Source organism: Variovorax sp. GW821-FHT09B01 (genome assembly GCF_059418345.1).
On record NZ_JBWKPQ010000004.1, the window covers coordinates 276365 to 331444 of the forward strand.

55 protein-coding genes (2 of these 55 only partly in view) are annotated in these 55080 nt (G+C 67.2%); 36 read left to right on the forward strand and 19 right to left on the reverse strand.

Annotated features, from left to right (window positions below; genetic code table 11):
- The 10 genes from AC07RV_RS15775 to AC07RV_RS15820 all read left to right on the forward strand — a co-directional run.
- On the forward strand, positions 1–132 hold the final stretch of the coding sequence (locus AC07RV_RS15775) for a HipA domain-containing protein (protein WP_296775097.1). The gene continues 1182 nt to the left of window position 1, outside the view; 132 of the gene's 1314 nt are visible here — the last part of the coding sequence; its start codon lies off the left edge, out of view; its stop codon occupies positions 130–132.
- A gap of 137 nt (positions 133–269) precedes the next feature.
- Positions 270–959: an outer membrane lipoprotein gene (locus tag AC07RV_RS15780; RefSeq protein WP_296774791.1), complete on the forward strand. Its 690-nt coding sequence runs from the start codon at positions 270–272 to the stop codon at positions 957–959.
- 147 nt (positions 960–1106) lie between these two features.
- Positions 1107–2021, forward strand: coding sequence for a dihydrodipicolinate synthase family protein (locus tag AC07RV_RS15785; protein WP_296774792.1), 915 nt, complete (start codon positions 1107–1109; stop codon positions 2019–2021).
- Positions 2022–2103: 82 nt separating this feature from the next.
- Positions 2104–3237 (forward strand): branched-chain amino acid ABC transporter substrate-binding protein, encoded by a 1134-nt coding sequence (locus AC07RV_RS15790; RefSeq protein WP_093351593.1) that lies wholly within the window; start codon positions 2104–2106, stop codon positions 3235–3237.
- Between the two features lie 91 nt (positions 3238–3328).
- A complete protein-coding gene (locus AC07RV_RS15795; RefSeq protein WP_296774794.1) occupies positions 3329–4273 on the forward strand; it encodes a 4-hydroxyproline epimerase in 945 nt (314 codons plus the stop codon).
- An 8-nt stretch (positions 4274–4281) separates the two neighbouring features.
- The gene (locus AC07RV_RS15800; protein ID WP_296774796.1) at positions 4282–5391 is read left to right on the forward strand and encodes an NAD(P)/FAD-dependent oxidoreductase; all 1110 of its coding nucleotides are present in this window, start codon (positions 4282–4284) and stop codon (positions 5389–5391) included.
- Positions 5388–5651: a 2Fe-2S iron-sulfur cluster-binding protein gene (locus AC07RV_RS15805; protein WP_296774798.1), complete on the forward strand. Its 264-nt coding sequence runs from the start codon at positions 5388–5390 to the stop codon at positions 5649–5651. The genes AC07RV_RS15800 and AC07RV_RS15805 overlap by 4 nt, the downstream gene beginning before the upstream one ends.
- On the forward strand, positions 5648–6940 hold the full coding sequence (locus tag AC07RV_RS15810; protein WP_296774799.1) for an NAD(P)/FAD-dependent oxidoreductase: 1293 nt from the start codon (positions 5648–5650) through the stop codon (positions 6938–6940). The genes AC07RV_RS15805 and AC07RV_RS15810 overlap by 4 nt, the downstream gene beginning before the upstream one ends.
- A gap of 34 nt (positions 6941–6974) precedes the next feature.
- Positions 6975–7649: a GntR family transcriptional regulator gene (locus AC07RV_RS15815; RefSeq protein ID WP_203203415.1), complete on the forward strand. Its 675-nt coding sequence runs from the start codon at positions 6975–6977 to the stop codon at positions 7647–7649.
- A gap of 65 nt (positions 7650–7714) precedes the next feature.
- Positions 7715–8638 carry a fatty acid desaturase family protein gene (locus AC07RV_RS15820; RefSeq protein WP_296774804.1) on the forward strand — a complete coding sequence of 308 codons (924 nt, stop codon included), beginning with the start codon at positions 7715–7717 and terminating at the stop codon, positions 8636–8638.
- 4 nt (positions 8639–8642) lie between these two features.
- Here AC07RV_RS15820 and AC07RV_RS15825 read toward each other — a convergent pair whose 3' ends face one another.
- Positions 8643–9557, reverse strand: a complete 915-nt coding sequence (locus tag AC07RV_RS15825) for an EamA family transporter (RefSeq protein ID WP_208513064.1) — start codon at positions 9555–9557, stop codon at positions 8643–8645.
- A gap of 80 nt (positions 9558–9637) precedes the next feature.
- Between AC07RV_RS15825 and AC07RV_RS15830 the strand changes: the two genes are divergently transcribed.
- Positions 9638–10525, forward strand: a complete 888-nt coding sequence (locus AC07RV_RS15830) for a LysR family transcriptional regulator (protein WP_296774806.1) — start codon at positions 9638–9640, stop codon at positions 10523–10525.
- Here the strand turns inward: AC07RV_RS15830 and AC07RV_RS15835 are convergent.
- The 4 genes from AC07RV_RS15835 to AC07RV_RS15850 form a co-directional block, all read right to left on the reverse strand.
- Entirely contained in the window at positions 10462–11679 is a 1218-nt protein-coding gene (locus AC07RV_RS15835; RefSeq protein ID WP_296774808.1) for an acyltransferase family protein, read from the reverse strand. The two genes, AC07RV_RS15830 and AC07RV_RS15835, sit on opposite strands and share 64 nt — an antisense overlap.
- A 56-nt stretch (positions 11680–11735) precedes the next feature.
- Entirely contained in the window at positions 11736–12743 is a 1008-nt protein-coding gene (locus AC07RV_RS15840; RefSeq protein ID WP_296774810.1) for a MerR family transcriptional regulator, read from the reverse strand.
- A gap of 16 nt (positions 12744–12759) precedes the next feature.
- Positions 12760–13080, reverse strand: coding sequence for a hypothetical protein (locus AC07RV_RS15845; RefSeq protein WP_093351565.1), 321 nt, complete (start codon positions 13078–13080; stop codon positions 12760–12762).
- Between the two features lie 111 nt (positions 13081–13191).
- On the reverse strand, positions 13192–13362 hold the full coding sequence (locus tag AC07RV_RS15850; RefSeq protein WP_172705803.1) for a hypothetical protein: 171 nt from the start codon (positions 13360–13362) through the stop codon (positions 13192–13194).
- Positions 13363–13448: 86 nt separating this feature from the next.
- Between AC07RV_RS15850 and AC07RV_RS15855 the strand changes: the two genes are divergently transcribed.
- Positions 13449–14897, forward strand: coding sequence for an MATE family efflux transporter (locus tag AC07RV_RS15855; protein WP_296774813.1), 1449 nt, complete (start codon positions 13449–13451; stop codon positions 14895–14897).
- Here the strand turns inward: AC07RV_RS15855 and dbpA are convergent.
- The 3 genes from dbpA to AC07RV_RS15870 form a co-directional block, all read right to left on the reverse strand.
- Complete coding sequence (gene dbpA / locus AC07RV_RS15860; RefSeq protein WP_296774814.1) at positions 14872–16278, reverse strand: ATP-dependent RNA helicase DbpA; 1407 nt, start codon at positions 16276–16278, stop codon at positions 14872–14874. The two genes, AC07RV_RS15855 and dbpA, sit on opposite strands and share 26 nt — an antisense overlap.
- A 146-nt stretch (positions 16279–16424) precedes the next feature.
- Complete coding sequence (infA, locus tag AC07RV_RS15865) at positions 16425–16700, reverse strand: translation initiation factor IF-1 (RefSeq protein ID WP_093351558.1); 276 nt, start codon at positions 16698–16700, stop codon at positions 16425–16427.
- 415 nt (positions 16701–17115) lie between these two features.
- The gene (locus AC07RV_RS15870; protein ID WP_296774816.1) at positions 17116–18354 is read right to left on the reverse strand and encodes an MFS transporter; all 1239 of its coding nucleotides are present in this window, start codon (positions 18352–18354) and stop codon (positions 17116–17118) included.
- An 82-nt stretch (positions 18355–18436) separates the two neighbouring features.
- On the opposite strand from AC07RV_RS15870, the gene pdxR reads away from it, so the two are divergent.
- Together pdxR and AC07RV_RS15880 are read left to right on the forward strand one after the other, a co-directional pair.
- Entirely contained in the window at positions 18437–19930 is a 1494-nt protein-coding gene (gene pdxR, locus AC07RV_RS15875) for a MocR-like pyridoxine biosynthesis transcription factor PdxR (protein WP_296774818.1), read from the forward strand.
- 113 nt (positions 19931–20043) lie between these two features.
- The gene (locus AC07RV_RS15880) at positions 20044–21129 is read left to right on the forward strand and encodes a catalase family protein (RefSeq protein WP_296774819.1); all 1086 of its coding nucleotides are present in this window, start codon (positions 20044–20046) and stop codon (positions 21127–21129) included.
- A 9-nt stretch (positions 21130–21138) separates the two neighbouring features.
- Here AC07RV_RS15880 and AC07RV_RS15885 read toward each other — a convergent pair whose 3' ends face one another.
- On the reverse strand, positions 21139–22194 hold the full coding sequence (locus AC07RV_RS15885; protein WP_296774821.1) for a sugar phosphate isomerase/epimerase family protein: 1056 nt from the start codon (positions 22192–22194) through the stop codon (positions 21139–21141).
- 106 nt (positions 22195–22300) lie between these two features.
- Here AC07RV_RS15885 and AC07RV_RS15890 point away from each other — a divergent pair, with 106 nt between their 5' ends.
- Positions 22301–23194 carry a gamma-glutamyl-gamma-aminobutyrate hydrolase family protein gene (locus AC07RV_RS15890; protein ID WP_093351544.1) on the forward strand — a complete coding sequence of 298 codons (894 nt, stop codon included), beginning with the start codon at positions 22301–22303 and terminating at the stop codon, positions 23192–23194.
- A gap of 13 nt (positions 23195–23207) precedes the next feature.
- Here the strand turns inward: AC07RV_RS15890 and AC07RV_RS15895 are convergent, their stop codons facing one another.
- On the reverse strand, positions 23208–23387 hold the full coding sequence (locus AC07RV_RS15895; RefSeq protein ID WP_093351542.1) for a hypothetical protein: 180 nt from the start codon (positions 23385–23387) through the stop codon (positions 23208–23210).
- Positions 23388–23615: 228 nt separating this feature from the next.
- Between AC07RV_RS15895 and AC07RV_RS15900 the strand changes: the two genes are divergently transcribed.
- Positions 23616–24479, forward strand: coding sequence for an oxidoreductase (locus AC07RV_RS15900; protein ID WP_296774823.1), 864 nt, complete (start codon positions 23616–23618; stop codon positions 24477–24479).
- Positions 24480–24488: 9 nt separating this feature from the next.
- Here AC07RV_RS15900 and AC07RV_RS15905 read toward each other — a convergent pair whose 3' ends face one another.
- Together AC07RV_RS15905 and AC07RV_RS15910 are read right to left on the reverse strand one after the other, a co-directional pair.
- A complete protein-coding gene (locus tag AC07RV_RS15905; RefSeq protein WP_296774824.1) occupies positions 24489–25475 on the reverse strand; it encodes a tripartite tricarboxylate transporter substrate binding protein in 987 nt (328 codons plus the stop codon).
- Positions 25476–25478: 3 nt separating this feature from the next.
- A complete protein-coding gene (locus tag AC07RV_RS15910; RefSeq protein ID WP_093351537.1) occupies positions 25479–28430 on the reverse strand; it encodes a DNA topoisomerase III in 2952 nt (983 codons plus the stop codon).
- 140 nt (positions 28431–28570) lie between these two features.
- Between AC07RV_RS15910 and AC07RV_RS15915 the strand changes: the two genes are divergently transcribed.
- The 3 genes from AC07RV_RS15915 to AC07RV_RS15925 are packed head-to-tail and all read left to right on the forward strand — an operon-like array spanning position 28571 to position 30365.
- The gene (locus AC07RV_RS15915) at positions 28571–29293 is read left to right on the forward strand and encodes an SET domain-containing protein (protein ID WP_296774827.1); all 723 of its coding nucleotides are present in this window, start codon (positions 28571–28573) and stop codon (positions 29291–29293) included.
- Between the two features lie 2 nt (positions 29294–29295).
- Entirely contained in the window at positions 29296–30141 is an 846-nt protein-coding gene (locus tag AC07RV_RS15920) for a biotin--[acetyl-CoA-carboxylase] ligase (RefSeq protein WP_296774828.1), read from the forward strand.
- A gap of 14 nt (positions 30142–30155) precedes the next feature.
- A complete protein-coding gene (locus AC07RV_RS15925; protein WP_296774830.1) occupies positions 30156–30365 on the forward strand; it encodes a sporulation protein in 210 nt (69 codons plus the stop codon).
- A 9-nt stretch (positions 30366–30374) separates the two neighbouring features.
- On the opposite strand, the gene AC07RV_RS15930 is transcribed toward AC07RV_RS15925, so the two are convergent.
- The 3 genes from AC07RV_RS15930 to AC07RV_RS15940 form a co-directional block, all read right to left on the reverse strand.
- Entirely contained in the window at positions 30375–31814 is a 1440-nt protein-coding gene (locus AC07RV_RS15930; protein WP_208511734.1) for a sensor histidine kinase, read from the reverse strand.
- Between the two features lie 37 nt (positions 31815–31851).
- Entirely contained in the window at positions 31852–32523 is a 672-nt protein-coding gene (locus AC07RV_RS15935; protein WP_093351522.1) for a response regulator, read from the reverse strand.
- 66 nt (positions 32524–32589) lie between these two features.
- Positions 32590–33075, reverse strand: a complete 486-nt coding sequence (locus AC07RV_RS15940; RefSeq protein WP_093351519.1) for a MarR family winged helix-turn-helix transcriptional regulator — start codon at positions 33073–33075, stop codon at positions 32590–32592.
- Positions 33076–33221: 146 nt separating this feature from the next.
- Here AC07RV_RS15940 and recA point away from each other — a divergent pair, with 146 nt between their 5' ends.
- From recA to AC07RV_RS15960, 4 genes are all read left to right on the forward strand, one after another.
- The gene (gene recA, locus AC07RV_RS15945) at positions 33222–34283 is read left to right on the forward strand and encodes a recombinase RecA (RefSeq protein WP_296774835.1); all 1062 of its coding nucleotides are present in this window, start codon (positions 33222–33224) and stop codon (positions 34281–34283) included.
- A gap of 67 nt (positions 34284–34350) precedes the next feature.
- On the forward strand, positions 34351–34806 hold the full coding sequence (gene recX / locus AC07RV_RS15950; protein ID WP_093351512.1) for a recombination regulator RecX: 456 nt from the start codon (positions 34351–34353) through the stop codon (positions 34804–34806).
- Positions 34793–35209 carry an SRPBCC family protein gene (locus AC07RV_RS15955; protein WP_296774837.1) on the forward strand — a complete coding sequence of 139 codons (417 nt, stop codon included), beginning with the start codon at positions 34793–34795 and terminating at the stop codon, positions 35207–35209. Before recX ends, AC07RV_RS15955 begins: the two co-directional genes overlap by 14 nt.
- A 73-nt stretch (positions 35210–35282) precedes the next feature.
- Positions 35283–36029: a hypothetical protein gene (locus AC07RV_RS15960; RefSeq protein WP_296774839.1), complete on the forward strand. Its 747-nt coding sequence runs from the start codon at positions 35283–35285 to the stop codon at positions 36027–36029.
- Positions 36030–36081: 52 nt separating this feature from the next.
- Here AC07RV_RS15960 and argC read toward each other — a convergent pair whose 3' ends face one another.
- Positions 36082–37005 (reverse strand): N-acetyl-gamma-glutamyl-phosphate reductase, encoded by a 924-nt coding sequence (argC, locus tag AC07RV_RS15965; RefSeq protein ID WP_093351504.1) that lies wholly within the window; start codon positions 37003–37005, stop codon positions 36082–36084.
- Between the two features lie 234 nt (positions 37006–37239).
- On the opposite strand from argC, the gene sucC reads away from it, so the two are divergent.
- The 10 genes from sucC (at position 37240) to tfpZ (ending at position 48361) form a co-directional block, all read left to right on the forward strand.
- Positions 37240–38406, forward strand: a complete 1167-nt coding sequence (sucC, locus tag AC07RV_RS15970) for an ADP-forming succinate--CoA ligase subunit beta (protein ID WP_093351500.1) — start codon at positions 37240–37242, stop codon at positions 38404–38406.
- Between the two features lie 11 nt (positions 38407–38417).
- A complete protein-coding gene (gene sucD, locus AC07RV_RS15975; protein ID WP_093351497.1) occupies positions 38418–39311 on the forward strand; it encodes a succinate--CoA ligase subunit alpha in 894 nt (297 codons plus the stop codon).
- A 119-nt stretch (positions 39312–39430) separates the two neighbouring features.
- Complete coding sequence (locus tag AC07RV_RS15980; RefSeq protein ID WP_093351495.1) at positions 39431–40120, forward strand: TerC family protein; 690 nt, start codon at positions 39431–39433, stop codon at positions 40118–40120.
- 46 nt (positions 40121–40166) lie between these two features.
- Positions 40167–40970 (forward strand): Stp1/IreP family PP2C-type Ser/Thr phosphatase, encoded by an 804-nt coding sequence (locus tag AC07RV_RS15985; RefSeq protein ID WP_093351492.1) that lies wholly within the window; start codon positions 40167–40169, stop codon positions 40968–40970.
- Positions 40971–41045: 75 nt separating this feature from the next.
- Complete coding sequence (locus AC07RV_RS15990) at positions 41046–41696, forward strand: FHA domain-containing protein (RefSeq protein ID WP_093351487.1); 651 nt, start codon at positions 41046–41048, stop codon at positions 41694–41696.
- 57 nt (positions 41697–41753) lie between these two features.
- Positions 41754–44015, forward strand: a complete 2262-nt coding sequence (locus AC07RV_RS15995; RefSeq protein ID WP_296774843.1) for a CHASE2 domain-containing protein — start codon at positions 41754–41756, stop codon at positions 44013–44015.
- A 26-nt stretch (positions 44016–44041) separates the two neighbouring features.
- Positions 44042–44845, forward strand: a complete 804-nt coding sequence (locus AC07RV_RS16000; RefSeq protein ID WP_093351479.1) for a 3',5'-cyclic-nucleotide phosphodiesterase — start codon at positions 44042–44044, stop codon at positions 44843–44845.
- A 221-nt stretch (positions 44846–45066) separates the two neighbouring features.
- Entirely contained in the window at positions 45067–45555 is a 489-nt protein-coding gene (locus AC07RV_RS16005; protein WP_296774845.1) for a pilin, read from the forward strand.
- A gap of 122 nt (positions 45556–45677) precedes the next feature.
- Positions 45678–47618, forward strand: a complete 1941-nt coding sequence (locus AC07RV_RS16010; protein ID WP_296774846.1) for a glycosyltransferase family protein — start codon at positions 45678–45680, stop codon at positions 47616–47618.
- A complete protein-coding gene (gene tfpZ / locus AC07RV_RS16015; protein WP_296774850.1) occupies positions 47615–48361 on the forward strand; it encodes a TfpX/TfpZ family type IV pilin accessory protein in 747 nt (248 codons plus the stop codon). The genes AC07RV_RS16010 and tfpZ overlap by 4 nt, the downstream gene beginning before the upstream one ends.
- Here the strand turns inward: tfpZ and AC07RV_RS16020 are convergent.
- Both AC07RV_RS16020 and AC07RV_RS16025 read right to left on the reverse strand, forming a co-directional pair.
- Positions 48345–48776 (reverse strand): divergent PAP2 family protein, encoded by a 432-nt coding sequence (locus AC07RV_RS16020; RefSeq protein ID WP_296774853.1) that lies wholly within the window; start codon positions 48774–48776, stop codon positions 48345–48347. The genes tfpZ and AC07RV_RS16020 overlap by 17 nt on opposite strands.
- Positions 48777–48782: 6 nt before the next feature.
- Positions 48783–49667, reverse strand: coding sequence for a decaprenyl-phosphate phosphoribosyltransferase (locus AC07RV_RS16025; RefSeq protein ID WP_296774856.1), 885 nt, complete (start codon positions 49665–49667; stop codon positions 48783–48785).
- Between the two features lie 25 nt (positions 49668–49692).
- Between AC07RV_RS16025 and AC07RV_RS16030 the strand changes: the two genes are divergently transcribed.
- The 3 genes from AC07RV_RS16030 to AC07RV_RS16040 are packed head-to-tail and all read left to right on the forward strand — an operon-like array spanning position 49693 to position 52141.
- Positions 49693–50094, forward strand: coding sequence for a GtrA family protein (locus AC07RV_RS16030; protein ID WP_296774859.1), 402 nt, complete (start codon positions 49693–49695; stop codon positions 50092–50094).
- Positions 50091–51389: an FAD-binding oxidoreductase gene (locus AC07RV_RS16035; RefSeq protein WP_296774861.1), complete on the forward strand. Its 1299-nt coding sequence runs from the start codon at positions 50091–50093 to the stop codon at positions 51387–51389. Before AC07RV_RS16030 ends, AC07RV_RS16035 begins: the two co-directional genes overlap by 4 nt.
- Before the next feature lie 5 nt (positions 51390–51394).
- Entirely contained in the window at positions 51395–52141 is a 747-nt protein-coding gene (locus AC07RV_RS16040) for an SDR family NAD(P)-dependent oxidoreductase (protein WP_296774864.1), read from the forward strand.
- Positions 52142–52283: 142 nt separating this feature from the next.
- Here the strand turns inward: AC07RV_RS16040 and AC07RV_RS16045 are convergent, their stop codons facing one another.
- On the reverse strand, positions 52284–55080 hold the 3' portion of the coding sequence (locus AC07RV_RS16045; protein ID WP_296774867.1) for a pilus assembly protein. The gene runs 1133 nt beyond the window's last position; the window shows 2797 of its 3930 coding nt (coding positions 1134–3930); the start codon falls outside the window, past its right edge; it ends in the stop codon at positions 52284–52286.

The following is a 55080-nucleotide window of genomic DNA, read 5'->3' on the forward strand; positions in this document are numbered from 1 at the left end:
GAGGCGCTGGCCGAGGTCGAGGCCGCGCTGCCCGCGGACTTTCCCGCGCGGACCTGGGAGGCGGTTTCGCGCGGTATGCGCGCCGAGGCGCGGCGCTTCCTTTCGGGCGTGGCGCCCGCCGCGACGCGCTGACCCGGTCTCGTCCTCCAGCCGGATGCGCTCGCCGCGTGCCGGCGTGTAGGACGCCCGTGCATTGACTTCAGCCTTCCGCGGGCGATGCTGGGAACGGGTTCCGGCTCGTAGGCCGGACCGCAGGAAGGAAGGCTTTCATGGAACAGACAACGACAACAGGCATGACCTCGCGCCAGGGTGGAACGCAGAAGCTCTGGGTGGTGATCGGCGTGCTCGCGGTGGCGGTGGCCGCGCTCGGCGGCGCGCTGTGGCAGAGGCACCAGGGCGGCACGGCGGCGTCACCGCCCGTGGCCCTGGCCACCGGCCCGGCGCCCGACGACTTCAAGCCCGATGCGGCGCCGCCGGCGCTTCAGCCCTTGCCGTCCGGCCCGACCGCGAGCGCGACCACGGCGGCGCCCGCTCCGGCCATGAATGCCGTGCCGCAGCCCGTTCCAGCCACGGGCGCCGCGCCGTTGGCCGCCGCGCCCGAACCGGCCGCCGCCCCGCCCTGCGCGGTCTGCGGCCATGTCGAGACGGTGCGCGCCGTGCAGCGCACCCAGCGCCCGAGCGGCGTCGGCATGGTGGCCGGCGGCGTGGTCGGCGGGCTGGTGGGCAACCAGATCGGCCATGGCGGCGGCCGCACGGCCGCGACCGTGCTCGGCGCCGTCGGCGGCGGCTACGCCGGCAACGAGATCGAGAAGCGCACCCACACGGTCACCGTCTACCAGGTCGGCGTGCGCATGGACAACGGCACGCTGCGCAGCGTCGAAACGCGCAGCGCGCCACCGATCGGCAAGGCCGTCAGGCTCAAGGGCCACACGCTGAGCCCGGCCGACGGCCACAAGTAAGCGTTCGCTGACACGCCCGGGAACCGCGCCCGGCAGGCCCTGCCGGGCGCATGCTCGTTTATGAGAATATTGACGGTATATCGTTAATATATTTAAATCCGCTCCGTCCCAGCCCCGCCCATCCGGGCCCATCCAAGGAGCGAATTCGTGAGCAACCCCCGCTGGCAAGGCATCTTTCCCGCCGTCACCACCAAGTTCCATGCCGACGAGCGCATCGATGCCGAAGGCACTGCGCGCCACATCGACTTCCAGATCCGCAACGGCATCCACGGCCTCGTCACCTGCGGCTCGCTCGGCGAAGCCAGCACGCTGTCGCTCGAGGAGAAGCTGCAGGTCGCGCAGATCGCGCTCGAGGCCGCCGACGGCCGCATCCCGGTGCTGGCCAACGTGTCCGAGACCAGCACCCGCGACGCGCTGCGCTACGTCGAGGGCGGCAACAAGCTCGGCGTGGCCGGCTACATGGTCATGCCCTCGGTGATCTACGTGGCCGACGCGCGCGAAGCCATGCTCAACGTGCGCACCATCGCCAACGCGGCGCAGAAGCCGGTGATGGTCTACAACAACCCGGTGGCCTACCGCGTCGACCTCAAGCCCGAGCACATGGTCGAGCTGGCCGACTGCGAATGGATCGCGGCCATCAAGGAGAGCACCGACAACATTCGCCGCATCACCGACCTGCGCAACACGGTCGGCGACCGCTACCAGCTGTTCCTCGGCGTGGACGACCTCGCCTACGAGGGCCTGGCGCTGGGCTGCGACGGCCTGCTGGCCGGCGTGGGCTGCGCGTTCCCGCGCGAGACCGTGGCGCTGTACGACCTGATGAAGGCCCGCCAGTTCGCCGAGGCGCTCAAGCTCTACCAGTGGATGACGCCGATGCTGCACCTCGACGTCTCGACCAAGCTGGTCCAGAACCTCAAGCTCATCGACCACCTCGTGGGCGTGGGCACCGAGCACGTGCGCCGTCCGCGCCTGCCGCTGGTGGGCGTCGAGCGCGAGGCCATCGAGGCCATCGTGAAGAAGGCGCTCGCGACCCGTCCGGCCAAGTACCAGTCGGTCGCCTAAGCCCTTCGTTTGCTGCGTTTCCCCCGAGGGCGGCGCCCTCGTTTCCCCCGTACCCTCCGTGTCCCTTTATCCAGGAAGAAGCATGAAGACACCATCGAAGATGATTCCGCTGCTCGGCCTCGTGGCGCTCGCCCTCGCAACCCAGGCGAAGGCGCAGGAGCAGGTGGTCAAGATCGGCCATACCGGGCCGCTCTCCGGCCCCAATGCATTCGCGGGCAAGGACAACGAGAACGGCGTGCGCCTCGCGATCGAGGAGCTCAACGCGAAGAAGCTCGTGGTCGGCGGCAAGACGCTCAAGTTCGAACTCAAGTCGGAGGACGATGCCTGCGACGCCAAGAGCGGCGTGGCGGTGGCGCAGAAGTTCGTCGACGACAACGTCAAGTTCGTCATGGGCCCGTACTGCTCGGGCGTGGCCATCCCGGCCTCGCGCGTCTACAGCGACGGCGGCGTGCTGCTGTCGACCGTGGGCACCAACCCGAAGGTCACGCAGGGCGGCTACAAGAACCTCTACCGCATCATCGCGAGCGACAACCAGATCGGCGGCAGCATGGCCGTCTACGCGGCCAAGGTGCTCAAGGTCACCAAGGTCGGCGTGATCGACGACCGCACCGCCTTCGGCCAGGGGCTCGCCGAGGAGTTCACCAAGGAGGCGAAGAAGCAGGGCCTCACGGTGGTCGGCCAGGAGTTCACCACCGACAAGGCGGTCGACTTCACCGCCATCCTGACCAACATGAAGGCCAAGCAGCCCGAGGCGATCTTCTTCGGCGGCTACGCGCCGCAGGGCGCGCCGATGACGCGCCAGATGAAGCAGCTCGGCATCAACGCCAAGCTGCTCGGCGGCGACACGCTGTGCAGCCCCGCGATGGGCAAGCTCGGCGGCGACGCGGTCAACGACGCGGTGTTCTGCGCCCAGGGCGGCTCGATCCTCGAGAAGGCGGTCAGCGGTCCGGCCTTCAAGGAGAAGTTCAAGAAGCGCTTCAACGCCGACGCCGATGCCTACGCGGCCTCGTACTACGACCAGGTGATGTTCATCGGCGAGTCGATGGCCAAGGCCAACTCGATCGATCCCGACAAGGTCGGCGCCGAGCTCTACAAGACCACCTACAAGGGCGTGGCCGCGACCTACGCCTACGACGACAAGGGCAACATGAAGCAGGCACCGATCACGGTGTTCACCTTCAAGAACGCCGCGCCGACGGCGCTCGCGAGCTACTGAGTCGTGTCTTCCGGGAAGGGGCCGCGGCCCCTTCCTCCTCCTTTTCCTTCAACGCATCGCCGTCTTCAAGGAAGGCGATGCGCTCACCCCCATGCACCGCATCCAGATCATCGACTCGCACACCGGCGGCGAGCCCACCCGCCTCGTGACCGGCGGCTTTCCCGACCTCGGCCGCGGCAGCATGGCCGAGCGCCGCGCGCTGCTGGCCGAGCATCATGACCAGTGGTGCGCCGCCACCGTGCTCGAGCCACGCGGCAGCGACGTCGTGGTCGGTGCGCTGCTGTGCGAACCGGTTGTGCCCGATGCCGCGGCCGGCGTGATCTTCTTCAACAACGCGGGCTACCTCGGCATGTGCGGCCACGGCACCATCGGCCTGGTCGCGAGCCTCGCGCACATGGGCCGCATCGGCCCCGGTGAGCACCGCATCGAGACGCCCGTGGGCACCGTCACCACCACGCTGCACGCGGACGGCGCGGTCAGCGTGCGCAACGTGCCCGCGTACCGGCACCTACACCAGGTGGCCGTCGAACTGCCGGGCCATGGCACGGTGCGCGGCGACGTGGCCTGGGGCGGCAACTGGTTCTTCCTCGTGAGCGAGGCCGCGCACGGCCAGCGCGTGGCGAGCGACAACCTCGCCGCGCTCACCGGCTACACGGCCGCGCTGCGGCGCGCGCTCGCGGCGCAGGGCATCACCGGCGCCGACGGCGCGGAGATCGACCACATCGAACTATTCGCCGACGACGCGGACGGCGCCGACAGCCGCAACTTCGTGCTGTGCCCCGGCAATGCCTACGACCGCTCGCCCTGCGGCACCGGCACCAGCGCCAAGATCGCCTGCCTCGCGGCCGACGGCAAGCTCGCGCCCGGCCAGGTGTGGACGCAAGCCAGCGTGATCGGCAGCCGCTTCGAGGCCAGCTACGAGCCCGCCGACGACGGCCGCGTCATCCCCACCCTGCGCGGCCGCGCCCACATCAGCGCCGAAGCCACCCTGCTGATCGACGAGGCCGATCCCTTCGGCTGGGGCATCCGCCTCTGACGCTGCAGATGGCCGACGCGGACGCGATCGTCATCGGCGCCGGCATCGTCGGCGCCGCCTGCGCGCATGCGCTCGCGCGCGCCGGCCGCCGCGTGCGCGTGATCGATGCGCGCCTGGGCGGCGCCACTGGCGCCGGCATGGGCCATCTCGTGGCGATGGACGACAACCGCGCCGAGCTCGAACTCAGCAGCCGCTCGATCGACCTGTGGCGCGCGCTCGCGCCGCGCATGCCGGCCGACTGCGCGCACAGTGCCTGCGGCACGCTCTGGATCGCCGCCGACGACGCGGAGATGGCCGAGGCCGAACGCAAGCGCGAGCGGCTCGCCGCGCTGGGCACCGCGAGTCGGCTGCTCGACGCGAAGGCATTGGCCGCGGCCGAACCGGCATTGCGCGCCGGCCTCGCGGGCGCGCTCGAGGTGCCGGGCGACGGCATCCTCTATGCGCCCAACGCGGCGCGCTGGCTGCTCGCGGATGCGGGCGCCGCGATCGAATTCGAGCAGGCCCGGGTCGAGGCCATCGAGGACGACGGCACGCTGCTTCTGGCCGACGGCGGCCGGCGCCGCGCCGCGCAGGTCGTGCTGGCCGCCGGCCTCGAGGCGGCCGCGCTGTGTCCCGAACTGCCGCTGCGGCCCAAGAAGGGCCACCTGTTGATCACCGACCGCTATCCGGGCACCGTGCGGCACCAGCTGGTCGAGCTCGGCTACGTCACCAGCGCGCACCATGCCGAGGGCGACTCGGTCGCCTTCAACGTGCAGCCGCGGCCCACGGGGCAACTGCTGGTCGGCTCCTCGCGGCAGTTCGACACCACCGATCCCGCGGTCGAGCCCGCGATGCTCGCGCGCATGCTGCGGCGCGCGATCGACTACCTGCCGGGCCTCGGCGAACTCAACGCCATCCGCAGCTGGACCGGCCTGCGCGCCGCCACGCCCGACGGCCTGCCGCTGCTGGGCGCGCATCCGTGGCGTGAGAAGCTGTGGCTCGCGCTCGGCCACGAAGGCCTGGGCGTGACCACCGCGCCGGGCAGCGCCGAACTGCTGGTCGCGCTGATGACGGGCACCGCGCCGCCATTCGATGCGCGGCCTTTTGCGCCCGAACGGCTGCTGGAGAAAGTGGCATGAACGCCGCGCCGCAGACCTTGTTGTTAATCGACGGCCGTGAGGTGCGCGTCGCGGCCGGCAGCTCGGTCGCCGCCGCGCTGCGCATCGCCGACACGACCCCGGCCATGGGCGTTGCGCGCGTCTCCGTCACGGGCCAGCCGCGCGCGCCCTTCTGCGGCATGGGCATCTGCCAGGAATGCCGCGTCGCCATCGACGGCCGTCGCCGCCTCGCCTGCCAGACCGTCTGCGGCGAAGGCATGCGCGTGGAGACCCTGCGATGAGCGCCGACGCCATCGGCCTCGAACACTGCGACCTGCTGATCGTGGGCGCCGGTCCCGCGGGCATGGCCGCCGCGCTGGCGGCCGCGCCCAGCGGCGCGGCCATCGTCGTGATCGACGACAACCCCGCACCCGGCGGCCAGATCTGGCGCGACGGTCCCGGCGCCACCCTGCCGCCGGCCGCGCGCCGGTTGCGCGAGGCGCTGGCCGCCCGCGCCAACGTGCGCGTGCGCAGCGGCACGCGCGTGGTGGCCGCCAGCGCGCCGCGCGAGCTGCTGCTCGAGGAAGCAGAGCGCGCCTGGCGCCTGCGCTGGGGCAGGCTCGTGATGTGCACTGGCGCGCGCGAGCGCCTGCTGCCCTTTCCGGGCTGGACCCTGCCCGGCGTGACCGGCGCGGGCGGCCTGCAGGCGCTGATCAAGGCCGGCCTGCCGGTGGCGGGCGAGCGCATCGTCGTCGCCGGCACCGGCCCGCTGCTGCTGGCGGCCGCGGCCACCGCGCGCCAGGCCGGCGCGAAGGTGCTGCGCATCGCCGAGCAGGCGGCCTTCGGCGCGGTCGCGGGCTTCGCGCTGGGGCTCGCGCGCTGGCCCGGCAAGGCGATGCAGGCGCTGACGCTGGCCGATGTGGCCTACCGCACCGGCTCGCACGTGGTCGAGGCACTGGGCACGACGCAACTTGAATCGGTGCGCCTGAACCAGGGCGGCCGCCTGCAGGAGATGGCCTGCGAGCGCCTGGCCTGCGGCTTCGGCCTCGTGCCCAACACCCAGCTCGGCCAGATGCTCGGCTGCGCGCTCGCGCCCTTCGGCGACAGCGGCACGCTCGCGCTGGCCGTCGACGAGCGGCAGGCCACCAGCCTGGACGGCGTCTACGCGGCCGGCGAATGCACGGGCTTCGGCGGCAGCGAACGCGCGCTCGCGCAGGGCGCCATCGCGGGCCATGCGGCCGTCGGCGACGACAAGGCCGCGCGCTTGCAATACGCCGAGCGCGCGCGCTGGAACGCCTTCGCCATGCGCCTGCACCGCAGCTTCGCGCCCGGCCCCGCGATCCGCTCGCTGGCCCGGCCCGACACGCTGGTGTGCCGCTGCGAGGACGTGCCCCTCGCGGCGCTCGCCGGCTGCGGCGGCTGGACCGACGCCAAGCTGCACCAGCGCTGCGGCATGGGGCCGTGCCAGGGGCGCGTGTGCGGCGATGCCGCGCAGTTCCTGTTCGGCTGGACGCCGCCCGCGCCGCGGCCGCCGCTGTCGCTCGTGCGCATCGCGACGCTGGCCGGCCTGGGCGCGCGCGACCCGGACTGATCCACACTACGCAGATCCGCGTCCCCGAACCTCCATGGCTGCTCCGATCCCCGCTCCTGCCCCAGCGTCCGCCCCGAAGCGCCGCGCCGCCGACATGGCCTACGACGCCATCGAGACCCTGCTGTCCACGCTGCAGCTCGAGCCCGGCAGCCAGATCGTCGAGGCCGAGCTGGCCGAGCGCACCGGCCTGGGCCGCACGCCGGTGCGCGAGGCGCTGATGCGCATGGTGTCGATCGGCCTCGTCGTGCAGCAGGCGCGCCGCGGCCTGCTGGTGTCGACCATCGACCTCGCCGACCACCTCGACGTGGTGCAGACGCGCCGCGTGCTCGAGCAACTGATCGCCACCTGCTCCGCGCGCCGCGCCACCGCGCCGCAGCGCAAGGAGATCGTGCGCTGCGCCGAGCAGATGGTGGAGGCGGCCGCGCGCGGCGACCTCGACGGCTACATGCGCGCCGACCATGCGCTCGACCTGGTGAACCACCAGGCCAGCCACAACGACTCGGCCGTCAAGGCCGTCACGCCGCTGATCGTGCAGTGCCGCCGCTTCTGGTACGCCTACCAGCACCAGGGCGAGATCGTCGAGGGCGCCAACGCCCACCTCGAACTCGCGCAGGGCATCGCCACCGGCGACGAGGCCGCCGCCACCGCGGGCGCCGACCGGCTGATGGACTACCTCGAGCGCTTCGCGCGCAAGATCATCGACCGCTAGGAGGCTGCGCGGGCCTGCGGGGAAGTCCGCGTGCATCGCCCGAACCCGCGGCGCATACTGACCCGATGGCCGCCGCACCCCGAGCCCGTCCCGAGGATTTCTTCAGCACCGACGAATGGCAGGCGCTGACCGCGCGCTCGTCGTGGAAGGGGCTGTGGCTGGTCGCGCACTGCTGGGGCGTCATCGGCCTCGCGATGCTGGTGGGCATCGTCTGGCCATGGACCATTCCGCTGATGGTGCCGATCGTCGGCGCGCGCCAGCTCGGCCTGTTCATCCTGATGCACGACGCGGCCCATGCGGGGCTGCACCGCAACCGGCGCGTCAACGACTGGGTCGGCCACTGGCTGTGCTCGTCCACCCTGCGCGACTACCGGCCGTACCACCTGCAGCACCATCGCTTCGTACAGCAGACCGAGGACCCCGACCTCGTGCTGTCGGCGCCGTTCCCGATCTCGCGCGCCTCGATGTGGCGCAAGGTCGTGCGCGACCTCAGCGGCCAGACCTTCTACAAGCAGCGCTTCGGCCATATCGCCGAAGGCATCCGCCAGCGCGCGCCGGGCGAATCGGCGCTGAAGGCGTTCGGCCGCGAACTCGCGAAGGACCGCCGCTTCTTTCTCGCCAACGGCCTCGGGCTGCTGGCCTTCGCGCTGGCGGGCTACTGGTGGGCCTGGGTCCTGATGTGGCTGCTGCCCATGGCGACCTGGCTGCCGCTCGTGAGCCGGGTGCGCAACATCGCCGAGCATGCGCTGGTGGCGCAGAACGAGGCCGATCCGCTGCGCCAGGCGCGCACCACGCATGCCAACCTGGCCGAGCGCATCTTCATCGCGCCCTACTGGGTCAACTACCACTGCGAGCACCACATGTTCACCAGCCTGCCGTGCTGGAGCCTGCCGCAGGCGCACCGGCTGTTGCAGCGCGGCGGCACGACCGCGCGCATGGAGGTGCAGCCCGGCTACCTGAGCCTGTTGAAGCAGGCCACGGCGGCCTGAAACTTCAGCGCGTAGCCGGCCGCGCCGCCGTGGGCAGCGCCCCGCGCTGCGCATGCTGGCTCAGCCAGATGCTCGCGATCACGATCGCGATGCCCGCCACCTGCAGCGGCGACAGCCGCTGGCCCAGCAGCACCCAGCCGAGGATCACGGCCGTCACCGGGCTCAGGAAGGCCAGCGAAGCGATGGCGGCCGGCTCCAGCCGCGCCACGCCGCGGAACCACAGGATGTAGGTCAGCGCGGCGCCCACCAGCCCGAGCCAGCCGAAGCCCAGCCAGTTGGTGGCCGTGAGCGGCGGCAGGGCCGGTTCGAGCCACAGCGCCACCGGCAGCAGCAGCAGGCCGCCCGCGGTGAGCTGCCAGGCGGTGAAGGTCAGCGCCGAGACCGGCGGCTGCCAGCGCCGCGCCAGCACGGTGCCGAAGGCCATCGACACCGCGCCCGCGAGCGCCGCCGCGATGCCCACCGCGTCGAGCCTGGCCTGCGGCGTGAGCACCAGCAGCGCCACGCCACCGAAGCCCACGGCGGCCGCCACCACCGACAGCGCGCGCACCCGCGTGCCGAGCAGCGCGCTCGCGAGGAACACCACCATCAGCGGCTGCAGCGAGGTGATCGTGGCCGCCACCCCGCCCGGCAGCCGGTAGGCCGCGATGAACAGCATCGCCCACAGCAGCGAGAAGTTGAGCGCGCCCAGCACCAGGATGCGGCCCCACCAGGCGCGCTCGGGCAGCTGCCGCACGATGGCCAGCAGCAGCAGGCCAGCGGGCAGCGCGCGCAGCATCGCGACCGTGAGCGGGTAGTTCGCGGGCAGCAGCTCGGTGGTGACGATGTAGGTGCTGCCCCAGATCGCGGGCGCGGCGGCGGTCAGCAGGATGTCGGCGCCCCGGGCGGGAGGGCGGGCGCTGCGGTCGGTGGTGTCGGTCATGGAAGCTTGAATCTATTCAATTGACCGCTGGTTGTGAATGTCTGAATAATGAATTGATTCATTACCAATGGTTGTGGATCATGGACCATCTCACCGCCCTCCACGTCTTCCGCACCGCCGCCACCAGCGGCAGCTTCGCGGGCGCGGCGCGCCAGCTCGGGCTGTCGGCCGCCGCGGTCAGCAAGAACATCGCCGAGCTCGAGGCGCACCTGAAGGTGCGGCTCATCAACCGCACCACGCGCAGCATGAGCCTCACCGAGGCCGGCGCGGCCTACCACCAGCGGCTCTCGCGCATCCTCGACGACCTGAGCGAGGCCGACGCCGCGCTCGCGCCGATGGGCAGCAGCCCGTCGGGCGTGCTGCGGGTCAGCGCGCCGCTGACCTTCGCGCTGACCTGCATCTCGCCCGGCATCCCGGCCTTCATGGAGCGCCATCCGAACCTGAGGCTCGAGCTCGACCTGCAGGACGCGCGCACCGACCTGATCGGCGGCGGATACGACCTCGCGATCCGCGGCAGCGACCGGCTCGAGGATTCGAGCCTGGTGGCACGCGAGCTCACGACCATGACCCACGTGCTGTGCGGCGCGCCGGCCTATTTCGCCGCCCGTGGCCGGCCCGCGCGGCCCGAGGACCTGAAGGCCTTCGACTGCGTGCAGTTCACGCTCTCGGGCCATGCCCACAAGTGGACCTTCCGCCGCGCCGGTCGCAGCGTGGCGGTGCCGGTCGACGGGCGCTACAAGGTCAGCTCCAGCCTCGCCGTGCGCGACGCGCTGCTCGCGGGCTTCGGCCTGAGCCTGATCCCGCGCATCTACGTCGCGCACGAACTGGCCGCGGGCCGGCTCGAGGCGGTGCTGGAAGATTGGGAGGCCGACCGCACGCCGGTCTATGCCGTCTATCCCTCGCGTCACCTGGCCGCGAAGACACGCGCCTTCGTCGACTTCCTGCTCGAGCGCTTCGCCTCGCGCTGACCGTTGAGCAGCCGGCCGATCGGCGTGCGGCGCGCCAGCAGCTCGTAGCTCGCGAGCGCCACGAGCGAGGTGGCGGCGATGTTCAGGCCCATCTTCGCGAGCGCGCCCAGCGGCGCATGGAACAGCAGGGCGCCGAAGCCGACGGTGCCGAGCATGTGGACCAGGTAGACCCAGTAGGAGCTGCGCGAGAGGTAGTCGAGCACGCCGTTGCGCCGCGGCAGCCAGCGCACGAAGGCGCCGATCAGCGCCAGGCTCCAGAGCCAGCCGGCGGTGCCGTAGGCGAAGGCGATCCAGAAGGCGGCATGCGGCAAGGGCGCCGTGCCGCGCGCGGCGCCCAGCAGCACGAGCGTCGCGCCGAAGAAGCCCAGGCCCGCGAGCGCCAGGCCCTGGCAGCGCGCGGCGAAGCGGGCGAACAGCTCCTGCCGCCCGTGCAGGCACAGGCCGAACACGAAGAACAGGCCGCTGTGCACCCATTCGCCCCAGGGCGGCAGGAAGGAGCCGCTCTGCGGCGCCAGGCCCGTGGGATGGAAGGACCCGGCCACGGCCAGCGGCAGCGCCAGCACCAGGACGCCCCAGGGCTGGCGTGCCAGCAGCGCGAAGCCGCGCGAAAAGCCCGCGCGCAGCCGCGCCGGCACGAAGCGGCCCAGCTTCGCGCCGGCCCAGGCCAGCACGCAGAACCAGAACAGCTGGTAGATGAACCACAGGTGCAGCGTGTTGAACGGCGAGCCGCCCGGCGGGCGCGGCGGCGCCAGCGCCGCGTCGAGTCCCGGCACGCCGCGCACCGTGAGGTGGATGTAGACCATCGCGAGCAGCGTGGTCAGCACGAACAGCGGCGGCCAGAACAGCGCGAAGGGCAGGGCGAGCCGCAGCGCGCGGTTGCGCAGCATGCCGCCGGCGCCGCGCCGCTCGATCAGCAGCGCGACGAAGAAGCCCGCGAGCACGAAGAACACCGGCATGCGAAAGCCGTGGATGAACAGCAGCAGCAGGTCGGCGACGCGCGAGGTCTGCGGGTCGCGCCAGGGCAGCGGCGAGGCGACGGTGAGGTGGTTGAGGGCCACGTGCAGCACGATGCCCAGCCACATCATGAGGGCGCGCAGGTTGTCGAGCGCGTGCAGACGTTGCGGGGCGGAAGGAGGGGGGTTGGCGTTGTTCATGCGGCCACTGTTGGGCCTCACGCAACGTCAGGGTCAAGCGGGGACGAGCGGGTTTTTCAGGCCGCGCGCAGCGTCGCCATGGCGCGCAGCAGCAGCTCGCGCACCGGCGGCGCGGTCACCGCCGCGGCCTGCAGCACGGGCTCGGTGGCCATGGCCTGCATCAGCCGGGCCGCGATGCCCGGGTCGTGGTCGCAGAAGGCATCGAACAGCGCGGCCCACTCGCGCGCGATCGCCTGCACGGCCGGGTCGCCGGGCGCCGCGCCCCGGGCCTGCAGGGCCTCGAGTTCGCCCGAGAGCCGGCGCCAGGCCGCGTCGGGCGGCGTGCCCAGGCGCGCGAAGTCCTCGGCGTCGAGGTGGCGCAGCAGCGCGGCCATGCGCAGGCCGATGGCCTCTTCGATGTAGCCGATCAGCGCGGCCGAGGGGCCGTCGTCGCGCCGCGCCACCGGCTCGCTGCGGTACATCTCGCCCCAGCGCTCGATCAGGTCGTAGTTGCCGTCCATCCACTGGCCCATCAGCGTCATCCAGCGCGCGGCCAGCGGCTGCAGCTCGAGCGCATCGGCCGGCACGCCGCGCGCCATGCGCTCGCTCACCTCGGCGATCAGCGGCGGCCACTGGTCGGCCACCGCCTTCCAGTTCGCCATCAGCGCACGGATCTCCTCCGGGCTGAAGTAGCGGCCGTAGGTGCTCATCTGCTCGAGCGTCGCGAGCCAGTCGCCGGTGTCGGGCCGGCCGCCCTCGGCCAGCCGCTGTTCGAGCAGCGCGAGCCGCTCGCGCAGCGTGGTGGCCTGCGCGATCTGCCGGTCGAGCGCGGCGATCTGGCGCGCGACGATCGCGGGCAGCGATTCGCCGCCCGCGCCCAGCAGCCCGCCGATCTCGGCCAGCGGCAGCCCGAGCAGCCGCAGCGCCTGGATCGCGTGCAGCCGCGCGATGTCGTCGGGGCCGTAGAGCCGGTAGCCGGCCTCCGAGCGCGCCGAGGGCGCGAGCAGGCCGATGGCGTCGTAGTGATGGAGCGTGCGCACCGTGAGCCCGGTGCGCCGCGCGAGTTCGCCGACCTGGAGCAGCATGGCGGCGCCGCCGGCTTCAGTCCCCGGACGGCACCGGTTCGGGCCCGGGCCAGCCCAGCAGCTCGGCCAGCCGCTGCACCACCCAGTCGGCCTCGGCCGGCTGCAGGCCCGCCTCGGGCACCGCCAGGCCGGCACGGATGCGCGCCAGGATCTCGCTCTCGACCGGCACCTCGGTGTGGTGCTGGATCTGCGCATGGCCCACCAGGTGGCTGGCCAGGTCCTCGCAGATCTCGTAGCGCTCGCGCACCACGCCGATGGGTTCGCGCAGCCGCTGCCGCGCGTCGGTGTAGACGGCGAAGAACGAGGGCGGGATCAGGATCTGGTTGTCGTCGGACATCGAAGGGTTATAGCCCCTGGCAGGGGCCCCTCAACGACGAAACGCGCCCGCGGGCGCGTTTGTCGGGGTTTCGCACCACCGGCCCGGCGGGTCGTGGCGGCGAAGGCCGGATCAGCCGCCCTTCTTGGCGCGCTTGCCGGGGTTCTTCTTGCTGCGCGTCGCGGTGCCGCGCTCGAGGCTGACCTTCTGGCCGCCACCGTTGCGCGGCAGGGTGAAGCCGGGCAGGGGCACGGGCTTCGGGCTGGCGAGACGGTCGGCTTCGGTACGGATTTTCTTGGGCATGGAAAGCTCGGGTAAAAGTGAAGTTCGAAGGCGTAATTAGGCCACAGCGAGGATTTTGCATGCCAGAAAGCGCAATGGGGGGAGACATGGCCCGGCCGAGGTTCGTCACGGGCTCGCTGCTGCGCCATGTCTGCGTGATGGCGGGCACCGGCGCCATCGGCCTGATCGCGGTGTTCGCGGTCGACCTGATCAACCTGTTCTACATCTCGCTGCTCGGCGAGAAGGCCATCGCCGCGGCCGTGGGTTTCGCGGGCGTGGTCGGCTTCTTCCACACCTCGCTGTGCATCGGGCTGATGATCGGCATCGCGGCCGTGGTCTCGCGCACCGTGGGCGCGGGCCGCGCGCACGATGCGCGCCGCATCGCCACCGCGAGCCTGGTGCTGATGGCGGCGATCTCGCTGGTGGCCGGCAGCGGCACCGCCTTCTTCCTCGGCCCGGCCGTGCATGCGCTGGGCGCCGAGGGCGAGACCGCGCGCTTCGCGCAGCGCTACCTCGCGATCACGGTGCACACGATGCCGCTGCTCGGGATCGGCATGGCCTGCTCGGCGCTGCTGCGCGCGGTCGGCGACGCGCGGCGCGCCATGATGGTCACCCTGGTTGGCGCCTTCGTCACCGCGGTGCTCGACCCGATCCTGATCTTCGGCTTCGGCATGGGGCTCGACGGCGCGGCCGTGAGCGCCGTGTTCTCGCGGCTGGCGCTGGCCGCGGTCGGGCTGCACGGCGTGGCGGTGCGGCACCGCATGCTGGGCCGCTTCGAGCCGAAGCAGCTGGCTGCCGATGCCCGCGCGATGGCCGCGGTGGCCGGGCCGGCGGTGCTGACCAATCTCGCGACGCCGGTGAGCGCCGCCTTCGTCACCCACACCATCGCGCAGTTCGGGCCCGCGGCCGTGGCCGGCGCCGCCACCATCGACCGCGTGAGCCCGGTGGCTTTCGGGCTGGTCTATGCGCTGAGCGGCGCGGTCGGGCCGATCCTGGCGCAGAACCTCGGCGCCGGGCAGTACCGGCGCGTACGCCAGGGGCTGCGCGACAGCCTGCTGGTCATGGGCGTGTCGGTGGCGGTGGCCTGGGCGGTGCTGGCGCTGGGGCAGGACGTCCTGATCCGCGCCTTCTCGGCCGACGGCGTCTCGGCCGAGCTGATCGCGCTGTTCTGCAGCTGGCTGGCGGCCAGCTTCTTCTTCGCGGGCGGCCTGTTCGTGGCCAATGCCTCGTTCAACAACCTCGGCCATCCGCTGCTGTCGACGGTCTTCAACTGGGGCCGCGCGACCGTGGGCACGGTGCCCTTCGTCTGGTGGGGCGCGCAGTACGGCGCGGCCGGCGTGCTGATCGGGCAGGCGGTGGGCGCCTCGATCTTCGGCGTGCTCGCGGTGACGGTGGCGTTCCGGCTCGCGAACCGGCTGGCGTTGCGCGAGGACATCGCGCCGGCGCCGCCCGAAGACGCGGCGCCGGTGCTCGATGCGCCGGTCGCGCCCACCTCGGCCGCCGGCGGCGCGGCGGCGCTCGCGGGCGACCTCAGAGATCCAGCAGCCGGACCTTGACGCTTTTGCCCTTGATGCGGCCGTCGTTGAGCTTGCGCGTCGCCTCGGCGGCGATGCCGCGCTCGACCGCGACGTAGGTCGAGTACTCGTTGACGTTGATCTTGCCGACCTGCTCTTTCGCATAGCCGCAGTCGCCGGTCAGCGCGCCCAGCACGTCGCCGGCGCGGATCTTCTCCTTGCGCCCGCCCACGATCTGCAGCGTGGCCATCGGCGGCGCGAGCGGCGCGCCCTTTCCGGGCGTGAGCTCGGCGAGCTCATGCCATTCGGATTCGCGGCCCTGCAACTGCTCGATCTTTCCGACGAAGCCCATCTCGTCCATGCTCGCGAGGTTCAGCGCCAGGCCCTCGGCGCCGCCCTGCTGGCCGACGCGGCCGGTGCGGCCGATGCGGTGCACGTGCACCTCGGCATCGGGCGTCACGTCGACGTTGATCACCGCCTCGAGCTGCGCGATGTCCAGGCCGCGCGCCGCCACGTCGGTGGCCACCAGCACCGAGCAGCTGCGGTTGGCGAACTGCACCAGCACCTGGTCGCGTTCGCGCTGCTCGAGTTCGCCGAACAGCGCGAGCGCGCTGAAGCCCTGCGCCTGCAGCACGTCGACCAGGTCGCGGCACTGCTGCTTGGTGTTGCAGAAAGCCAGCGTGCTGGCCGGGCGGAAGTGGTCGAGCAGCCGGCTCACGGTGTGCAGCCGTTCGCCGTCCTTGATCTGGTACCAGCGCTGGCGGATCGCGCTGCCCGTGTGCTGGGCCTGCACCGCGATCTGCTGCGGGTCCTTCATGAACTGCTGCGCGAGCTTGGCGATGCCCTCGGGGTAGGTGGCCGAGAACAGCAGCGTCTGGCGCTCCTTCGGGCACTGGCGCGCCACGGTCACGATGTCGTCGAAGAAGCCCATGTCGAGCATGCGGTCGGCCTCGTCGAGCACCAGCGTGTTGAGCGCGTCGAGCGTGAGGTTCTCGCGCTCGAGGTGGTCCATGATCCGCCCCGGCGTGCCCACCACCACGTGGGCGCCGTGCTCCAGGCTCGCGGTCTGCCCGCGCAGCGCGACGCCGCCGCACAGCGTGACCACCTTGATGTTCTCTTCCGCGCGCGCCAGCCGGCGGATCTCGGTCGTGACCTGGTCGGCCAGCTCGCGCGTCGGGCACAGCACCATCGCCTGCACCGCGAAGCGGCGCGGATTGAGGTTGGCCAGCAGCGCCAGCGCGAAGGCGGCGGTCTTGCCGCTGCCGGTCTTGGCCTGGGCGATCAGGTCCTTGCCGAGCAGCGCGCTCGGCAGGCTCGCGGCCTGGATCGGCGTCATGCGCGCGTAGCCGAGCTGCGCCAGGTTGGCCAGCATCTGCGGCGCGAGCGACAGGGTGGCGAAATCGTCGGGGGAGGTGGTGGTCATGGCGTGGCCGCCAGCAAGCCCGGCGGAGGCGTGAGAGACGGTGGAAAGACGTGGGGAGGAAAAAAATCAGGGCCTTGCAGCCCGCCGCCGGGGCGACAGTGCTGCAAGGCCCTCGGGGGCTGCGACGGTCGGCGCGTGCCGCTCGTTCAGCGGCGCTGGGCGCCGTTGTTGCCGCCGGGACCCGACGGCGGAGGACCGCGGCGTTCCAGGTGACGGAACGTGATGCGGCCCTTGGTCAGGTCGTAGGGCGAGAGTTCCAGCGACACCTTGTCGCCCGCCAGGATGCGGATGTGGTGCTTGCGCATCTTGCCGCCGCTGTAGGCGATCAGCTGGTGACCGTTGTCGAGCGTGACGCGGTAGCGCGAATCGGGCAGGACTTCGGTCACTGCGCCGTTCATTTCGATCAGTTCTTCCTTCGGCATGCTTTACCTCGAATCTTCGTTGTCTGTTGGATATGAATGAAATCCGTCGTGTTTGGTTTCAGGCGCGACGGCCGGCCGACACACACGGCGCAGCGGGGACGCGCTCTGCTCGCTTCAACATGAACGAAGACCGTGGTGGCAATCATGGGCGCCGGAACTGGCGCTCCAACACACGGCAAAAACCGGCGTGCCTGGCGGGGGAGGTGCGGAACCCGGGGATTTCAAATCGGGTTCAGGGGGCCTCGGTGCCAATCGGCCAACCGGTGGGGTGACGAGAAAAGACTTCGTCGTAGTATCGAAACGAACCCGGCATTGTAACCGGACTGGCATGACTGTTGCTCAGGTTTCGGCCGCGACTGGCGCGAACGCGCGACAAATCGGCCGATATTGCTATCAAAAAAGTAGCTGAAAGCCCTCAGGCCGCCGCGGGCTCCCCGACCCGCGCGACCGCGCCGCCGCCGCGCCGGCGGCCGTGGGCCAGCAGCAGCACGCCGACGAGCTGGCAGGCCGCGCCCACCCAGCCGACGGCGCTCACGCCGAACCACGCGATCGCCACGCCGCCGAACAGCGAGCCGGCCGCGATCCCGAGGTAGATCGCCGAGGCGTTGAGCGACAGCGTCATCGGCGCGCGCTCGGGCGCCAGCCGGATCAGCCGCACCGCCTGCGCCGGCCCGAAGCCCCAGCCCGCGAAGCCCCACAGCGCCGCCAGGCCCACCACCGTCGGCAGCGCCAGGCCGCCCGGCAGCGCCTGGGCCGCCAGCGAGAGCCCGCCGAGGACCGCCACCAGCAGCAGCGCGAAGCCGCGCGCCACCCGGTCGGCGCCGAAACGGTCGGTGGCCCAGCCGCCGGCCGCGGTGCCGAGCGCCGCCGCCACGCCGATGGCGACGAACACCGCGCCGATGCCTTCGGGGCCGATGCCGACCGTGCGCGAGAGGAACAGCGCGATGTAGGTGTAGAAGCTGAAGCCGCCCGTGGTCCAGAGCACGCTGACGCCGAGCCCGGCCAGCGCGCCCGGCGCGCGCAGCACGGCGAAGGCCGCGCCGCCCGATGCGGCGGGCGCCGCCGCCGCGAGCCGGCGCGGCAGCCCGGCCGCCAGTCCCACGGTCGCGACCAGGCCCAGCGCGGCGATCAGCAGGTAGGCCGTGCGCCAGCCGCCCCAGCCCGCGATCCAGGCGCCCAGCGGCACGCCGAGCGCCACCGCCAGCGTGCCGCCGCCGGTCACGATCGCCAGTGCTCGGCCGCGCAGCGCGGGCGACACCAGCGAGGCCGCCACCGCGCTCGCCGTCGGCACGAACACGCCCGCCACCAGGCCCAGCGCCAGCCGCGCCAGCGCGAGCTGGCCGAAGCCCTGCGCCATCGACGCCAGCAGCGTGAGGCCGCTGAAGGCCGCGAGGCTCGCGACCAGCAGCGGCCGACGGCCGAAGCGCGCGCAGGCCGCGGCCATCAGCGGCGAGCCGATCGCATAGCTGAGCGCGAACAGCAGCACGAGCTGGCCCGCGTGCGTGGGGCTGATCCGCAGGTCGGCCGCGAGCACGGGCAGCAGGCCGGCGACGATGAAGCTCTCGGTGCCGATTGCGAAAGCGCCGAGCGCGAGCCAGGCGAGGCTGAGCGGCAGGCGCTCGGGCGCGGTGGAAGAAGAGGGGGCGTGGTGCATGGCGTTTCTCCGTCGAGCATTCGATGGGGTCCAGCGTAGGCTTACGATTGGTTCCTCAAAAGAACCACAATCGGCCAATTCCATGGAGCCACTTTTCGAGTTGTCCCTGCAGCTGCCCGCGGCCGGCTCGCGCGAACTGCTGCGCGAGCTGCACCGGCAGCTGCATGCCGCCATCCTCGACGGTCGGCTGCGGCCCGGCGCCCGCCTGCCCGCCACGCGCGCGCTCGCGCAGCGCCTGGGCGTGTCGCGCAACACCATGCTGGCGGCCTACGACCTGCTGCTCAGCGAGGGCTACCTGGTCGCCCGTCCCGGGGCCGGCACCTACGTGGCCGATACCTTGCCGGCTTCGCGCCGCGGCCGGGCGCCACGCACCGCCGCGCCCACCGAGGCCGGCACGCCCCGCCGCGATCCACGCCTGGTCCCGCCGCGCGTGCCCGGCGCCGACCTGCCGCCCACGCTGCAGCAGCGCCCGGCGCGCGACGATTTCCGCGTCGGCCTGCCCGATGCGAGCGCGCTGCCCTTCGACATCTGGCGCCGGCTGTCCGACCGCGCGCTGCGCCGCATCGCGCGCGGCGGCGGCGAAGCGGCGCAGTACGCCGATCCGCGCGGCCAGCCCGCGCTGCGCGAGGCGATCGCGCGCCACGTGTCCTTCACGCGCGCGGTCGGCTGCGGCGCCGACGACATCGTCGTCACCGCCGGCGCGCAGCAGGCCTTCGGGCTGCTCGCGCGCGTCCTCGTCGTGCCGGGGCGCACGGTGGTGGCGGTCGAGCAACTGTCCTATCCCTCGCTGCGCGAGGCCCTGGCGGCCGCCGGCGCGAAGGTGGTGCCCGTGCCCACCGACGCCGAGGGCCTGTGCGTCGACCGGCTGCCGGCCGAGGCGCGCGTGGTCTGCGTGACGCCCTCGCACCAGTTCCCCACCGGCGTCGCCATGTCGACGCCGCGGCGCGCCGCGCTGCTGGCCTTCGCGCGCGAGCGCCAAGCGGTGGTGATCGAGGACGACTACGACAGCGAATTCCGCTTCGCCGGCCGCCCGCTCGACGCGCTGCAGACGCTGGACCGCGCCGACTCGGTCTGCTACGTGGGCACCTTCTCGAAGAGCCTCTTTCCCGCGCTGCGCCTGGGCTTCGTGGTGGCGCCGCCGTGGGCGCGCGCGGCGCTGGTGCGCATGCGCGAGCTGGCCGACTGGCACAGCCCGGTGCTGGGCCAGGACGCGCTGGCCGACTTCATCGCCGAAGGCCACCTGGTGCGCCACATCCGCAGGATGCGCAAGGTCTACGGCGAGCGCCGTCTTGCGCTGCTCGAGGCGCTGGTGCGCCACGGCGCGGACCTGTTCGAGGCCATTCCCTCGCAGGCCGGCCTGCATCTGTCGGCCCGGCTGCATGCGCCGCTGCGCGCCGACCTGCTGGCCCGGCGCGCGGCCGAGGCCGGCATCGCGCTGGCGCCGCTGTCGCGCTATGCGCTCGATCCGCATGCGGCCGACGTGCCCGAGGGCCTGGCCTTCGGCTACGGGCTGATCGAGGCCGCGCGCATCGACGACGCGATCCGGCGCGTGGCGCAGCTCGCGCGCGCCGGCTGACGCGGCCTCCCGTGCAGGCGGTCGAGCGCAGTCACGGGAGCCGACGGCCTACACCGCGCGCCGGGGGCGCCACGCTCAATGGTCCGACCCAGGATGCCAAAGGAGCCTCGACCATGAACGACACCGCCACGCATGCCCGCACTCCGGTGCGCTTCGATCCCTCCGTCGAGACCGAGCGCGAGGACGAGGCCCAGACCCAGATCGAGCTGGTGGCGACGCTGCGCGAGATGGCGCAGACCGTGGCCGAGCACACCGGCCATGCCATGCGCGCCGTGCACGCCAAGAGCCACGGCCTGCTGCATGCCGAACTCGTCGTGCCCGAGGGCCTGCCGCCCGAGTACGCGCAGGGCCTGTTCGCCAGGCCGGGGCGCCATCGCGCGGCGATGCGGCTGTCGACGCCGCCGGCCGAGGTGCTCGACGACCGCATCTCGCTGCCGCGCGGCATGGCGCTCAAGGTGTTCGATGTCGAGGGCGAGCGCGTCGAGGGCTCCGAGGACCACACCACGCAGGACTTCCTGTTCGTCGACGGCCCGGTGTTCGTCGCGCCCGACGCGCGTGGCTTCCTGCGCAGCCTCAAGCTGCTCGCCGCCACCACCGACCGCGCGCCGACCGGCAAGCTGCTGCTGTCGGGCGTGCTGCAGAGCATCGAGAAGCTGATCGAGGTCGCGGGCGGCTCGAGCGCGAAGCTGGTCGCGCTGGGCGCGCATCCGCTGACCCATCCGCTGGGCGCGACCTTCTTCACGCAGGTGCCGATTCGCTTCGGCGATCACATCGCCAAGCTGCAGCTCGCGCCGGTGTCCGATGCGTTGATCGCGCTCGAGAAGGCGGAACTGCATCTGGACGGCAAGCCCGACGGCACGCGCGAGGCGGTGATGGACTTCCTGCGCACGCACGGCGGCGAGTGGGAGCTGCGGGCCCAGCTGTGCGTCGACCTCGAGCGCATGCCGGTCGAGGACGCCTCGGTCGAATGGCCGCAGGAACTCAGTCCCTTCGTGACGGTCGCGCGCGTGCTGGCCGCGCCTCAGCCGGGCTGGAGCGAGGAGCTGTCGCGCGAGATGGACGACGGCATGGCCTTCAGCCCCTGGCAGGCGCTCGCGGCGCACCGGCCGCTGGGCGGCGTGATGCGCGCGCGCAAGGCGGCCTATGCGGCCTCGTCGGAATTTCGCAGCGAGCGCAACGGCTGCCCGCTGCACCGCTGAACGGCTGCGTCAGTCGAGGCCGAGCACGCGCCGGTTGGCCGCCACGTCCACGCCGCCGGCCGCGAAGTCGTCGAAGGCCCGGTCGGCCACGCGGATGATGTGGTCGGCGATGAACTTCGCACCCTCGCGCGCGCCGTCCTCGGGGTGCTTGATGCAGCACTCCCACTCGAGCACCGCCCAGCCCGGGAAGTCGTACTGCGCCATCTTCGAGAAGATGGCCTTGAAGTCGACCTGCCCGTCGCCCAGCGAGCGGAAGCGCCCGGCGCGGTCGATCCACTTCTGGAAGCCGCCGTACACGCCCTGCTTGCCGGTCGGGTTGAACTCGGCGTCCTTCACGTGAAAGATCTTGATGCGCTCGTGGAAGTGGTCGATGTAGGCCAGGTAGTCGAGCTGCTGCAGCACGAAGTGGCTCGGGTCGTAGAGCAGGCAGGCGCGCGGATGGTTGTTCACGCGCTCGAGGAACATCTCGTAGCTCACGCCGTCGTGCAGGTCCTCGCCCGGATGGATCTCGTAGCCCACGTCCACGCCCGCGGCGTCGAAGGCATCGAGGATCGGGCGCCAGCGGCGCGCGAGCTCGTCGAAGGCCTCCTCGATCAGTCCCGGCGGGCGCGGTGGCCACGAGTACAGGTAGGGCCAGGCCAGCGCGCCCGAAAAGGTCGCGTGCGCCGTGAGGCCGAGGTTCGCCGAGGCCTGCGCCGCGTAGTGCAGCTGCTGCACCGCCCATTGCTGGCGCGCCGCCGGATTGCCGCGCACCTCGGGCGCCGCGAAGCCGTCGAAACCCGCGTCGTAGGCCGGGTGCACCGCGACGAGCTGACCCTGCAGATGGGTCGAGAGCTCGGTGATCGAGAGGCCGTGCGCGGCGAGCGTGCCCTGGATCTCCTGGCAGTAGGTCCCGCTCTCGGCGGCCTTCTTCAGGTCGATCAGCCGCGCGTCCCAGCTCGGGATCTGCACGCCCTTGTAACCCAGGCCCGCGGCCCAGCCGGCGATCGCGTCGAGCGAGTTGAAGGGCGCGGTATCGCCCGCGAACTGGGCCAGGAAGATGGCGGGCCCCTTGATCGTCTGCATGCGGTGTCTCCTTGTGGGCTCGACAGGATACTTCGCGGGTTCGGCTGACACACGACCGAAGTTCGGTGGGCGCAGAATGAATTTCGCTCACAGGGAACCCAACGAGATGCCCCAGCCCGTCTCCGCCCGACTCAAGATCGGTTTGTCCGCCTGCTTCTCGCACGCCGATCCGGCGCGCTCGCTGTTCACCAACAAGACCCTGCAGTACGTCGAGCAGTCGATCGCCCACTGGCTGATGTCGGCCGGCGCGATGGTGGTGATGGTGCCCTGCCCCACGGGCGAGACCGCGCGCGGCGACACCAAGCTGTCGCACTACGCCGAGTGGCTCGATGGCGTGGTGATGCACGGCGGGGCCGACGTCTGGCCCGGCAGCTATGGCGAGGTGCCGCTCAAGGACGCCTGGATCGGGGACCGCATCCGCGACCTCTACGACCTCGCGCTGGTCGAGGCCTTCGAGCAGGCCGGCAAGCCGATCTTCGGCGTGTGCCGCGGGCTGCAGCTCATCAACGTGGCCTTCGGCGGCACGCTCTACCAGGACATCGAGGAGCAGCACGGCCATCCCGAGACGCTGCGCCACCGCGATCCGGTGACCTACGACCAGAACTTCCACCAGATCGGGATCGTGCCGGGCACGCGGCTCGCGAAGCTCTATCCCGAGGTGCAGACCGCGCGCGTCAACAGCATCCACCACCAGGGCGTGAAGGACCTCGCGCCCGGTTTCGAGGTCGAGGCCTGGAGCCTGCCCGACCGGGTGGCCGAGGCGATCCGCCGCCGGCCCGAGCGCGGCCGCAGCTACATCGCGGCCACGCAGTGGCACCCCGAATTCCACAAGTACGGCAGCACCGAGACCGTGGACGACACACCGATCCTGCACGACTTTCTGTGGGCCTGCGCCACCGCCAAGGTGGCGCCGAAGACCACGCTGCGCGGCGCGCCCGGCAAGATCCGCGACCGCGCGGCGCGCGTGCTGCAGCAGGCGCTGCTGCGGCGCCGCCGCTGAGCGCCGCGCCGGTTCAGCGGCGCTCGGACTTGGTCGAGTAGCCGCTGACGCCGGCGTCGACGGTGCCGAACACCGTCACGCCGCTGCCCGACGAGGCGGTGCTGCCGGCATCGGCGGTGCGCGAGGACGAGGCACAGCCCGCGAGCGAGAAGCCCATGGCAAGGGCGAAGGCGGTGGCAATCAATGACTTCATGGAATCTGTCCCCAGGGGTGGATCGAACGACTATAGGCCGCGCACCATGGCGCGCATGTAACAAGACCCCGCGCGCGGGGTCTTGTCGTTGGTGCCGCCGCGGCACGCCGGGTTCCCGCGGCGCGCGATCTTGAAGAAAAACTGCAAGCCGCTTCGCTCGCCGGGCGGCTTATCAAAGGCGCAAGCCGGGCGCACATTCAGGGCACACGACACCCAGAGGACACCGCCATGACATCCGCTCCCGCTTCTTCTTCACCCCAGCGCACCTGGCTCATCACCGGCGTGAGCACCGGCTTCGGCCGCGCGCTCGCGCAGGAGGCGCTGGCCGCCGGCCACCGCGTGGTCGGCACCCTGCGCGACGAGGCCGCGCGCGCCGCCTTCGACGCGCTGCAGCCCGGCCGTTCCTTCGGCCGCCTGCTCGACGTGACGCGCCACGACGAGGTCGAGCGCGTGGTGGCCGAGGTCGAGGCCGGCGTCGGCGCCATCGACGTGCTGGTCAACAACGCCGGCTACGGCCACGAAGGCACGCTGGAGGAATCCTCGCTCGACGAGGTGCGCCGCCAGTTCGAGGTCAACGTGTTCGGCGCGGTCGCCGTCGCCAGGGCGGTGCTGCCCTTCATGCGCGCGCGCCGCCGCGGCCACATCCTCAACATCACCTCGATGGGCGGCATCGTCACCTTTCCGGGGCTCGGCATCTACCACGGCAGCAAGTTCGCGCTCGAGGGCCTTTCGGAGGCGCTCGGCAAGGAAGTGGCGAGCTTCGGCATCCATGTCACGGCCGTGGAGCCGGGTGGCTTTCGCACCGACTGGGCCGGCCGCTCGATGGTGCGCGCGCCGCAGACCATCGCCGACTACGCACCGGTGCTGGGCCCGGTGCGCGAGGCGCGGCTGGCGCGCAGCGGCAAGCAGGCGGGCGATCCGGTGAAGGCCGCGCGCGCCATGCTGCGCATCGTCGAAGCGCCGACGCCGCCCGCGCACCTGCTGCTGGGCAGCGACGCGGTGAAGGCGGTGCGCGAGAAGCTGGCTGCGCTGCAGGAGGAACTGAGCGCGTGGGAATCGCTGTCGCTGTCGACCGACTTCACGCCGGCCTGACGCAACGGGCTATTCGGGCTTCGCGCCCGAGGCCTTGACGGCCGCGCCCCAGAGCCCGATCTCGCTCGCGACGAAGCGGTCGAACTCGGGCCCGGTCGTGGGCGCCGGCTCCGAGCCGCGCTCGCGGATGAAGCGCGCCATCTGCTCGCTCTTCAGAATCTCGGTCACCTCGCGGTTCAGGCGCGCCAGCACCTCGGGCGGCGTGCCGCGCGGCGCCATCAGGCCGAGCCAGCCCACGGCCTCGAAGTCGCGCGTGCCGGCCACGCCGCTCTCGCGCACGGTCGGCACCTCGGGCAGCTGCGAGGAGCGCGTGGCCGAGGTCACGGCCAGCGGGATCGCCTTGCCGGCCTTGATCTGCGGCAGCGCGGCGGTCACCGAATCGATCATCAGCGGCACCTGGTTGCCGAGGAAGTCGGCCTGCGCGGGCCCGCTGCCCCGGTACGGAATGTGCGTGACGAACACATGCGCCGCCGACTTGTACATCTCGCCCGACAGATGCTGCGTGCCGCCGATGCCGGCGCTCGCGTAGCTGAGCCGGCCGGGCTCGGCCTTGGCGCGCGCGGTGAGCTCGCCCAGCGTGCGGATGCCGCTCTCGGGCGTGGCGAGGAACACCAGCGGTACCTTGGCGATCAGCGAGATGCCCACGAGGTCGCGGCGCGGGTCGAAGCCGGGCCTGGCGTAGAGCGTCTGGTTGACCGCCATCGCGCTGCCGGCCACCACCAGCGTGTAGCCGTCGGGCGCCGAACGCACCACGAACTCGGTGCCGATGTTGCTGCCGGCACCGGCCTTGTTGTCGACGATCACCGGCTGGCCCAGCCGCCGGCCGAGCTGCTCGGCGAGCGCGCGCGCGAAGATGTCGGTGGCCTGCCCGGGCGGGAAGGGCACCACCAGCTTGACGGGCTTGTCGGGCCAGTCGGCGGCCTGGGCCGGAGCCCCGACGGAAAGCAGTGCCAGCGCGAGGCCGGCGGCCGTGCCTGCGAAGCTTCTGCGCCGCATGGCTCAGAGCGCCGTGAGGTGTTTGCCCACGATGCCCGCGAGCTCGAACATCGTCACCTGGTCCTTGCCGAACACCGGCTTGAGCTTGGCGTCGGCATTGATCGAGCGCTTGTCCTTCGCGTCCTGCAGGCCGTTGGCCTTGATGTAGTCCCAGAGCTTCTTGACCACCTCGGTGCGCGCCACCGGCTCGTTGCCGATCACCGCGGCGAGCGCGTCGCTGGGCTTGAGGCCGGCGCCGGTCTTGCGCGGCGCCTTCTTCTCGGCCGGTGCCTTCTTGGCCGCGGGCGCCTTCTTCGCCGCCACCTTCTTGGCGGCGGCGGTCTTGCCGGCCGGCGCGGCCTTGCCGAAGGTCTTGCGCGGCGGGAACTTGCTGCCGCCCTCGCGCGGCGCGAACTCGAAGGTCACCTTGCCTTCTTCCGCGTTCCAGGTCAGGAAGGCCTTGAAGGCGCGGCGCGTGCGCATCGAGACGAACTTGTCGAGCAGGTCGGTCTTGCCGGTGGCCAGCAGCTTCTCCATCTGCGCGCGCTCCACCGGCTGCTGCAGGATGATCTTGCCGGTCTTGAAGGTGCAGCTCGGCGTGGGCTGGGCGTTGGTGGGCACCGACTTCTCGCAGATGTAGTTGCTGCCGTGCTCGAACACGGGCGCGCCGCAGATCGGGCAGGGGCCGACCGTGTCCTGCTCGCTGAAGTCGACGATCTCGCCGCTGTCCTCGTTCTTGTCGTCGCCGAAGTCGAACTCGAGCTTCCAGTTCTTCGCCTCCTCGTCGTACTTGAGCACGATCTCGGAGGTGAAGGGCCAGCCGGCCTTGGAGCGGAAGCCCTCGAGCGGGCCGATGTGCTTGTCGCGCAGGAGCGCCTCGGCCTCGGCGACCTCGAAGGTGCGCCCGGCCGGCGACTTGCCGAACGAGAAGCCGCAGGCGTCCTCGCCGGTGCCGCTCTTGCCGGTGCAGCCGTAGCGGCGGTAGTTCTCCTTCACCACGCCGCCGCAGTTGGGGCAGGGCGTGGCCAGCGTCGTGTAGTCGCCGGGCACGGTGTCGCGGTCGTACTCCTTGGCCTTCTTGACGATGTGCTCGGTCATCGCCGCGATCTCGCGCATGAAAGCGTCGCGGCTCAGCGACCCCTTCTCCATCTGCGCGAGCTTGTATTCCCACTCGCCGGTGAGCTCGGCCTTGGAGAGTTCCTCCACGCCGAGGCCGCGCAGCAGCGTCATCAGCTGGAAGGCCTTGGCGGTCGGGATCAGCTCGCGGCCCTCGCGCAGCATGTACTTCTCGGCGATCAGGCCTTCGATGGTGGCCGCGCGCGTGGCTGGCGTGCCCAGGCCCTTCTCCTGCATGGCCTCGCGCAGTTCCTCGTCGTCGATGGTCTTGCCCGCGCCTTCCATGGCGCCGAGCAGCGTGGCTTCGGAGTAGCGCGCCGGCGGGCGCGTCTTCAGGCCCTTGGTGTCGACGGTCTCGGCCAGCACCATCTCGCCGGGCTTCACCGGCACCAGGTTCTTGCCGTCCTTCTCGTCGTCATCGCTGACGGCTTCCTTGCCGTAGATCGCGAGCCAGCCCGGCTTGACCAGCACCTTGCCGTCGGAGCGGAAGGCGTAGTTCCTGCCGGCCTGCGCCACCGTGCTGATGCGGGTCGTGACCTGGTATTCGGCGCTCGGGAAGAACACCGACAGGAAGCGGCGCACCACGAAGTCGTAGAGGCGCTGCTCGGCTTCCGACAGGCCGCTGGGCGCCTGCAGGGTCGGGATGATCGCGAAGTGATCCGACACCTTCGCGTTGTCGAAGATGCGCTTGCTCGGCTTCACGTAGTTCTGGTCGATCGCCTGCTGCGCGAACGGTGCGAGGTGGCGCATGCCGCTGGTGGCGAGCATGCCCATGGTCTGCTTGACCACCGGCAGGTAGTCCTCGGGCAGGGCGCGCGAGTCGGTCCGCGGGTAGGTCAGCGCCTTGTGGCGTTCGTACAGGCTCTGGGCCAGCGCCAGCGTGGTCTTGGCCGAGAAGCCGAAGCGGCTGTTGGCCTCGCGCTGCAGCGAGGTCAGGTCGAACAGCTGGGGCGACGCTTGCGTGGTGGGCTTGCTCTCCTCGGTGACGCTGGCGGGCTTGCCGCGCGCGGCCTGCGCGATGGCGAGCGCGTCGCGCTCGTTCCAGATCCGGTCGGCGCGCTGCTCGGGGTCGGGCTCGCCGCTGGGCAGCAGCGGCGCGCTGGCCTTCTTCCAGGCCGGGTCGAACCACTTGCCCGGATAGTGGCCGGCTTCGGCCAGGAAGCTGGCGTGCACTTCCCAGTAGTCGCGCGAGACGAACTTGCGGATCTGCTCCTCGCGCTCGACCACCACCGACAGCGTGGGCGTCTGCACCCGGCCCACGGTGGTGAGGAAGAAGCCGCCGTCGCGCGAGTTGAAGGCCGTCATCGCGCGCGTGCCGTTGATGCCCACCAGCCAGTCGGCCTCGGAGCGCGAGCGCGCGGCATCGGCCAGGCCCTGCATCTGCTTCTCGGTGCGCAGCGAGTCGAAGCCGTCGCGGATCGCCTGCGGCGTCATCGACTGCAGCCACAGCCGTCGCACCGGCTTGTTCAGGCCCGTCTTGCCGCCGGCGTACTGCTCGATCAGGCGGAAGATCAGTTCGCCCTCGCGGCCCGCGTCGCAGGCGTTCACGAGCTGGGTCACGTCCTTGCGCTTGGCCTGCTTGACCACCGCGTTGAGGCGGGTCTTGGTCTTGTCCACCGGCTTGAGGTCGAAGTGCGGCGGGATCACCGGCAGGTTGGCGAAGCTCCACTTGCCGCGCTTGACGTCGAACTCCTCGGGCGCCTGGATTTCCACCAGGTGGCCGACGGCGCTGGTCACGACGTACTGGTCGTTCTCGAAGTGCTCGTCGTGTTTGTCGAACTTGCCGGCCACCGGCGTGAGCGCACGCACGATGTCCTGCGCCACCGACGGTTTTTCTGCAATAACCAATGTCTTCGTCATCTGTGCTCTCTCAACTGTTTCGCCAAGCCGGCTCGCGGGCCATGCGCGCAGTGCCATGGGCTCTCTCTATACTCGGCGGCTTCTCGCGTGCGCACACGCGCACGCGCATGTGTGCATATTCAAACTAACAGACTTCGGCGATGCCTTCCAAATCCCCACTTTCCAACGCCCGCCGAATTCAGACGCGGCGTTCCTCCGTCCATGGCAACGGCGTGTTCGCGGTGCAGGACCTGGCCGAAGGCGAGCGGATCATCGAGTACAAGGGCGAGATCATCACGTGGAAGGAGGCACTGCGCCGCCATCCGCACGATCCGGCCCAGCCGAATCACACTTTCTACTTCCATATCGATGACGGACGCGTGATCGACGGCAACGTCGACGGCAATGCGGCCCGCTGGATCAACCACTCGTGCGAGCCCAACTGCGAGGCCGACGAGGTCGATGGGCGCGTCTATATCAAGGCGCTGCGCAACATCGCGGCCGGCGAGGAACTCAACTACGACTACGGCCTGATCATCGACGAGCCGTACACCGAGAAGCTGCTGTCGGAGTTCCCGTGCTACTGCGGCTCCGAGCAATGCCGCGGCACGCTGCTCACGCCGAAGGACGACGAGGAAGAGGACAAGAAGAAAAAGAAGAAGGCGAAGAAGAAGGAAGCGAAGAAGGCCGAGAAGGAGAAGGCCGACAAGAAGGCCGAGAAAAAGTCCGAAAAGAAAGCCGAGAAGAAGTCGGAAAAGAAGGCGGACAAGAAGGACGGCAAGAAGAAGGACAAGGCGCCGAAGGCCGACAAGCCGGCCAAGGCGAAGAAGACCGAGACGGTCGCCGAGGCGGCCCCCGCCGCGGCCGGCAACGGCGGGCTCTGAGCATGGCCGCCGGCGGCAGTGCCCTGCAGTGGCACGAGGAGCGGATCGCCGCGGCGCTCGCCCCCCTGCTGCCGGGCTTCGCGGCCGAGGTGGTCGGCGAGATCGATTCCACCAACACCGAACTCATGCGGCGCGCGCGCGCCGGGCGGACCGAGCCCGTGCTGCTGGTCGCCGAGCGCCAGACCGCGGGCCGCGGCCGGCTCGGCCGGCCCTGGCAGAGCGCGCAGCAGCCCGGCGACGATGTCGCGCCGTCGCTGACCTTCTCGCTGGGCCTGCCGCTCGCGCCGGCCGACTGGTCGGGGCTCTCGCTCGCGGTCGGGGTCAGCCTGGCCGAGAACCTCGATCCCACGGGCGAGGCGAGGCTCGGGCTCAAGTGGCCCAACGACCTCTGGGTCGACGAGCGCAAGCTCGTGGGCATCCTGATCGAGACCGCGCTGCCGCATGCAGGCGGTGCCGCCGGTGCCGCGGGCGATGCACCGCCGTCGCGCTACGTGGTCATCGGCATCGGCGTGAACATCGGCGCGCGCGATGCCGAGGGCATGCGCACGCCACCCGCCTGGATGCGCCAGTGGCGCCCCGACGCCACGTCTCCCGCGGTGCTGGCCGAGCTGATCCCGCCGCTGGTGCGCGACGTGCTCGCGTTCGGCGCGCGCGGCTTCGCGCCGTTCGCCGAGCGCTTCGCGGCGCGCGACGTGCTGCGCGGGCGCGAGGTGGTGCTCAGCGACGGCCGCACGGGCCTGTGCGAGGGCGTCTCGTGGACCGGCGAGCTGCAGGTGCGCACGGCCGAGGGCCTGCAGGCCATCGTCAGCGACGAGGTCAGCGTGCGGCCGCGCGGCATGGCCCTCTGAGACCGGACGCCGCGATGCCGCTGCGCCTGGTCGTGATCGCCCTGCTGGTCCTCAACGGCGGCTACTGGCTGTGGTCGCGCGGCGACCTCGCGGGCTTCGGGCTCGCGCCGGCGGGGCTCGACGAGCGCGATCCGCAGCGCCTCACGCGGCAGATCCATCCCGAATATCTGCAGATCCGCGCCGAGCCGCCGAGGGCCGGTGCCTCGGGTCCCAGCGCCCGATGAGCCGGCCGCTCAGGCCGGCGCGCTCTCGAAACGCACCGTGAAGCGCGCGCCCGGCGGCTGCCGCTCGGGATGCGCGTCCTCGAGCGTCACCTGCGCATGGTGCTGGTTTGCGATCTCGCGCACGATCGGCAGCCCCAGGCCCGAGCCGTCGGCCTCGTTGCCCAGCACGCGGTAGAAGGGCTCGAACACGAGCTCGCGGTCGGCTTCGGAAATGCCCGGCCCGTTGTCCTCCACCTGCAGCAGCAGCACCCGGCCGAAGGGATCGGCCAGCACCCGCGCGGTGATCACGCCGGTGCGTTCGGGCCGCGAGGGCGTGTAGTTGATCGCGTTGTCGACCAGGTTGCGCACCAGCTCCTTGAGCAGGGTCGGGTTGCCCTCGAGCACCACGCCGCGCGAGCCGGGATCGAGGCCATCGTAGCCGAGGTCGATGCGCTTCTCGATCGCGCGCGGCACCGCTTCGCGCACCACCTCGATCGTGAGCCGCGCCAGGTCGCAGGGCTGGCGATGGGCGCCGGCGCTGTTGCCCTCGGCGCGCGCCAGCGACAGCAGCTGGTTCACCGTGTGGGTGGCGCGCACGCTGGCGCGGCCGATCTGCTTGAGCGACTGCTTGAGCTCGTCGGCATTGGCGTTCTCGCGCTGCGCCAGGTCGGCCTGCATGCGCAGGCCCGCGAGCGGCGTCTTGAGCTGGTGCGCCGCGTCGGCCAGGAAGCGCTTCTGCGTGTCGATGGAGTCGTTGAGCTTGTCGAGCAGCTCGTTGACCGAGGACACCAGCGGCACCACCTCGAGCGGCACCGAGGATTCGTCGAGCGGGCTCAGGTCGCCGGGGCGGCGCTCGCGGATGCGCGCCTCCACCACCGACAGCGGCTTGATGCCGCGCACCAGCGCCAGCCAGATCAGCAGCACCGCGAGCGGCAGGATCGCGAACTGCGGCAGCAGCACGCCCTTGATGATGTCGGCCGCCAGCAGCGACTGCTTCTGGCGCGTCTCGGCCACCTGCAGCAGCGCGGGCGGCGCATCGGGCGCGTCGCCGGCCAGCCAGATCCAGGCCACGCGCACCGACTTGCCGTTCATCTCGCCGTCGCGCAGCTGGACCTGGCCGATGGTCGGCGGCTCGTCGAGGCTGGGGTGCGGCACGTCGTGCTCGCCGCTGAGCAGCGTGCCGTGGCTGTCGAGCACCTGGTAGTACACGCGGTCGGTGTCGTCGCCGCGCAGGATCTCGCGGGTCGGCTGCGGCAGCACGAAGCGCGGGCTGTCCTTCTGCAGCGAGACCGTGCGCGCCAGCGTCTCGATGTTGTGCGTGAGCACGCGGTCGAAGGAGGCGCTCGCGATGCCCTGCGCCACCAGCCAGGTCACGCCGATGCTGACTGGCACCAGCAGCAGCAGCGGCGTGAGCATCCAGTCGAGGATCTCGCCGAACAGGGAGCGCTGCGCGCGCTGGAAGAGTTTCATCGGACCGGACCCGCCGCGCCCGGCGGCCGCACGCGCGTCACTGGATCTTTTCGAGGCAGTAGCCGAGCCCGCGCACGGTGGCGATGCGCACCGGGCCCTTCTCGATCTTCTTGCGCAGGCGGTGGATGTAGACCTCGATCGCGTTGAGGCTGACCTCCTCGCCCCATTCGCACAGGCGCTCCACCAGCTGGTCCTTGCTGACCAGCCGGCCCGCGCGCTGCAGCAGCACCTCGAGCAGGCCCAGCTCGCGCGCCGACAGCTCGACCATCTTGCCGTCGAGCGTGGCGACGCGGCCGGCCTGGTCGTAGATCAGCGGGCCGTGCTTGATCGCGTTGCTGGTGGTGCCCATGCCGCGGCGCGTGAGGGCGCGCACCCGCGCCTCGAGCTCCTGCAGGCTGAAGGGCTTGGCCATGTAGTCGTCGGCGCCGTTGTCCAGCCCCTTGACGCGCTCCTCCACGCTGTCGGCCGCGGTGAGCACCAGCACCGGCAGCTGCGAGCCGCGCGCGCGCAGCCGCTTGAGGATCTCGATGCCGTGCAGGCTGGGCAGGCCGAGGTCGAGGATCAGCAGGTCGAACTCGCTGTGCGTCATGAGCGCGGTGTCGGCCTCGGAGCCGTTGGCCACGTGATCGACGGCGGCGCCCGAGGTGCGCAGGCTGCGCAGCAGTGCATCGGCCAGCACCTTGTCGTCTTCGGCAATCAGTATCCGCATAGCCACCTCCAGCCCGGTTCGCGCCGTGGGCGGCGCCGTTGCACGTTGTCTCCGCTCGGGGGGAGTCTAGCCCGCCGTATAGGCTTCCAGACCGATGGTTACCACGGTGGCGACATCGTCGCCCACGCTGGCGCGGAACTCGCGCTCGGCCTGCGTCACCGCCTGGCGGAAGGCCTCGAGCCAGGCCAGGCCGTCGGCCGTGAACAGCACGCGCCGCGCGCGCGCATCGAGCGGATCGGGCCCGCGCGTGACCAGCCCCCAGGCCTCGCACTGGTCGACCAGCGCGCCCATGGCCTGCTTGGTCATGCCGGCGCGCTCGGCGAGTTCGGTCAGGCGCGAGCCCTCGCGCGCGAGGTGGCGCGTGATGTGCACGTGGGCCGCGCTCACCTGCGCGCGCGCCGCGAGGTTCGACAGCGCCAGCGGCACGTCGACGTCGTGCGCCATCAGCGCGAGCACGCGCTCGTCGAAGCGCCGCATCGCATGGCCGAGCAGCCGGCCCAGGTGGGTCTGGCGCCAGGCATCGGGATCGAGGGGGAAGGGGGTGTCGCTCACGGCGCCAAATGGTAAAGCAAACTGACCAAAAAACGGGTTTACTCAAATCCATCCGCCCCTACACTACTGTTCAAGCATCCAGGCTGTAGTTAAAAGCAGATGGATCCGACCGTACACAACCCGTTGATCTTCAAGGAGTTTTTCACATGGACGCAGTCGTCAAGGGCTCGAGCATCGCAGGCGCCAACACCGAAAAGGCCAAGGCCCTCCAGGCCGCGCTGGCCCAGATCGAAAAGCAGTTCGGCAAGGGCACGATCATGCGGCTCGGCGAAGGCGAGGCGCTCGAGGACATCCAGGTGGTCTCCACCGGCTCGCTGGGCCTCGACATCGCCCTGGGCGTCGGCGGCCTGCCGCGCGGCCGGGTGGTCGAGATTTACGGTCCTGAATCCTCGGGCAAGACCACGCTCACGCTGCAGGTCATCGCCGCCATGCAGAAGCAGGCCGGCACCTGCGCCTTCGTCGACGCCGAGCACGCGCTCGACGTGCAGTACGCCCAGAAGCTCGGCGTGAACCTGTCCGACCTGCTGATCAGCCAGCCCGACACCGGTGAGCAGGCGCTCGAAATCGTCGACTCGCTGGTGCGCTCGGGCGCCGTCGACCTGATCGTCATCGACTCGGTCGCCGCGCTCACGCCCAAGGCCGAAATCGAAGGCGAAATGGGCGACTCGCTGCCCGGCCTGCAGGCCCGCCTGATGAGCCAGGCGCTGCGCAAGCTCACGGCCACGATCAAGAAGACCAACTGCATGGTCATCTTCATCAACCAGATCCGCATGAAGATCGGCGTGATGTTCGGTTCGCCCGAAACCACCACCGGCGGCAACGCGCTGAAGTTCTATGCCTCGGTGCGCCTGGACATCCGCCGCATCGGCACCATCAAGAAGGGCGACGAGGCCATCGGCAACGAAACCAAGGTCAAGGTGGTGAAGAACAAGGTCTCGCCCCCGTTCAAGACGGCCGAGTTCGACATCCTGTTCGGCGAGGGCATCAGCCGCGAGGGCGAGATCATCGACATGGGCGTGACCGCCAAGATCATCGACAAGTCGGGTGCCTGGTACGCCTACAACGGCGAGAAGATCGGGCAGGGCCGCGACAACGCGCGCGAGTTCCTGCGCGAGAACCCCGAGCTGTCGCGCGAGATCGAGAACAAGGTGCGCGAATCGCTGGGCATCCCGCTGCTGGCGGCGGACGCGACCGGCGCGGCCGAATAACCGGCCGATGCCTGCGAGCGGGGCGCCTGCGGTCGCCCCGCTTTCTTTTTCCGCTCCCGCATTTCCGATGGCATTCGATGCTCCTTCCCTGAAAGGCCGCGCGCTGCGCCTGCTGAGCCAGCGCGAGCATTCCCGCAGCGAACTCGAGCGCAAGCTGGCGCGCTACGAGGAAGAGCCGGGCACGCTCAAGGCCGCGCTCGACGAGCTCGCGGCCAAGGACTTCATCAGCGAGGAGCGCGTGGTCGCCTCGGTGCTGCACCAGCGCGCGGGCCGGCTCGGCGCGGCGCGCGTGCGGCAGGAACTGCAGGCCAAGGGCATCGGCGCCGAGGCCATCTCGCAGGCGGTGGCCGGGCTGCAGGGCAGCGAGCTCGAACGCGCGGCTGCGCTTTGGCGCCGCCGCTTCGACGCCCCACCCGCCGATCCCAAGGAACGCGCCCGGCAGGCCCGCTTCCTGATGGCGCGGGGCTTTTCGGCCGCGGTGGCGGCCAAGGTGCTGAGGAGCGATATCGATGAGCTCGAATGAACTGTCTCGCGTGATCACGCAGCGCGTGGCCTGCGACTGGCGCGCGGCCTATGCACTGGCGGCCGATCCCGCGCGCCTGCCCGATTGGGCCAGCGGCCTGGCCGACGGCGCGCTGACGCGCGACGGCGATCGCTGGCTGGCGACCACGCCCGGTGGCCGCGCGGTGCTGCGCTTCGCACCGGTCAACGAGCTCGGCGTGCTCGACCACTGGGTGGCGCCCGAGGGCGTGCCCGCGGTCTACGTGCCGTTTCGCGTCATCGGCGTGGCGCCCGGCGCCTGCGAGCTGCAGTTCACGCTGCTGCGCCAGCCGCACATGGACGACGCGGCCTTCGCGCACGACGCCGAGTGGATCGCGCGCGACCTGCGCGCGCTGCAGGCGCTGCTCGAGGCGCCGGCCGACTGAGCGGCCGAGCGGCCAAGCCCGCGACGGGCCGATGGCATGATCCGCGGCTTCATACAAAGAGGAGGAGTCGCAGATGTCTTCGGAACCCACCGAATCCCCCTCACTGGTGCGCACCGGCGCCCGCGCCGGCGCCGCCTTCGTCGGTTCGGTCGCGAAGGGCGTCTTCTTCGGCGTGGTGCTCGGTGGCGGCGCCTTCGTCTATTACCTGAGCCGGTTGAGCGGCCCCGGCATTCCCGGCGCACGCGCGGGCGGCGCCGGCGCGGTGCTGGCGCTGCTGGCCTCGCCGCCGCTGCTGGTGGGCCTGCTGCTGGGGCTCTTCATCGGCGTCTACGTGCTGCTCGGCGTGTCGCAGGGCCGCACGCGCGCGATGCAGCACCTGGTGGCCGCGCGCGGCGAGGCCGTGTCGCAGCGCCTGGGCGATGCCATCGCCGGGCGCATCGAATCGATGCCGCGCACCCACGGGGCGCTGCAGCGCGTGAGCGACTGGCTCTCGGTCGATGCACTGAGCGCGCAGCTCGCGCCGGTGCTTGGCGAAGGCAAGGCGGTGCGGGCGGTGATCGCCTTCGTGGTCAACCGGCTGCCGCTCAACGAGCTGCTGGCCGAATGGCAGCAGGGCCGCGCCGCGCAAGGCGAGCCGGCACCGCTGCCCACGGTGCAGGGCGGGCCCGTCGCGACGCAGGACCCGGCCTTGCGCGCGCTGATCACGCGGCGCATCCACGAGACGCTGCAGGAGATGTCGACGCCCTCGCGCAAGCCGTTCTACATCGTGCTCGCGCTGCATGCGGCGCTGCTCGGCACCGGGCTCTGGCTGGTGGGCTGAAACGAAAAAGGCGCCGGGGAGCCGGCGCCTTTCGAGTGGTGGAGGCCGCGCCTCAGAGCGACAGCATCAGCTTGAGGTTCTGCACCGCGGCGCCGCTCGCGCCCTTGCCGAGGTTGTCCAGGCGCGCAATCACCACGGCATGGCGGTGGTCCTCGTTCGGGAACACGCGGATCTCGAGCTGGTTGGTGTCGTTGAGCGCCAGCGCGTCGAGCTTGCCGTCCGCGGTGGGCGGCAGCACCTTCACGAACTGCTCGGGCGTGTTGCTCTTCGCGTAGTGGGCGGCCAGCGCCTCGTGCAGGTCGCCGGCCTTCGGCTTGCCGGGCAGCAGGTCGAGGTGCAGCGGCAGCTGGACCAGCATGCCCTGCTTGAAGTTGCCGACCGAGGGGATGAACACCGGGCGCTGCGTGAGGCCGGTGTATTTCATGATCTCGGGGATGTGCTTGTGCGTGAGGCCCAGCGCGTAGGTTTCGAACAGCGGCGCCTCGCCCTTCTCGTAGGCCTCGATCATGGTCCGGCCGCCGCCCGAGTAGCCGCTGACCGAGGGCAGCGCGATCGGGAAGTCGGCGGGCAGCAGGCCCGCGTCGACCAGCGGACGCACCATGGCGATCGCGCCGGTGGCGTAGCAGCCGGGGTTGCCCACGCGGTCGGCCTGGGCCACGGCCTGCCAATGGCCCGCCACCAGTTCGGGAAAGCCGAACACCCAGCCCGGCGCCACGCGGTGCGCGGTCGAGGCGTCGATGATCTTGGGCTTCTTGCCGGGCAGCTGGTCGATCAGCGCGACCGATTCGCGTGCCGCGTCGTCGTGCAGGCACAGCACGACGAGGTCGACGCCGGCCATGAGGTCGCGCTTGGCATTGACGTCTTTTCGCAGCTCGGGCGCGATGCTCACGAGCTCGACCTGCGGCATGTCTTGCAGCCGCTCGCGGATCTGGAGGCCGGTGGTGCCGGCTTCGCCATCGATGAAAACCTTGGCCATGGTGGGGTTGCCTGATGGAAGGGCTGGAGGAAAGGGGCGGAAGGAGACGGGCTAGAAGAAAGTACGTATTGACCGCACACGCCCGTCAGTATTGATGCGGCGCACCATGATACAGTCCGCGATTGTCCGCCGCCCCCAGCCGTCAGGCTGCCGTCGCCTGTGGACAACAGAGCCAACACCAGCCTGCCTAGATCTCCCGTTTATTCAACCTCTTCCTTCCGAGAGACATCCCTCATGAAGATTCACGAGTACCAAGGCAAGGAAATCCTTGCCAAGTTCGGCGTGCCGGTGCCGCGCGGCATTCCGGCCTACACGGTCCAGGAGGCGGTCGAAGCCGCCCAGAAGCTGGGCGGCCCGGTCTGGGTGGTCAAGGCCCAGATCCACGCGGGTGGCCGCGGCAAGGGCGGCGGCGTGAAGGTCGCCAAGACCATCGAGGACGTGAAGAAGCTGGCTGGCGAGATCCTCGGCATGCAGCTCAAGACGCACCAGACCGGCCCCGAAGGCCAGAAGGTCCGCCGCCTCTACATCGAAGACGGCGCCGACATCCAGAAGGAATACTACGTTTCGGCCGTGACCGACCGCGCCACCCAGAAGGTGGCCTTCATCGCTTCGAGCGAAGGCGGCATGGACATCGAGGAAGTGGCCCACTCCTCGCCCGAGAAGATCATCACGGTGTTCGCCGACCCGCAAGCCGGCCTGACCGACGAGCAGGCCAAGCAGATCGCCGATGGCATCGGCATCCCGGCCGATTCGACCGCGCAAGCCGTCGACATCTTCAAGAAGCTCTACACCTGCTACATGGAGACGGACGCCTCGCTGGTCGAGATCAACCCGCTCAACCGTGACGGCAAGGGCAACATCATCGCCCTGGACGCCAAGTTCAACTTCGACAGCAACGCGCTGTTCCGCCATCCCGAGATCGTCGCGCTGCGCGACCTCGACGAGGAAGACCCGGCCGAAGTCGAAGCCTCGAAGTTCGACCTCGCCTACATCTCGCTCGACGGCAACATCGGCTGCCTGGTGAACGGCGCCGGCCTCGCGATGGCCACGATGGACACCATCAAGCTGTTCGGCGGCGAGCCGGCCAACTTCCTCGACGTGGGCGGCGGCGCCACCCCCGAGAAGGTCACCGAAGCCTTCAAGATCATGCTGAAGAACAAGAATGTCGAGGCCATCCTCGTCAACATCTTCGGCGGCATCATGAAGTGCGACACCATCGCCACCGGCGTGATCGCGGCCTGCAAGGCCGTGAACCTGCAAGTGCCGCTGGTCGTGCGCATGAAGGGCACCAACGAAGCCGAAGGCAAGAAGCTGCTGGCCGACTCGGGCCTGCCGATCATCAGCGCCGACACCATGGCGGACGCGGCCCAGAAGGTCGTGGCAGCAGTCAAGAAGGCCTAAGGAACAGAGTCATGTCGATCTACATCAACAAAGACACCAAAGTCATCACCCAAGGCATCACCGGCAAGACGGGCCAGTTCCACACCGAGAAGTGCCAGGAATACGCGAACGGCAAGAACGCCTTCGTGGCCGGTGTGAACCCGAAGAAGGCCGGCGAGTCGATCTTCAACATCCCGATCTTCGGTTCGGTGAAGGAAGCCGCCACGCAGACCGGCGCCACCGTGTCGGTGATCTACGTGCCGCCGGCAGGCGCCGCGGCCGCGATCTGGGAAGCCGTCGAGGCCGACCTCGACCTCGCGATCTGCATCACCGAAGGCATCCCGGTTCGCGACATGCTCGAAGTGCGCAACAAGATGAAGGCCAAGGAAGCCGCCGGCGGCAAGAAGACCCTGCTGCTCGGCCCGAACTGCCCCGGCCTGATCACGCCCGACGAGATCAAGATCGGCATCATGCCCGGCCACATCCACCGCAAGGGCCGCATCGGCGTCGTGAGCCGCTCGGGCACGCTGACCTATGAAGCCGTGGCGCAACTGACCGAGATCGGCCTGGGCCAATCGTCGGCGGTCGGCATCGGCGGCGACCCGATCAACGGCCTCAAGCACATCGACGTGATGAAGGCCTTCAACGACGACCCCGAAACCGACGCCGTGATCATGATCGGCGAAATCGGCGGTCCCGACGAAGCCGACGCCGCCCGCTGGTGCAAGGACAACATGAAGAAGCCGGTGGTCGGCTTCATCGCCGGCGTGACCGCGCCTCCCGGCAAGCGCATGGGCCATGCCGGCGCGCTGATCTCGGGCGGTGCCGACACGGCCGAAGCCAAGCTCTCCATCATGGAAGAGTGCGGCTTCACCGTGACGCGCAACTTCTCGGAACTGGCCAAGCTGCTCAAGGGCAAGCTGTAAGCCACGGCGTTCGCGCCCAGCAAGGTCCGTAAAGAGACCTCACACGCGCAAGAAAGAACAAGACGCCCGCAATCCGATTGCGGGCGTTTTTTTCACAAAAACAAAGCGGGATCAGAGACATGGAACTTCTTCAAAGCACGGACTTCTGGATCGGCCTGATCAAGATCGTCTGGATCAACATCATCCTGTCGGGCGACAACGCCGTGGTGATCGCCATGGCGGCGCGTTCGCTGCCGCCCGAGCAGCAGAAAAAAGCGGTGCTCTTCGGCTCCGGCGCGGCCGTCGTGCTGCGGATCGTGCTGACGGTGGTGGCGGCCAAGCTGCTGGCGCTGCCGTACCTGCAGATCGTCGGCGGCCTGCTGCTGCTGTGGATCGGCCTGCAACTGCTCGGCGAGGAAGACGAGGGCGACGGCGACTCCAAGGAGTACGGCAGCATGATGGCCGCCGTGCGCACCATCCTGCTCGCCGACCTCGTGATGAGCCTGGACAACGTGATCGCGGTAGCGGCCGCCGCGCAGGGCAGCATGGTGCTGCTGGTGCTGGGCCTGGCGATCAGCATCCCGCTCGTGATCTTCGGCAGCACGCTGATGATCAAGCTGATGGAGCGCTTCCCCATCATCGTGATGCTGGGCGCGGCGCTGATCGGCTGGGTCGGTGGCGAGACCATCGTGAGCGACGTGTCGCTGCGCGAGGTGCTGGCGGCCAACCCCTGGCTGCACTACGCCGCAGCCGCGGCCGGTGCGCTGTTCGTGGTGGCGGTGGGCAAGCTGCTCCAGCGGCGCGCCCACGCGGCCGCGGCGCAGCACTGACGGCGGAAGCCACCACCGGGCTGCCGCTTCGCCGACACTTGCGACCATGGTAGGTGTCGGCACTTCCCTCTTCTCGACCCGTCCCCCGCTCTCGTGGGAGTTCGCGGCGCTGACCGACGTCGGCCGCGTGCGCGCCCACAACGAGGACGCGGTCCATGTCGATCCCGTGCTCGGGCTGGCGGTGCTGGCCGACGGCATGGGCGGCTACAAGGGCGGCGAGGTCGCCAGCGCGATGGCGGTGTCGCTGGTGCATGCGAACTTCCGGCGCTGGTACGTGCAGGCCGGTCCGCAGGCGCCGGCCCGCGTCGTGCGGCGCGCGCTGCAGGCCGCGACCGACGAGGCCAATGCCGCCATCCTCGACGGCAGCCTGACCAATCCCAACCTGCAGGGCATGGGGACCACGCTGGTCCTGGCCGCCTTCGGGCCGCACCGCGTGATGGTGGGCCACATCGGCGACTCGCGCTGCTACCGGCTGCGCAACGACAAGCTCGAGCAGCTCACGCGCGACCATTCGCTGCGCCAGCAGCAGCTCGATGCCGGTGCCATCACGGCCGAGGAAGCGCTGTCCTCGCCCAACCGCAACCTCGTGACCCGCGCCGTCGGCGTCGAGGCCCAAGTCTTGCTGGAAATGCATGAACACACGGCCAGGCCCGACGACCTCTATATGCTGTGCTCCGACGGGCTCAGCGAAATGGTCCCAGACGCCCAGCTTTTCACGCTTCTGACGAGACAAGACGGTGGTATTGAGTCCAAGGTATCACTTTTGGCAAACATCGCCAACGAAAATGGCGGACGGGATAACATTTCTGTCATCCTGGCCCGGGCCAGCCTGCCACGCGCGGCGGCCTGACGCAGGCGATGGGGCGGCGGATGCATCCGCCGCGTCGTCGTCGGCCCCGCGACAATTGCAATCAGGGAGTCGGCAGTGCCGAGAATGAGTATCTCGATCGATGGTGTCGTCATTCGGGAAGTGACGCTCGCGAAGGACCGTACCACCCTCGGGCGGCGCGCCTACAACGACATCGTGGTCGACAATCTCGCGGTGAGCGGCGAGCATGCCGTTCTGACCCTGCGCGGTGGCGATGTCCAAATTGAAGACCTCAACAGCACCAACGGCACCTACGTCAATGCAGTGGCCGTGCAGAAGCGGACGCTCAAGGACAACGATGTCATCGAGGTCGGCGGCTGCCGCATCCACTACCGCGCGCGCAGCGTCGCGCCCGCGGCCGGCACGCCGGTCCAGGTCGTCGTCGGCACCGAGTCTTCCGCCCCCATTCCGCTGTCCGCCGCGCCCACCGAATCGGGCGCGCTGGTCGAGCTTGGGGTGCCGGTGCTGCGCGTGCTGGCCGGCGAGAACGCCGGGCACGACCTGCCGCTGCAGAAGGTCGTCACCACCGTCGGCAAGCCCGGCGTCGCCGTCGCGGTGGTCACGCGCCGCCGCCAGGGCTACGTGGCGGCGAGCGTCATGGGCGCCGTTCTGCTCAACGGCGAGCCGCTGGGTGTCGAGGCCGTCGCGCTGCACGAGCGCGACCTGCTCGAGCTCGGCACCCTGCGCCTGCAGTTCGCACGGGTCTGAGCCGCGGGTCTTCCGTCGGCGAACCGGCCCCGATTCCGACCCCGGTTCCGGTCGATCATGAGTGCATTGCGGCGCCATTGGGCGCGCATCGCCGTCACCCTGCTGCCCGTGTTGCTGGCGCTGGCGCATGCCACCGGACTCTGGCACGCCGGCATGCTCGAGCGCCTCGACCACCTGATCTACGACGTGCGCCTGCGCGCCACCATGCCGGGTACCTTCGATCCGCGCATCGTGATCGTCGACGTCGACGACGCGAGCCTCGCGCGCCAGGGGCAATGGCCGTGGCCGCGCGACAAGGTGGCGCGGCTCGCGACCGAGCTGCTGTCGCACCAGCAGGCCAAGGTCGTGGGCTTCGACGTCATGTTCGTCGAGCCCGACCGCAGCTCGGGCATCGACCGGCTGCGCGAGCTGGCGGACGGCCCGCTGCGCGGCATCCCGGGGCTCGCCGGCGAGGTCGAGAAACTCGCGCCCTCGCTCGACAACGATGCCGTGCTGGCGCGCACGCTCGCCGGTCGGCCCGTGGCGCTCGGCTACTACTTCACGCAGGCCGAAACGCCGCGCGCCCGCGGCGCCTTGCCCGCCGCGCCGCTGTGGCCCGCCGACGCGCTGCCCGCGAAGCAGGGCTACACCACCCACTGGAACGGCTTCGGCGCCAGCCTGCCGGTGCTCGCGCAGGCCGCGCCCAGCGGGGGCTTTCTCAACACTCTGGTCGGCGAGAGCGATGACGGCGTGATCCGCAGCGTGCCGCTGATCGCGCGCTACGACGGCGACCGGGCCCGGCCCGGCTACTACGAGTCGCTCGCGCTGGCCGTCTACCGGCTCGCCAACGGCTCGCCGCCGGTGGTACCCGCACTGGTGCCCGACAGTCCGGTCGCGCAGCTCGAGTCGCTGCGCATCGGCGAACTGCGCGTGCCGGTCGATCGCAACGCCAGCGTGCAGGTGCCGTTCCGCGGCCCGGGCGGAAGCCGCGGCGGCTCGTTCCGCTACGTGGCCGCCGCCGACGTGCTCGAGGGCCGGCTCGCGCCCGAGGAGCTGAAGGACAAGATCGTGCTCGTCGGCGCCACCGCGCCGGGCCTGCAGGATCTGCGCGCCACGCCCGCGGCACCTTCCTTCGCCGGCGTCGAGGTGCATGCCAACATCGTCTCGGCGCTGCTCGACGACCGCCTGCTCGCCGTGCCCGACTACGCGCCCGGCTACGAGGTGCTGACCGTGTTCATCGCCGGCATCGCGCTGGCCATCGGCCTGTCGCTGCTGCCCGCGCTGCGCGCCGTGGCCTTCATGCTGGCCGTGGCCGCGCTGCTGGTCGGGCTCAACACCTGGCTCTACGTCGCCCACGGCCTGGTGCTGCCGCTGGCCTCGACGCTGGCCATGGTCGCGCTCGCCTTCCTGCTCAACATGAGCTGGGGCTACCTGGTCGAGTCGCGCGCGCGCCGCGGCCTCGTGCAGCTGTTCGGCACCTACGTGCCGCCGCAGCTCGTCGACGAGATGCTGGAGCGCCCCGGTCACTACAGCATGCGCGCCGAGAGCAAGACCATGACCGTCATGTTCTGCGACATGCGCGACTTCACGCGCTTCTCGGAGCAGATGTCGCCGGCCGAGCTGCAGGCCTTCCTCAACACCGTGTTCAGCCGCCTCACCGACGTCATCACCGCGCACCGCGGCACCGTCGACAAGTACATGGGCGATTGCGTCATGGCCTTCTGGGGCGCGCCGCTCGAGACGCCCGACCACGCCAGCCTCGCCGTCAATGCCGCGCTCGACATGGCCGAGGCCGTGCAGGACCTCAACCGCATCCACCGCTCCATCGGCCGGCCCGAGATCAGCATCGGCATCGGCCTCAACAGCGGCGTCATGAGCGTGGGCGACATGGGATCGGCCGCGCGGCGCAGCTACACCGTGGTCGGCGACGCGGTCAACCTGGCCTCGCGCCTCGAGGGCCTCAGTGGCCACTACGGCGTCGAGATAGTCGCCAGCGGTGGCACGCGCGAGTTCGCGCCGGCCTATGTCTGGCAGGAGCTCGACAGCGTGTTCGTCAAGGGCCGAGCCCAGGCCGTCGCCGTGTTCACGCCGCTGGCCGTCGCCCTGGACGAAGCCGACGTCGTCGCCGTGCGCGAGGCGCACCGGCTCGAACGCTGGGCCGAGGTGCTGGCCGCCTACCGGCGCCAAGACTGGGCCTTGGGCCGAAACTTGCTGGACCCCCTCCTCGTGGCCGATGCCAAAAAAGTCCTTTACCAGCTCTACGCGCAGAGATTAGCCTCGATGGCGTTGCGTCCCCACGACCCGTCGTGGGACGGTGCGACCCGGTTCGAAACCAAATGACAGACACAGACAAGGGGTCTCTCACAATGCAGGTTCGTGTGCTGGGTTGCTCGGGCGCCATCGCCAAAGACTGCCGCACCACCTCTTTCCTGGTCGATACCGACCTGCTCGTCGATGCCGGCACCGGCGTCGGCGATCTCACCCTCGAAGAAATGGCCGGCGTCGACGACATGGTGCTCACGCACTGCCATCTCGACCACATTGCCGCCCTGCCCCTGATGCTCGACGCCGTCGGCGGCCGTCGCACCCGGCCGCTGCGCGTGCATGCGCTGCGCGCCACCATCGAGGCGCTGCGCGCCCATGTCTTCAACAACATCATCTGGCCCGATTTCGAGAGCATCCCGAGTCCCGAGGCGCCCTTCGTCACCTTCCACGACATCGCCGTCGGCCAGACCCTGCTGCTCGGCAGCGCCACGCCCAAGCGCATCGAGGTGCTGCCGGCCGTGCACACCGTGCCCGCCTGCGGCTTCGCCGTGAGCCGTGCCGACGGCGGTGCCCATTGGGTCTTCAGCGGCGACACCGAGCGCAACGCGCCGTTCTGGGACCGCGTCAACGCGCTCGAGGTCGCGATGCTCGTCATCGAGACCGCCTTCAGCAACCGCGAACAAGCCTTGGCGGAACGCAGCCTGCACCTGTCGCCCACCATGCTGGCCGACGAGCTGGCTCACATCGAGCCCGGCAAGGACTACCCGATCTACATCACCCACACCAAGCCGGCCGAAACCGAGGAGATCATGAGCCAGATCGAATCGCTGGCCGGCCGGCAGGTCCCGGGGCTCGCGCAGCGGGACATCCGCTGGCTCAAGGCGGACGGCATCCTGACCTTCTGAGCCCGGCCGCGCGGCCGGGATGGCATGACAAATTTGTCACCATGTGTCGCATCTTGATACATCTTCTGTCACACGCAGTAACGCCAATGTGGTCAGGGGTGACGCGTTAGGTCGCTGACGGGGCGGCAAAACGGGTGGCACGGATGCTGCGGAAGGTTCCACGCTCCGGGGGGAGGACTCCCGGGAGTGACAACCAACCCAACCAACCTGGAGTTAGTGAAATGAACCGTCGTTCCATCGCACGCAATGTGCAGAAGGGTTTCACCCTTATTGAATTGATGATCGTTGTGGCGATCATTGGTATCTTGGCGGCTGTGGCGCTGCCGGCTTATCAGGACTACGTGACCCGTGGTCAAGTGACCGAGGCCGTGACCCTTGGCGGTGGCCTGAAGCAGCCGCTGGCCGAGTACGGCGCGGACAAGAATGCTTGGCCCACGCTGCTCGTCTCGCCAATGGCAACGCCTTCCGCAGGGCAGCTGAATGCGAACCTCATCGGTAAGTACAGCACCGTTGCCGATTCGATCAGTGGTGCCTATCCCGCAGGTACGATTACCGTTGGCATGACGGCGGGTAAGGCCAGCGGTGGCACCCTGACGTTTGTAACGGCCAATGGTGGCAGCACCTGGGCTTGTGGCACTGCATCGGTTGATGGCGTGGCTGGTACTTCCTCCATCGAAGTCAAATACCTGCCGAACGCTTGCAAGCCCTGATAAAAGATTTGAATTCTTTGATCAAAAGCGAGCCCGAAAGGGCTTGCTTTTTTTTTGCTTTACTGGCGTAAGTGCAAATAACCTTGGACTGCAAGAATCAAAATGAAGAGATGGGAGTGTAGATGAAGGCGCTATGTCAATGGGTAAAAAGCCACCAATTTTTTGCGGCAACAATAATGTTGCCGCTGTTAAGCGTTGCACTTTATTGGCAGGTTTTGGGTTTTGAGTACGTCTGGGACGACAACCTGCTCTTTTTAGACAAGTCAGCGCTTTTAAATGATGCTCTCAGCTGGAGGTTGCTTGCAGAACCAGTGCTCCCAGGTACAAGCTACCTCAGACCCTTAGTGTTCTTGACTTTATATGCCGAATTCCATATTTTTGGTCAAAAGCCGCTGGTGTCGCATGTAATTAATCTCTTGATTTATACGTGCAATGTATGGCTCGTATTTTATGTTTGCAGACAGCTCTTGATGCAATTGAGGCGGCAACATTGCACATCACTAGCTTTTTTAGCTGGCGTTGTTTATGCAGTTCATCCGGCGCTCGTGGAGACGACAGCTTGGGTTGCGGGTCGATTCGACTTGATGTCAACATTCTTCATTCTGGCGGCGATTGCGATTTATACCTATAAACCCGGCTCTCCGAGTTTGCCGCGTTCGATTTTCGCAGTCACTTTGATGGCGGGAGCCCTTTTAAGCAAGGAGTTGGGCGCAGTCTTGCCCATGGTGCTGTTGTGCATTTGGCTCGCGATCCAAGGGAAAGGGCGTTCGTGGATGGGGCGCAACGGTCTTGCCAAGGAAGTGCTCATTCAAAATCGGTACCTGTTGCTGTTGTCGGCCGTGATTTTTGGGGCATATGTTATTTTGCGCAAAAATTCCGCAGGAGGGATATATCACAGCACCATGTCGGTCGAATATATTCGCGACGTAATAATTCAAGGATTGACTCCACTCGAAGCGCTGAAGTTTTATGCTGTGAAGATTTTCTTTCCATTCAGTTCGATCAACCCTTTGCATCCCGCCTACGAGCTGAAACCACATGGCATTCCGGAGATGGTAGCGAGCGTTCTTGTCGTCGGCGCGCTACTTTTTCTGTCCCTTCAGTGTTTAAGGAACAAAAGCCCGGCTGCATGGGTTTTTGGGGCCGGAATGTTTTGTCTGCTTCCTGTACTTCACTTCATTCCTTTGAGCACAGGAGGAAATATTGGGCACGAAAGATTTCTGACGGCGCCATTGGCATTCTTTTGCATTTCGATGGTGTTGGTGGACTATAAGTCGCTGATCGAATTCACCGGCTTGAGAGGTCAATTTGCAAATCGATGGCTTTTGGTTGCCGCGACGGGATGGATTTTTATAGCTCTCCTCACAACGTATACAGTCCTGCCCATATGGTCTTCCGATCTTCGGCTTTGGAATTGGGCGTATCATAAACATCCCAATTTTTTCTTTGCTCAATACAATTACATGTATGGAGCGCTCAAGGCAGGTCGAGCCGATCTGGTGGAAAAAGAAATTAATTTCGTGAGGGAAAGGGACGGAGGGCTAGATGTTCCCGATCAAATTATCTATGCAAACCTGTTGCTGCGAAAAGGGGATCCCGAAAGCCTTGATTATCTTCGAGGGATAATGTTCGCTCTTCCAAAATTCCATGAAATGAAAGATGGAGAACGAAAAGTACTCGGCATGCCTGTCCCAAAAATTGGCATTGCAGGTGTATACGGAGATTATGCGCTTGGGCTGATGATGTTTAAGGGCGATGCCGTCTCTGCACTTAAATATAGCAAGATCGCTGAGTGGTATTTGGCTGAAAGTGAAAAAATTGCCTTATTTTACCCGAGAGTGGCAATTCTTCTTGCGCTTGGACGAGACAGGGATGCTCAAGATCTTTTCGATAGCTTGGAGCCACTGTTTTATTCAAAAAAAGAGCGGCTTAAAAAAGACCCTGCATTGATTCTCGAAAAATATTGCAAGGCCTCTTCTGGCGAGGATGCTTCCAGATGCCGCGACCTTATAGAAAAGGCGAAAAAAATGGCGGAAAAAAGCGCAGGCGCTGAGATTCCATGATGAGTTTTATTGTCAAGAATAAGCTGAGCGCTGTCGGTTGGCAGATTACGTACTCATCTGTTTTCTTGGCGGTTGTTTATTTCTTTGTGTTTTTATTGTGGTATCCCCACCCACTAGAGAAAACGGCCGAGGTTGTAAAAGTTTTTGGCGTTTTGGCGCTGGTGAATTTGGTGCTCGGGCCAGCGCTTACGTTTGTTTTGTATAAAGAGGATAAGAAAAAGCTGGTTATTGATTTGTTGGTGATGTTTTTATTGCAATTGATTGCGTGCGCATATGGAGTATTTGTTCTTGCCCAAGGTCGGCCGCAGTGGCTCGTGTTCGTGGTCGACGACTTCGAAGTTGTACGCCCAGTAGATGTCGATCTTAAAGGGCACGACAGGCTCAACGCCGAGATGGTGGCTTCCTTTTTTCATGGCCCCAAGGTGGTCGCAGCTGTGTACTCCGGTGATCAAGAAATTCGGCTAAAGCAAAAGCAAGACGAGTTGATTTTGGGAAAAAGCTTTGCTAAAGAATTAGAGGCCTATCAAGTGCTTGCGACCCAAGCAGCCAAGATAAGAGAAAAAGCGCGCAAGCTTGTTGACTTGGAGCAGTTCAACCCAAAGCAGGATGTAGCGGCCACCCGAATGAAGTGGGCTGCAGCAACCGGATGGTTACCGCTCAAGGGTAATCAGAGGGATATGGTGATTCTTCTCAATAAAGAGGGCGCGGTCATCACCATAGCCGATCTTAGACCTTGGAATTGATCAAGGTTGTAATGATTACTGCGACCGATATACCGACGAAAATTCCGGCTCCGACTTCGATGCAGCTATGGCCCATTCGCTCACGCAACGGCGTGGTTCCAGTCGAAGGGTTATCCAGCTTGTTGAGGAGAGCCGCGTGCTTGCCAACCTCGCGGCGCAAGCTGGTGGCATCTAGCACCACAATAAATGCGAGCGCGAGCGCTACTCCGAAGGCTGGATGATCGAAACCCTGTTTAAGGGCCACCAGTGCTGCGACACTGGTTACGATCGCGGTGTGATTGCTTGGCAACCCGCCGTACCCAATCAATCCAAAAGCTAGTTTGCGAGCTCGAACGCTATTGATGACAAGCTTTAACGTTCCCGCAACCAGCCATGCCAAAAATGGGGTGAAGAGGTATGAAAAATCAGTTCTCATGGTGGTTCAGGCACCGTTTGGCCAAAGTGCCCAAACGCATGCAGCAATCCAAAGCAACACCGTCAATATCAGCTGCCAATCTGCGAGTAATGCATCTGTGGGAGACTCCCCGCCGTCCAGTTTTTCCACCACGTACCAATATCGAAACAATCCAAAGAGCACGAGTGGCACTGTGAACACCAATTGCGGCCGAGCCGACATAACAAACATGCTATAGAAGACAAGTGCCCCAGTTGCAGACATTTCTGCGTAGCGATCAACCAGCGATAGTGAATATTTTTCTAGTACTTTTCGACCGTCGGTTCCGCTGAGGCTCAACTCCTGTCGGCGCTTGATTGCCGCCAAGTATAAAGCGAGGCACAGGGTAGTAACGAACATCCAACTCGAAACAGGAACAGACAGCGCCATGGCGCCTGCGTAAACGCGCAAAACGAAGCCAATGGCAATCGAAAAAATATCCGCAACCGGCTGGTGCTTGAGCACAAAGGTATATGCAATATTGAGCGCCATATATGCTGCAATCACGAAAACAACTCTGGGCGCCCAGAACCAAGCGGTAATTTGTATTCCATAAAGAACGATAAGCAGCCCAATTCCCACGGAAACTGAGGTTGCTCCCGAAGCAAGTGGCCGAGTCTTCGATTTTCTAGGATGTTTGCGATCTCTTTCTATATCGTGAATATCGTTGATGATGTAGGTGGCCGAAGAGCCAAGGCAAAAGAGGATTGCAGCCAAAAAAGCTGCCGCCACCGAATTGAGATTGATGAATTCTCCGGTAAAAATAAGCGGAGCCAAAACAAACCCATTCTTGACCCACTGCTTGGGTCGCATAAGAGAAATGAGTCCGCGTACCTGCATCATGAAAGGCGAGAGCAAAGGTGATTCATGCATGGAAAATTGAGGGAGCGACATTAAAATGAATTTGGTAGTTGCTTACATGTTCTTTGCACTGGTGGCGACTGTTGCGAACATCGCATCGCAAGAGGTTGCAATTCTGAAATACGACGGGCCCTTCAGTATCCAAGTCTCCATATTTTTTGGTACTGCCGTGGGATTGTTAGTGAAGTACTTTTTGGACAAAAAATACATATTCCGATTTCAAACGCATAGCACGAAACATGGTGTCAAAGTCCTCATTCTCTATGTTTCAATGGGTTTGTTGACAACTGCTATTTTCTGGGGGTTTGAGTTTGGCTTCCATGTTTTTTTTGCTTCCCGTGAAATGCGCTACCTTGGAGGCGTCATTGGGTTGTCAATTGGTTATGCCGCAAAATATTACCTCGACAAGCACTATGTGTTTAGAAAGGAGAACCCATGAGGCGCGTCTCGTCTTGGGGACGACTTTCTCGTGATTTGCATGAAGTTGTGACTATCCGCTCGCCCAGCGATGCTGCGTCCGTGCTCACTCGGCACCACCCAGGGATCGCGTATGGCGCGGGGCGAAGCTATGGCGACGTCTGCCTTAATGCTGGCGGCCTGTTGTGGAGCACTGAAAGCCTCGATCATTTAGTACATTTCGACGAAAAAACAGGTCGATTACGCTGCGAAGCTGGAGTGTTGCTGCGCGATATCCAACAGCTGGCCACCCCCCGCGGCTGGATGCTGCCTGTCACTCCCGGAACGCAGCTGGTCACAGTAGGGGGGGCAATCGCAAATGATGTCCATGGAAAAAACCACCACGTGCAGGGCACTTTCGGAAATCATATTAGATGGCTGAAATTGATTCGCACTGATGGTGAGATCATCGAATGTGGACCGTTTGAACGTCAAGATTGGTTCGCTGCGACCGTGGGGGGCATGGGTTTGACTGGTCTTGTGCTAGAGGTCGAAATTCAACTTCGCCACGTGAGCGGCCCTTGGATGGATGTGGAGACCCTTTCCTATGAAAGCTTGGATGAATTTTTTACCCTGGCGGATTCCTCTGAAAAAGCGTGGGAGCACACGGTTTCGTGGATTGACTGCGCCGGATCAAAAAATGGCCGAGGACTATTCATGCGGGCGAATCATGGGCAAGAAAAAAATCGCGTGACGGTATCAAAGAAAAAGATATCCATGCCTTTTACTCCACCAGTCTCTCTCGTCAATGGGGTAACACTGCGCTCCTTTAATGCAGCCTATTTCCACTTGAGGCGAATAAAGTCGGTTCAAACTGTCGCGCACTATGAGAGAGTTTTTTATCCCCTGGATAATATCGGGGGGTGGAATAAAATTTACGGACCTCGAGGTTTCTACCAATACCAGAGCATCGTGCCTCGGGCTTTGCAGGGTGAGGCAATCAAGGCCATGTTGAATGAAATTATCAAATTCGGAGAGGGTTCTTTTTTGGCCGTTCTAAAGACGTTTGGCGATCGAATTGCCCCTGGAATGCTGAGTTTTCCTGCTTGCGGTGCGACACTGGCCTTAGACTTTCCCAACCGCGGTGCCCGGACTCTATCTCTTTTCGATCGCCTCGATTCGATAGTACGTGAAGCGGGTGGGCGAATCTATTGTGCAAAGGATGCTCGCATGTCACGCTCTTTGTTCGAGGCAGGCTATTCGCGTTTGCCGGATTTTTTGAGTTACCGGGATCCAGGAATCAGCTCTGCGATGTCTCGGCGCCTGATGGGATATTGAATTCAATGTTCAGAAAAATAGTCATTATCGGCGCGACGTCCTCCATCGCCGAGCATTGCGCAAGAAATTGGGTCGCGACGGAGAGCGTAGATCTGATACTGGTGGGCCGAGATTTGCAGCGCGTTGAACGGGTAGCGGCAGATTTGCGCGTCAGAAGTCCCACATCCCGAATTCGATCGGTCAAAGCGAATTTTTCGACCCCCGACGCTATTTTTGATACGGTTCACGCGTTGGTCACCGAATCCGTTCCCGATATCGTTCTCATTGCTCACGGCTCCCTGCCGGATCAGAAGGCTTGCCAACATAACCTTCAGCTGGTGAATGAAGCTTTGGGTATCAACGGCATCTCTTCCGTGCTTTTTGCGGAAGCCTTCGCAACATCGATGGAGGAAGTCGGCCACGGGACGATTGCGATCATCGGATCGGTTGCGGGTGATCGTGGTCGAAAAACCAATTACATCTATGGCGCGGCCAAAGGGCTCGTCGCCCGATATGCCGAGGGGCTACAGCACCGTCTTGCCGCAAAGGGTGTGATTGTGGTTCTTATCAAGCCGGGTCCAACGGATACGCCCATGACTGCAGATCTAAAAAGTCGAGGCGCGCGGCTCGCTTCGGTCGAAAAAGTTGCAAAAAAAGTCGTGGAAGGCATCCATTCTGGGCGCAGCACGATTTACGTTCCAGGAAAATGGCGATGGATCATGCTCGTGATTCGAAATTTGCCTGCTTTTGTTTTCAACAAGTTGAATATTTAGTTTCGTTTTATCGGATTGAAATTTTCAATAAATCGAGGCTAAATTCGCATCCGATTCAGAGGGTGAAGAGTGCGAATTGGAACTTTTCAAGTTTCAAAACTAAAAAATGGGTGAGTAGAATTGCGTCCAGCGGTCTGAGGGATTATTGCGTGAGTTCACGCCACGAAGTCCGCTGCGGCGTGATGCTTGAACTCGTGCTCGACGGCGTCCTCACCAGCGAAGTCGTGCCATCACTGAGCTGCCGCAAAAGCCGTAGCGTTCCATCTGCCAGCTTCACGAAACTCTGCCCCACGATCACGGAATTGGCGCTAACAAGTGCTCCGGCCTTGTTCTCCAGCGCGGCGCCACTGGCCGTGTTCAACAGGTAGTTCCACGAGCTACCACCGGAGCTGCATGCATCACCGGTAGGGATCGCTGTGGAAATCGCGAGAACGCTGCCTTGGAGCGCGATATCGACGAAGACGCGCTCACCCGACTGAGGCAGATCTACCTTCCAGCCGTTCTGCGTCGTCCAGTTGACCGGGTTGCTAGTGATCGTGGCTTCATTGTTCGATACGGTGAGGGTTTGCTGCACCAGCGTCGTACCGGCCCGCACGTCGCCGAGGCCCGTGCTCGCGAGCGAATCCTTGATGGCATAGATGCTCTGCTGAGTCGTGTTGGTGATGTCGCCCGTGCTCATGTAGCGCCCGGTCCCGACGACGATGACCGGCTTGCCGTTCACCTGCGTCAAGCGAGGGCGCGTGGTAATGGGTTGCGGTGTCGTGCTATTGATCAGGAACTGGGCCAGCAGCATCGCGGAGTTGTAAGGCTGCGTCGCGCCATCGATGTCGAAGCGCCAGAGATTGCCCAGTTCATCGCCGCCATAGAAGCGCCTGGATGTATTGTCCGATTCTTGGTCGATCCATCCGTTGATCTTCGACAGTCCGCTCGGCGCGGAGGTACTGCCCACGCCCGTGCTGATGTCCGCGCGAGCTCTCGCGCCGGTGTTGGCGTTGAGCACGAAGAGCCGACCCACCCCGTCGCCAGGGCTGACGTTGTTGTAGCCCGACGCGAACGCCACGACCCATGTGCCATCCGCGCGCTTGGTGATGACGGGATTGCCGAAAGTCAGCCCCAGGTTGTCGTCGGTGAACTCCCACAGCGATCGCGGATTCTGCGGGTCCGTGATATCGAGCGCGTAGTAGCCGCGCCCGCCCTTGCCCATGCCACCGACGAGAATCGTCTTCCAGGCGTTGCCCACATAGATGTCGCCGACCACCGGGGCACCGTCGACCATGTAGTTGTGCTTGTTCGCATAGTTCGAATCGGCCAGGCGGTAGAGATTGGGCACCACGGTCGTGGGCACGTAGGCCCACAACTCGGCGCCGCCATCTGTCGTGTCGGCGGAGATCGCATGCAGCATGCCATCATTGGCTGCCACATAGATCATGGGCTTGCGATTCCTATTGTTCCGCACAAAGTCGGTGTAGCCCGCATCTGAATAGCCGAAATCCGGTTTGCTCACATATCTCGGGGCACCGTTGATGATGTCGCCCAGCACCCCTGCGCGAACGCGATACAGCGCTGCAGTGCTGCCGATCGCAGTGTTCGCTCTTTCATTGCTGCGGTCGCCACGGAGAAAGTTGACCAGGTTTGTTGAACTGTTGGCCAAAGCTTTGTCAGCATCGCTCAAGGTCTGGCACTGAGTCACCCCTGTGTGGCTTGCGTTTCCGCACAGGTTGAAGTGATCGCCTAGTCCATCGGCGGTGAGATTGGCGGAGGTGAACGCGCCCAGCGCACTGGTACTTGAGCGGCGGTAGTAAATGGTGCGTGCGGTGTACGTCGTGCCGGTCAGTTTGGTCTGCGCAGACCATGTGGGGTTGGCACTGATCGTGGCGTTCGTGCCGTCCAGCGAATAGGCCTTCAGGTCCCCCGTCCAGGTTCCGGTCGTGTAGCTCGCGCTATAGACCTGATTGTTGTCGCCCGCCACGAGTTCAAGCGTGCTGGTCGTTGCGGCGGCGGAGGAACCCGTCACTTCCTGGATGGCGCTCACCACCCCGCTGATGGCTTCCGCAAGCTGCGTTGCATTGAGCGCCGAGTAGTACTGGCCACGACCGTTCACTGCGGCATGCCAGAGATCGTCGATGTTGCGGGCGTCGCCGGAGTTGCCCGAGATGTTGACGGTCTCGGGGACGGGCCAGTTGGTCGTGCCATTCGTCAAGTCGACATAGGACCCCGAGGTCTGCGTGAGGTAGTTGCGGTCGTAGGTCAACGTCCCGCTCACGCCCAGGCCGATGGTGAACGTGGTCATGTGCTGATGTCTCGCCGTATCGCGGCCAGATGTCGGAACGATGTCGCTGCAGACGTTCTGCGAGATTCCCGAGCTCGTCGAAGTGCAGTTGGTTGAGCGCAGGTCTGTCTTGTAGTAGTACGCGGCCACGTCAGCCAGGGAGTTCGAAGATCCCCCGGTGGAGTTGGTAGTCGAAGTCACGGTGGAGTAGACAGTCCCTGGCCCCGCGCTCGAAGCAGCCGTGAGTTGTGGAGACGTTCCAGGGAGTACATAGGTGCCCGCTCGGCAGGTACCGCTGTTGCTCGACGGCGCCGCGGCCTCGGGCGTCCATGTGCTGTTGTCGGTGGATGTCTGGTCCGTGGCCCTCACCCTGTAGGGGCTGTTATTGTTGTTGCAGCTGTTGGCCCCTCTGGTGCCGACCTGATAGGCCGTTCGGCTGTAGGTAGTGGTCGTCGTTGTGCCATCGAACAGGGGCCTTGCCTCCGTGCTGTCCTGATTGCCCACGTTGTTGCCATCCAGATCGAGGGCGGTGTAGCTGTTGCCCTCCGTCGCGCCTGGAGAGCCGCCCTTGTTCCAGTAACCATCGGTGGAGAGCAGCACGAAATTGCGTTGGCAAGCGTATTGGACCGGGTCGTTGGCTTCGGTCTGGCCGGAGAGGCGACGCCCGTAG

Coding starts and splice junctions, on each gene's coding strand:
- AC07RV_RS15780 (WP_296774791.1), top strand. CDS start 270: ATGGAACAGACAACGACAACAGGCATGACCTCGCGCCAGGGTGGAACG.
- AC07RV_RS15790 (WP_093351593.1), top strand. CDS start 2,104: ATGAAGACACCATCGAAGATGATTCCGCTGCTCGGCCTCGTGGCGCTC.
- AC07RV_RS15795 (WP_296774794.1), top strand. CDS start 3,329: ATGCACCGCATCCAGATCATCGACTCGCACACCGGCGGCGAGCCCACC.
- AC07RV_RS15800 (WP_296774796.1), top strand. CDS start 4,282: ATGGCCGACGCGGACGCGATCGTCATCGGCGCCGGCATCGTCGGCGCC.
- AC07RV_RS15805 (WP_296774798.1), top strand. CDS start 5,388: ATGAACGCCGCGCCGCAGACCTTGTTGTTAATCGACGGCCGTGAGGTG.
- AC07RV_RS15810 (WP_296774799.1), top strand. CDS start 5,648: ATGAGCGCCGACGCCATCGGCCTCGAACACTGCGACCTGCTGATCGTG.
- AC07RV_RS15815 (WP_203203415.1), top strand. CDS start 6,975: ATGGCTGCTCCGATCCCCGCTCCTGCCCCAGCGTCCGCCCCGAAGCGC.
- AC07RV_RS15820 (WP_296774804.1), top strand. CDS start 7,715: ATGGCCGCCGCACCCCGAGCCCGTCCCGAGGATTTCTTCAGCACCGAC.
- AC07RV_RS15825 (WP_208513064.1), bottom strand. CDS start 9,557: ATGACCGACACCACCGACCGCAGCGCCCGCCCTCCCGCCCGGGGCGCC.
- AC07RV_RS15830 (WP_296774806.1), top strand. CDS start 9,638: ATGGACCATCTCACCGCCCTCCACGTCTTCCGCACCGCCGCCACCAGC.
- AC07RV_RS15835 (WP_296774808.1), bottom strand. CDS start 11,679: ATGAACAACGCCAACCCCCCTCCTTCCGCCCCGCAACGTCTGCACGCG.
- AC07RV_RS15840 (WP_296774810.1), bottom strand. CDS start 12,743: ATGCTGCTCCAGGTCGGCGAACTCGCGCGGCGCACCGGGCTCACGGTG.
- AC07RV_RS15845 (WP_093351565.1), bottom strand. CDS start 13,080: ATGTCCGACGACAACCAGATCCTGATCCCGCCCTCGTTCTTCGCCGTC.
- AC07RV_RS15850 (WP_172705803.1), bottom strand. CDS start 13,362: ATGCCCAAGAAAATCCGTACCGAAGCCGACCGTCTCGCCAGCCCGAAG.
- AC07RV_RS15855 (WP_296774813.1), top strand. CDS start 13,449: ATGGCCCGGCCGAGGTTCGTCACGGGCTCGCTGCTGCGCCATGTCTGC.
- dbpA (WP_296774814.1), bottom strand. CDS start 16,278: ATGACCACCACCTCCCCCGACGATTTCGCCACCCTGTCGCTCGCGCCG.
- infA (WP_093351558.1), bottom strand. CDS start 16,700: ATGCCGAAGGAAGAACTGATCGAAATGAACGGCGCAGTGACCGAAGTC.
- AC07RV_RS15870 (WP_296774816.1), bottom strand. CDS start 18,354: ATGCACCACGCCCCCTCTTCTTCCACCGCGCCCGAGCGCCTGCCGCTC.
- pdxR (WP_296774818.1), top strand. CDS start 18,437: ATGGAGCCACTTTTCGAGTTGTCCCTGCAGCTGCCCGCGGCCGGCTCG.
- AC07RV_RS15880 (WP_296774819.1), top strand. CDS start 20,044: ATGAACGACACCGCCACGCATGCCCGCACTCCGGTGCGCTTCGATCCC.
- AC07RV_RS15885 (WP_296774821.1), bottom strand. CDS start 22,194: ATGCAGACGATCAAGGGGCCCGCCATCTTCCTGGCCCAGTTCGCGGGC.
- AC07RV_RS15890 (WP_093351544.1), top strand. CDS start 22,301: ATGCCCCAGCCCGTCTCCGCCCGACTCAAGATCGGTTTGTCCGCCTGC.
- AC07RV_RS15895 (WP_093351542.1), bottom strand. CDS start 23,387: ATGAAGTCATTGATTGCCACCGCCTTCGCCCTTGCCATGGGCTTCTCG.
- AC07RV_RS15900 (WP_296774823.1), top strand. CDS start 23,616: ATGACATCCGCTCCCGCTTCTTCTTCACCCCAGCGCACCTGGCTCATC.
- AC07RV_RS15905 (WP_296774824.1), bottom strand. CDS start 25,475: ATGCGGCGCAGAAGCTTCGCAGGCACGGCCGCCGGCCTCGCGCTGGCA.
- AC07RV_RS15910 (WP_093351537.1), bottom strand. CDS start 28,430: ATGACGAAGACATTGGTTATTGCAGAAAAACCGTCGGTGGCGCAGGAC.
- AC07RV_RS15915 (WP_296774827.1), top strand. CDS start 28,571: ATGCCTTCCAAATCCCCACTTTCCAACGCCCGCCGAATTCAGACGCGG.
- AC07RV_RS15920 (WP_296774828.1), top strand. CDS start 29,296: ATGGCCGCCGGCGGCAGTGCCCTGCAGTGGCACGAGGAGCGGATCGCC.
- AC07RV_RS15925 (WP_296774830.1), top strand. CDS start 30,156: ATGCCGCTGCGCCTGGTCGTGATCGCCCTGCTGGTCCTCAACGGCGGC.
- AC07RV_RS15930 (WP_208511734.1), bottom strand. CDS start 31,814: ATGAAACTCTTCCAGCGCGCGCAGCGCTCCCTGTTCGGCGAGATCCTC.
- AC07RV_RS15935 (WP_093351522.1), bottom strand. CDS start 32,523: ATGCGGATACTGATTGCCGAAGACGACAAGGTGCTGGCCGATGCACTG.
- recA (WP_296774835.1), top strand. CDS start 33,222: ATGGACGCAGTCGTCAAGGGCTCGAGCATCGCAGGCGCCAACACCGAA.
- recX (WP_093351512.1), top strand. CDS start 34,351: ATGGCATTCGATGCTCCTTCCCTGAAAGGCCGCGCGCTGCGCCTGCTG.
- AC07RV_RS15955 (WP_296774837.1), top strand. CDS start 34,793: ATGAGCTCGAATGAACTGTCTCGCGTGATCACGCAGCGCGTGGCCTGC.
- AC07RV_RS15960 (WP_296774839.1), top strand. CDS start 35,283: ATGTCTTCGGAACCCACCGAATCCCCCTCACTGGTGCGCACCGGCGCC.
- argC (WP_093351504.1), bottom strand. CDS start 37,005: ATGGCCAAGGTTTTCATCGATGGCGAAGCCGGCACCACCGGCCTCCAG.
- sucC (WP_093351500.1), top strand. CDS start 37,240: ATGAAGATTCACGAGTACCAAGGCAAGGAAATCCTTGCCAAGTTCGGC.
- sucD (WP_093351497.1), top strand. CDS start 38,418: ATGTCGATCTACATCAACAAAGACACCAAAGTCATCACCCAAGGCATC.
- AC07RV_RS15980 (WP_093351495.1), top strand. CDS start 39,431: ATGGAACTTCTTCAAAGCACGGACTTCTGGATCGGCCTGATCAAGATC.
- AC07RV_RS15985 (WP_093351492.1), top strand. CDS start 40,167: ATGGTAGGTGTCGGCACTTCCCTCTTCTCGACCCGTCCCCCGCTCTCG.
- AC07RV_RS15995 (WP_296774843.1), top strand. CDS start 41,754: ATGAGTGCATTGCGGCGCCATTGGGCGCGCATCGCCGTCACCCTGCTG.
- AC07RV_RS16000 (WP_093351479.1), top strand. CDS start 44,042: ATGCAGGTTCGTGTGCTGGGTTGCTCGGGCGCCATCGCCAAAGACTGC.
- AC07RV_RS16005 (WP_296774845.1), top strand. CDS start 45,067: ATGAACCGTCGTTCCATCGCACGCAATGTGCAGAAGGGTTTCACCCTT.
- AC07RV_RS16010 (WP_296774846.1), top strand. CDS start 45,678: ATGAAGGCGCTATGTCAATGGGTAAAAAGCCACCAATTTTTTGCGGCA.
- tfpZ (WP_296774850.1), top strand. CDS start 47,615: ATGATGAGTTTTATTGTCAAGAATAAGCTGAGCGCTGTCGGTTGGCAG.
- AC07RV_RS16020 (WP_296774853.1), bottom strand. CDS start 48,776: ATGAGAACTGATTTTTCATACCTCTTCACCCCATTTTTGGCATGGCTG.
- AC07RV_RS16025 (WP_296774856.1), bottom strand. CDS start 49,667: ATGCATGAATCACCTTTGCTCTCGCCTTTCATGATGCAGGTACGCGGA.
- AC07RV_RS16030 (WP_296774859.1), top strand. CDS start 49,693: ATGAATTTGGTAGTTGCTTACATGTTCTTTGCACTGGTGGCGACTGTT.
- AC07RV_RS16035 (WP_296774861.1), top strand. CDS start 50,091: ATGAGGCGCGTCTCGTCTTGGGGACGACTTTCTCGTGATTTGCATGAA.
- AC07RV_RS16040 (WP_296774864.1), top strand. CDS start 51,395: ATGTTCAGAAAAATAGTCATTATCGGCGCGACGTCCTCCATCGCCGAG.